Source organism: Proteus sp. G3927 (assembly GCF_963894685.1).
GTDB lineage: Bacteria > Pseudomonadota > Gammaproteobacteria > Enterobacterales > Enterobacteriaceae > Proteus > Proteus mirabilis.
The window spans coordinates 1-48,957 of sequence record NZ_CAWQGX010000017.1; the positions used below are offsets into that span (position 1 = coordinate 1).

The 48,957-nt window shown below is 38.4% G+C and carries 41 protein-coding genes, 1 tRNA gene and 1 pseudogene; 24 read left to right on the forward strand and 19 right to left on the reverse strand.

Features of this window, described 5'->3' with window-relative positions; genetic code table 11:
• Positions 1-2 precede the first annotated feature (2 nt).
• The 7 genes from AACV00_RS05520 to AACV00_RS05550 all read left to right on the forward strand — a co-directional run bounded on the left by AACV00_RS05520 (position 3) and on the right by AACV00_RS05550 (position 9,401).
• On the forward strand, positions 3-521 hold the full coding sequence (locus AACV00_RS05520; protein ID WP_004250011.1) for an Hcp family type VI secretion system effector: 519 nt from the start codon (positions 3-5) through the stop codon (positions 519-521).
• Positions 522-593: 72 nt separating this feature from the next.
• Complete coding sequence (locus tag AACV00_RS05525; protein ID WP_017628614.1) at positions 594-2,765, forward strand: type VI secretion system Vgr family protein; 2,172 nt, start codon at positions 594-596, stop codon at positions 2,763-2,765.
• Complete coding sequence (locus tag AACV00_RS05530; protein WP_004249009.1) at positions 2,765-3,988, forward strand: DUF4123 domain-containing protein; 1,224 nt, start codon at positions 2,765-2,767, stop codon at positions 3,986-3,988. The genes AACV00_RS05525 and AACV00_RS05530 overlap by 1 nt, the downstream gene beginning before the upstream one ends.
• The gene (locus AACV00_RS05535; protein WP_049211176.1) at positions 3,985-7,086 is read left to right on the forward strand and encodes a toxin VasX; all 3,102 of its coding nucleotides are present in this window, start codon (positions 3,985-3,987) and stop codon (positions 7,084-7,086) included. The genes AACV00_RS05530 and AACV00_RS05535 overlap by 4 nt, the downstream gene beginning before the upstream one ends.
• Complete coding sequence (locus tag AACV00_RS05540) at positions 7,086-8,024, forward strand: hypothetical protein (protein WP_110706865.1); 939 nt, start codon at positions 7,086-7,088, stop codon at positions 8,022-8,024. Before AACV00_RS05535 ends, AACV00_RS05540 begins: the two co-directional genes overlap by 1 nt.
• A complete protein-coding gene (locus AACV00_RS05545; protein ID WP_004249835.1) occupies positions 8,017-8,286 on the forward strand; it encodes a PAAR domain-containing protein in 270 nt (89 codons plus the stop codon). The genes AACV00_RS05540 and AACV00_RS05545 overlap by 8 nt, the downstream gene beginning before the upstream one ends.
• Positions 8,287-8,555: 269 nt before the next feature.
• Entirely contained in the window at positions 8,556-9,401 is an 846-nt protein-coding gene (locus AACV00_RS05550; RefSeq protein WP_236645535.1) for a hypothetical protein, read from the forward strand.
• Between the two features lie 89 nt (positions 9,402-9,490).
• On the opposite strand, the gene AACV00_RS05555 is transcribed toward AACV00_RS05550, so the two are convergent.
• The 8 genes and pseudogenes from AACV00_RS05555 to AACV00_RS05590 all read right to left on the reverse strand — a co-directional run bounded on the left by AACV00_RS05555 (position 9,491) and on the right by AACV00_RS05590 (position 17,513).
• A complete protein-coding gene (locus tag AACV00_RS05555) occupies positions 9,491-10,168 on the reverse strand; it encodes a hypothetical protein (protein WP_036895816.1) in 678 nt (225 codons plus the stop codon).
• A gap of 92 nt (positions 10,169-10,260) precedes the next feature.
• Entirely contained in the window at positions 10,261-11,868 is a 1,608-nt protein-coding gene (locus AACV00_RS05560; protein ID WP_110706863.1) for a fimbrial protein, read from the reverse strand.
• Between the two features lie 13 nt (positions 11,869-11,881).
• Positions 11,882-14,377: a TcfC E-set like domain-containing protein gene (locus tag AACV00_RS05565; protein WP_036969766.1), complete on the reverse strand. Its 2,496-nt coding sequence runs from the start codon at positions 14,375-14,377 to the stop codon at positions 11,882-11,884.
• A 22-nt stretch (positions 14,378-14,399) separates the two neighbouring features.
• Positions 14,400-15,083, reverse strand: coding sequence for an EcpB family pilus assembly chaperone (locus AACV00_RS05570; protein WP_004246670.1), 684 nt, complete (start codon positions 15,081-15,083; stop codon positions 14,400-14,402).
• Positions 15,084-15,172: 89 nt separating this feature from the next.
• On the reverse strand, positions 15,173-15,796 hold the full coding sequence (gene ecpA, locus AACV00_RS05575; protein ID WP_004246669.1) for a common pilus major fimbrillin subunit EcpA: 624 nt from the start codon (positions 15,794-15,796) through the stop codon (positions 15,173-15,175).
• A gap of 139 nt (positions 15,797-15,935) precedes the next feature.
• A complete protein-coding gene (locus AACV00_RS05580) occupies positions 15,936-16,256 on the reverse strand; it encodes a helix-turn-helix domain-containing protein (protein WP_004246668.1) in 321 nt (106 codons plus the stop codon).
• Between the two features lie 820 nt (positions 16,257-17,076).
• Positions 17,077-17,262, reverse strand: a pseudogene (gene rhuM, locus AACV00_RS05585) (RhuM family protein); the annotation flags it as partial.
• A gap of 156 nt (positions 17,263-17,418) precedes the next feature.
• A tRNA-Sec gene (locus AACV00_RS05590) sits at positions 17,419-17,513 on the reverse strand.
• Positions 17,514-17,752: 239 nt separating this feature from the next.
• On the opposite strand from AACV00_RS05590, the gene prlC reads away from it, so the two are divergent.
• Both prlC and rsmJ read left to right on the forward strand, forming a co-directional pair.
• Entirely contained in the window at positions 17,753-19,795 is a 2,043-nt protein-coding gene (prlC, locus tag AACV00_RS05595; RefSeq protein ID WP_036970530.1) for an oligopeptidase A, read from the forward strand.
• A 3-nt stretch (positions 19,796-19,798) separates the two neighbouring features.
• Positions 19,799-20,545 carry a 16S rRNA (guanine(1516)-N(2))-methyltransferase RsmJ gene (rsmJ, locus tag AACV00_RS05600; RefSeq protein WP_012368588.1) on the forward strand — a complete coding sequence of 249 codons (747 nt, stop codon included), beginning with the start codon at positions 19,799-19,801 and terminating at the stop codon, positions 20,543-20,545.
• A gap of 70 nt (positions 20,546-20,615) precedes the next feature.
• On the opposite strand, the gene AACV00_RS05605 is transcribed toward rsmJ, so the two are convergent.
• From AACV00_RS05605 to uspA, 3 genes are all read right to left on the reverse strand, one after another.
• A complete protein-coding gene (locus AACV00_RS05605; protein ID WP_004246663.1) occupies positions 20,616-21,365 on the reverse strand; it encodes an SDR family oxidoreductase in 750 nt (249 codons plus the stop codon).
• Between the two features lie 128 nt (positions 21,366-21,493).
• A complete protein-coding gene (gdhA, locus tag AACV00_RS05610) occupies positions 21,494-22,834 on the reverse strand; it encodes an NADP-specific glutamate dehydrogenase (RefSeq protein WP_017628608.1) in 1,341 nt (446 codons plus the stop codon).
• Between the two features lie 253 nt (positions 22,835-23,087).
• A complete protein-coding gene (gene uspA / locus AACV00_RS05615; protein WP_004246661.1) occupies positions 23,088-23,522 on the reverse strand; it encodes a universal stress protein UspA in 435 nt (144 codons plus the stop codon).
• Positions 23,523-23,935: 413 nt separating this feature from the next.
• Here uspA and uspB point away from each other — a divergent pair, with 413 nt between their 5' ends.
• Complete coding sequence (uspB, locus tag AACV00_RS05620; RefSeq protein ID WP_004246660.1) at positions 23,936-24,268, forward strand: universal stress protein UspB; 333 nt, start codon at positions 23,936-23,938, stop codon at positions 24,266-24,268.
• Between the two features lie 71 nt (positions 24,269-24,339).
• Here uspB and pitA read toward each other — a convergent pair whose 3' ends face one another.
• Entirely contained in the window at positions 24,340-25,839 is a 1,500-nt protein-coding gene (gene pitA, locus AACV00_RS05625; RefSeq protein ID WP_004246659.1) for an inorganic phosphate transporter PitA, read from the reverse strand.
• Positions 25,840-26,147: 308 nt separating this feature from the next.
• On the opposite strand from pitA, the gene AACV00_RS05630 reads away from it, so the two are divergent.
• Together AACV00_RS05630 and AACV00_RS05635 are read left to right on the forward strand one after the other, a co-directional pair.
• The gene (locus AACV00_RS05630; RefSeq protein WP_004246658.1) at positions 26,148-27,353 is read left to right on the forward strand and encodes an NAD(P)/FAD-dependent oxidoreductase; all 1,206 of its coding nucleotides are present in this window, start codon (positions 26,148-26,150) and stop codon (positions 27,351-27,353) included.
• A gap of 412 nt (positions 27,354-27,765) precedes the next feature.
• On the forward strand, positions 27,766-28,467 hold the full coding sequence (locus AACV00_RS05635; RefSeq protein ID WP_004249849.1) for a pirin family protein: 702 nt from the start codon (positions 27,766-27,768) through the stop codon (positions 28,465-28,467).
• A gap of 115 nt (positions 28,468-28,582) precedes the next feature.
• Here the strand turns inward: AACV00_RS05635 and pckA are convergent, their stop codons facing one another.
• The 4 genes from pckA to umoB all read right to left on the reverse strand — a co-directional run bounded on the left by pckA (position 28,583) and on the right by umoB (position 33,914).
• Positions 28,583-30,202 carry a phosphoenolpyruvate carboxykinase (ATP) gene (pckA, locus tag AACV00_RS05640; protein ID WP_004246655.1) on the reverse strand — a complete coding sequence of 540 codons (1,620 nt, stop codon included), beginning with the start codon at positions 30,200-30,202 and terminating at the stop codon, positions 28,583-28,585.
• 204 nt (positions 30,203-30,406) lie between these two features.
• Positions 30,407-31,291 carry an Hsp33 family molecular chaperone HslO gene (gene hslO / locus AACV00_RS05645; protein WP_004246652.1) on the reverse strand — a complete coding sequence of 295 codons (885 nt, stop codon included), beginning with the start codon at positions 31,289-31,291 and terminating at the stop codon, positions 30,407-30,409.
• A 27-nt stretch (positions 31,292-31,318) separates the two neighbouring features.
• The gene (hslR, locus tag AACV00_RS05650; RefSeq protein WP_004246651.1) at positions 31,319-31,732 is read right to left on the reverse strand and encodes a ribosome-associated heat shock protein Hsp15; all 414 of its coding nucleotides are present in this window, start codon (positions 31,730-31,732) and stop codon (positions 31,319-31,321) included.
• Positions 31,733-31,805: 73 nt separating this feature from the next.
• On the reverse strand, positions 31,806-33,914 hold the full coding sequence (gene umoB, locus AACV00_RS05655) for a flagellar biogenesis regulator UmoB (protein WP_017827151.1): 2,109 nt from the start codon (positions 33,912-33,914) through the stop codon (positions 31,806-31,808).
• A 355-nt stretch (positions 33,915-34,269) separates the two neighbouring features.
• Here umoB and nudE point away from each other — a divergent pair, with 355 nt between their 5' ends.
• Positions 34,270-34,827, forward strand: a complete 558-nt coding sequence (gene nudE / locus AACV00_RS05660) for an ADP compounds hydrolase NudE (protein WP_004246647.1) — start codon at positions 34,270-34,272, stop codon at positions 34,825-34,827.
• A gap of 89 nt (positions 34,828-34,916) precedes the next feature.
• On the opposite strand, the gene AACV00_RS05665 is transcribed toward nudE, so the two are convergent.
• Positions 34,917-35,720: a MetQ/NlpA family ABC transporter substrate-binding protein gene (locus AACV00_RS05665; protein ID WP_004249852.1), complete on the reverse strand. Its 804-nt coding sequence runs from the start codon at positions 35,718-35,720 to the stop codon at positions 34,917-34,919.
• Between the two features lie 333 nt (positions 35,721-36,053).
• On the reverse strand, positions 36,054-38,588 hold the full coding sequence (mrcA, locus tag AACV00_RS05670) for a peptidoglycan glycosyltransferase/peptidoglycan DD-transpeptidase MrcA (protein WP_017628606.1): 2,535 nt from the start codon (positions 38,586-38,588) through the stop codon (positions 36,054-36,056).
• Positions 38,589-38,704: 116 nt separating this feature from the next.
• On the opposite strand from mrcA, the gene AACV00_RS05675 reads away from it, so the two are divergent.
• The 11 genes from AACV00_RS05675 to trpS all read left to right on the forward strand — a co-directional run bounded on the left by AACV00_RS05675 (position 38,705) and on the right by trpS (position 48,465).
• Positions 38,705-39,529 carry a hypothetical protein gene (locus tag AACV00_RS05675; RefSeq protein WP_036895825.1) on the forward strand — a complete coding sequence of 275 codons (825 nt, stop codon included), beginning with the start codon at positions 38,705-38,707 and terminating at the stop codon, positions 39,527-39,529.
• Positions 39,517-40,116 carry a PilN domain-containing protein gene (locus AACV00_RS05680; RefSeq protein WP_004249854.1) on the forward strand — a complete coding sequence of 200 codons (600 nt, stop codon included), beginning with the start codon at positions 39,517-39,519 and terminating at the stop codon, positions 40,114-40,116. The genes AACV00_RS05675 and AACV00_RS05680 overlap by 13 nt, the downstream gene beginning before the upstream one ends.
• Positions 40,100-40,642: a hypothetical protein gene (locus AACV00_RS05685; protein ID WP_036895827.1), complete on the forward strand. Its 543-nt coding sequence runs from the start codon at positions 40,100-40,102 to the stop codon at positions 40,640-40,642. Before AACV00_RS05680 ends, AACV00_RS05685 begins: the two co-directional genes overlap by 17 nt.
• A 6-nt stretch (positions 40,643-40,648) precedes the next feature.
• Positions 40,649-41,764, forward strand: coding sequence for a secretin N-terminal domain-containing protein (locus AACV00_RS05690; protein WP_004246639.1), 1,116 nt, complete (start codon positions 40,649-40,651; stop codon positions 41,762-41,764).
• 580 nt (positions 41,765-42,344) lie between these two features.
• Complete coding sequence (aroK, locus tag AACV00_RS05695; RefSeq protein WP_012368596.1) at positions 42,345-42,866, forward strand: shikimate kinase AroK; 522 nt, start codon at positions 42,345-42,347, stop codon at positions 42,864-42,866.
• A gap of 52 nt (positions 42,867-42,918) precedes the next feature.
• The gene (aroB, locus tag AACV00_RS05700) at positions 42,919-44,013 is read left to right on the forward strand and encodes a 3-dehydroquinate synthase (RefSeq protein WP_036895829.1); all 1,095 of its coding nucleotides are present in this window, start codon (positions 42,919-42,921) and stop codon (positions 44,011-44,013) included.
• A 154-nt stretch (positions 44,014-44,167) separates the two neighbouring features.
• The gene (locus tag AACV00_RS05705; RefSeq protein ID WP_004246636.1) at positions 44,168-45,112 is read left to right on the forward strand and encodes an SPOR domain-containing protein; all 945 of its coding nucleotides are present in this window, start codon (positions 44,168-44,170) and stop codon (positions 45,110-45,112) included.
• 81 nt (positions 45,113-45,193) lie between these two features.
• The gene (gene dam, locus AACV00_RS05710) at positions 45,194-46,009 is read left to right on the forward strand and encodes an adenine-specific DNA-methyltransferase (protein WP_004249858.1); all 816 of its coding nucleotides are present in this window, start codon (positions 45,194-45,196) and stop codon (positions 46,007-46,009) included.
• A gap of 44 nt (positions 46,010-46,053) precedes the next feature.
• Entirely contained in the window at positions 46,054-46,728 is a 675-nt protein-coding gene (gene rpe, locus AACV00_RS05715; protein ID WP_004246629.1) for a ribulose-phosphate 3-epimerase, read from the forward strand.
• Positions 46,725-47,435: a phosphoglycolate phosphatase gene (locus tag AACV00_RS05720; RefSeq protein WP_004249859.1), complete on the forward strand. Its 711-nt coding sequence runs from the start codon at positions 46,725-46,727 to the stop codon at positions 47,433-47,435. Before rpe ends, AACV00_RS05720 begins: the two co-directional genes overlap by 4 nt.
• 1 nt (position 47,436) lies before the next feature.
• Positions 47,437-48,465 (forward strand): tryptophan--tRNA ligase, encoded by a 1,029-nt coding sequence (gene trpS / locus AACV00_RS05725; protein WP_004246627.1) that lies wholly within the window; start codon positions 47,437-47,439, stop codon positions 48,463-48,465.
• 60 nt (positions 48,466-48,525) lie between these two features.
• Here the strand turns inward: trpS and AACV00_RS05730 are convergent.
• A partial coding sequence (locus AACV00_RS05730; protein ID WP_202608908.1) for an RNA-guided endonuclease InsQ/TnpB family protein occupies positions 48,526-48,957 on the reverse strand: 432 nt, incomplete at its 5' end.

Sequence of the window (48,957 nt, forward strand, 5' to 3'; positions counted from 1 at the left end):
TTATGCCAACTCCTTGCTATATTTCCATTGAAGGAAAAACTCAGGGCAACATCACTGCAGGCGCGTTTACTGCAGATTCTGTCGGCAACATTTATGTACAAGGTCATGAAGACCAAATGTTGGTACAAGAATTTTCTCACGTGGTGACGGTTCCGACTGATCCGCAATCAGGCCAACCTTCTGGCCAACGTGCGCATAAACCGTTTCGTTTTACCGTGGCATTAAACAAAGCCGTTCCTCTGCTGTATAACGCATTGGCTTCCGGCGAAATGCTGCCAAAAGTTGAGTTAAAATGGTATCGCACGTCTGTTGAAGGTAAACAAGAGCACTTCTTTACCACCACACTGACTGACGCGACGATCGTGAACATCGATTGCCAAATGCCTCATTGCCAAGATCCGGCTAAAGCCGACTTCACGCAACTTATCGAAGTCTCCCTCTCTTACCGCAAAGTTGACTGGGAGCATACTGTTGCCGGGACTTCAGGTGCAGATGACTGGCGTGCACCACTCGAAGCATAAGTCATGGGTTAAACGAGTCCTTAGGGGCTCGTTTACCGTTTTAGTCTCCTACTTCCCGTGAAGGATTATTGGATGTCTATAACAAATTCAAAAAAATATCAAAGGCTGGGTGATAAGGATGGCAACCCACTGAATGGGGGTAAGACATTAACCCATGGCGGGGGCAGAACATACGCGCAAGATCTCGCTTTACAAGAGCAACATAGACAACTCATAGAGAAGATCTTAAGTGGCGACATGCAAAGTGGCTTAGTGTTTACTTGTCAGATTGGTGGATTACCCGAAGAGACTTTCCAAGTCACGCAATTCGATTTACAAGAAGGGATCTCACAACTTTTCACCCTCTCCATCCAAGCCGTCAGTCCACTCTCGGAAATTGATTTTAATGATGTGTTAGGCATGGCTTCCAGTTTGACAGTAAAGCGAGATGGTCACATTCTGCGTACAGTACAAGGTATCTTAGCGGCGGCAGAGCAAGGGAATACCGATGGGGTAAAAACCTGGTATCAATTTGTGATACGTCCTGAAATGTGGGTAATGACCCTCAAACAAGATAGTCGTATTTTTCAAGATACCACCGTTCCTCATATTCTTGAGACATTACTCAATGAGTCTCACATTAAATATGATAAACAGCTTTATCACCCAGAAGAGCATTTGCAGCGCGCCTATACCACTCAAAAACGAGAAACAATGTATGACTTTTGGTGCCGTTTAGCCGCAGAAGAAGGGATTAATTTTTGGTTTGAAGAGGGCCCACAGTTATTTTATAGCGACCGACATTTGGGCATGAGAGCGGGGATATCCTTAACCTATAACCCACAATCGGATACAGATATCACCGATAGCACCGCCACAACGTGGCGCTATGTTGAACAACTCTGTAGCGATATTCGCGTTGATAAAGATTACAATCAACTTAGACCTTCCTACCCCTTAAGCCATCAAGTCACAGGAGAGGTTCATCAACAACATGAAATATTTGAAAGTTATGGACGCTTTGAAGAAGATGCTCAGGGACAACCCTTTAATCAGATACGTTATGAACAATCACAAAATCAGCGTCAAGTAGGCTCTGCGACCACAAACTGCATTGAATTAGCGCCGGGGCGTATTTTTACCTTGTCTAACCACCCCAGTGCACGCATGAACACCACATGGCAGGTGATTAGTATCTCACATCACGGTGTGCAACCTCTTGCCGACAACAGTGGCGGTGAAGGAACTCAATTGAGTAATCAGCTTTCCTTTGTGCCGAGTACTCAAGAGTGGCGCCCGCCTTACCGTTTTAAACCTACCGCCGATGGTGATGAATTAGCCACTGTCGTCGGCCCGCCGGGCGAAGAAATCTATACCAATGAGCAAGGTGCCGTTACGGTCTATTTTCATTGGGATAGGCGTGGTAAACCAGACCATAGCGCATCATGCTGGGTAAGAGTCGCTCAAGGTTGGAATGGGGACGGATTTGGCTTTATGGCTATTCCTCGTGTTGGGCAAGAAGTGATTATCTCTTATTTAAACAATGATATAGATAAACCGATTATCACCGGATGTACCTATAATGGTCGCAATCGTTCCCCCATTGATTTACCTAAACATAAAACCCGTACCACATTTCGCACCAAAACCCATAAAGGAGACGGGTTTAATGAATTGCGCTTTGAGGATAAAAATGGCGATGAGGAAATTTATCTTCATGCGCAACGCGATAATAATATTCATATTAATCATAATAAAACCCAATACGTTGGGCATGATGATAGCCATACTGTCGCCAATAACCGTAAGCATGAAGTGTGTCATGACGAATTTATCCACATAGTCAATGAGCAAACAGTACAGGTTGATGTCAATCAATTTGAACAAATAGGGAAAGACCGTATCACACGCATTGACAATAGTTGGAAAGAAGTTATCCACGCTAGTCACTTTCAGGAAATCGGGGAAAACAAGCAGTGTGATATCCAAAATGATTATACCCTGAAAGCCGCAGGGGGTATCCATACCCATACCAAAATCCACACCTTGCAAGCCAGTGAAACGGTCATTATCAAAGGCAAGGCTGGGTCGATTCAATTGGATGCACAAGGTGTGACTATTACAGGTAAAATTCTGCTCAAAGGCGATGTGTCAATAACGGGGGGCGCCCCAGAAGTGGTTACTCAGTTAGAAGCGGCGGTTAATGAAGGGTTACCATTAGCTGAGGATTGCCGTGCGAAAGCGATGAAAAAAGGAACGGCCTAATGCTCTTGAGTCCAAATCCCCTCTATAAAGCGTATTGGGTTGCTCAATGCCGTTATACTCGCAACGGTGAACAATTCAAGGGGGTGATGACCGTAGCAGGTACAAGTCAACCACAAGCTATTAAGCAGATGCGCCAGTACTTTACGGCTCACCCAGGTGAATATACCTTTGCGGACTATGACACATTAATCCCTTTAATCACCCATATTGAACAAAGTTCAACCTTAGAATTACCGTTAATACGGCAAGTACGTGAGCAACATAATGCAAAGGTTTCAGCCGTATTAGTGGATAAATGCAACCTCACACACCCAAGACCGTCAGAAAAAGGCGACATTCATTACCGTGAGGGGCAACCTACGTTTATTGAATATTCGCATCTCTATGTCGTCATTGACAGTGGGGAATACCACCGCCAAACCGGGCAACATCTTGTACCGAAACTGCATGGCTCACAACTGCCATGGAAATCACTCTATCAAGGTGAAACTCAAGACAGCCTTGAAGATAAAGCCCCTTATTTGGTACACATTGCCGCCAATCAAGCCGGTCAGCAGTTTCTGGCTCATTACTTGAATTTACCACATAAAGCGAGTCTCGGATTATTTATCAATAGCCTCAAACCCTTTACCGATATTCACCGGCAAATGCGAAAACTCACCTATTTATATAATCAAAAACTGGAGAGTTGGAATTTCTTTCGTTTTTATGATGTTAAGCACTTTATCCCATTTATTGAGTCTTTGACTCACGGACAGTTAATTAATGTGGTCAATGGGGTAAATGCGTTCTACGGCTATAGTGCACAATACCCCGATGGGGTTGAAATCACCTTTCACCCAGATTATCTGTATGACGGCAGTAAGCGAGAGCCGTTATTTATTAATACCTATTTATACAATCACTACGCGAATATCACACAGCTGCAAACTGTGGCTAAAGCTAAGGCACTGATTGAACAATTTTCTCAGGTAGAAGGGGATGAGTTAGAGGGTGACGCATTAATGGGCTACTGTATACACGCAGCAAATTGCAGTTTTTTAGACGATATTCATCAATCAAAAGCGTTATTGTACGACTTGCAAGCCCGCTATTTGTGCCGTCATCAACCGAGAACATGGCAGATCGCCAATGAAAAAGCCGCACCTTATAAATACAACCAAGTTTTATTGAGTTACCACCGTTATATCGCCTGTTTAAATACCCAAGGAGAAATGAAATGACTGGAGAAGTGAATGAGAAATATTTAACACCGCAAGAGCGCAAAGCGCGTCAGATGGTGAAGGCGGTAAACGAAGCGAGCCCACGAAACTTACCGGCCGACGCGGTGGTATGCCCATGTGAAAATGAACATCGCCCTGTTTATCCGGTGCGTTATGCATATACCAACTTTTATTGTGATTTACATTTTTCTACAATTGAACAAGCACCAAATAAAACGTTAGAAGCGAGTATTCCTCCTTCTATTAATCAATTATTGAATGCGAAAGATGTTACTGCTAGTAAAGGATTTTCTGCAAGATTATTAAGACAAGGTTGGGTTTATGTTTTTGAAGAAGGCAATTACCCTACTAGAAGTAATTCTAGTAATAAAAGTTATCAAGAACAAAATGTTGATGCGACAAAAGGACGCCTATTAGTTTTTCAACATCAAGTTACAACCAGTGATGGCAATGAAAATTTCATTCCATATATATTTAAGCAATTAAAAAATGGGGGTGTCACTTTAAAGAAAAACGGAAATAGTAATCCTTATTTAGCTATACCGAAAGATGTGAAGGAAGCGACTATCTTATTCAGCGAAAGTAAATTATCTGATTACACACTTAAAAAAATCATTTCATCTTCTAAGTTTAGATCGAAATTAATGCAAAAAATCAATTTTATTGATTACAACAATAACGATTATTGTATTGAGCTAAATAAAGATAATTTAAATCGACTTGTTGAGGATTATAAAGAAGAAGTTGATAAATTTAAGCTATTTGTTAAAGAATTCACGCATTCAAATATACCCTCTTCTTTTTTTTCTGATACCACAAAAATACCCGACTTACCACAAGATGCAACTGTTTTGATTAATCAAATAAATAGTGTTCTAGATTATAATGAAAAAGCGACATTGCTTATTTTAAAAGATCCCGTAGGATACCAAAAAGATGTTTTATCTTATTATAATATTGTAACAAAATTACATTTATTATATCAGAACTATTATAGCCATCCGGATAAAATTGGCCAATTTATTACGAGTATACAAGAAGCTAGTCATCACATTAAAGATACTGATGAAAAAGAAAAAATGCAAACAATACTAAAAGAGAGTATTAATCAGAATGCATTAGATAATGAGTGGAAAAATATTCATAAAACATTTATTTTTTTTGAGAAACATCAACGTATTGTATTATCATTGTATGAAAGCTTTATGAATAATCCGGCAATCATTAATGAAAACGGTGGCTTAAAACATTATTTTGATTATGCTTTTTCATATCACGAACGTATAACGAAAGAAGATGTCTTTAGTATTGATTTTTTTAAGGACCTTAATCAAGCTTTTGATTTATATTTTGATTTAATATCTCCATTAATGAATTCTACCGAAGGACAAAGAACATTAGATAAATTATATTCAATTAATGATGAAGAAAATAATAGCCTGTGGGTGGGAGTGACAAAGAAAGTAATTAGTCTTGTTGCTAATTCAAAAATTATGGACGCACTTTTAAATGCACAAGAATATGCAGAGAATATCGAAAATTTTGTTAATAAGCTTGCGTTTATTTGCTCAGATAGCATTGGTTTTGCATTTACAAAAACAAGTAAGATGCTTTCTCATTACGATATTAAAAATAGACTAATTAATACTAAGGGTATTGACTATTTAGCTCAAAAGATACTTCCGATGATACTGGCATTTTGCAACACAAAAATTTCATTAACCGAGTTTGTTAAATTATCGGGTAATGAGCTTAACCAGTGGGTGGAACAACTCCGTAAATTAACGGAACAAATAGTACCAAATCTGCAACATCCTAAATTAAATAAGCTTTTTTCTTGGAAACAAAAAATAATAAATCTAGGCGAAGAGACTGCCGTTCTTATTCCGAAGATTGAGATCACAGATATTACTAAAAATAAGATTTATATTTATGGTAAAGATGCATTACAGGTTTCCACTAAGCTATTTTTAAACGGTTTCAGCATGATAACCGGATCAATCCAAGCTTATACATTACAAGGCATGAGCTTATATGAACGTAATGACCCATTAAAACTATCCCCCTATAATCTGTATACAGCACAGATTATTGCGAATTTATTTGTAGCAAGCTACAGTATTTTAAAAGTCTCTCAAGAGGCGACAAAATTATCTCAAACAGTATCGAGCACCACACTGAAATTCTTTTTAGATAAAATAAAATTACCTATGCTAACAACAGAAGTGGGAACCAAAAGAATGGCAGCATTAGGTAAGATTGCAGGTGCCGTTGGTGTTGCTCTTGCCACTCGAGATGCATTAGAAGCTTTTCATATTGGAAATAATAAACAAGGTTTATCAAATGTAGCCATTGCCATTGGTTCTATCATGCTAATTTTTGTTACAGGGGGATGGGCTCTATTTGCAGGACTGCTAATATTAGGAGGCTTTATCTCAAGTCAACTCACCAGTTGGAGTCATTTGGAAACTTTGCTAAAACACAGTTTTTGGGGAAATGAAGAAAGATCAAATTTTTGGAATAATAAAAGACCTATAACAATCGATAAACAACTAGAAGAATATGTTAAAAATTTCGAACAATATGAAAAACAGAGTATTATTGAATTACAAGAGTTTTATAATCTATTTTATACAGCTAAAATGACTCAAGAAAAAATACCAAATGGAAAACTCCGCTTATCTTTTGAATTTACTAATTTTATCCCAGGGATTTCAGAGGTATATTTTCACTTTGTTACAGAGGTTGGTTATCACAGCGGTTTGGCAGAAGAAATAAAAACACCTAGTTCAGCTTATGTTCTAAATAAACGAAAAGATCTCTTAGAAATTAGCAAACAATTAAAAATGGCAAGTGAAAAAGGTGATTGGAACCCTGAAACAGGTATATTTAAATTTAGTTTGGAAGTACAGTCTCAATTAGTAAATACATATTCTGCTTTTGGTGCACATCCCAATAGCCGTATAGGTATTGAAGATTTATATTGGTATTATCAAGTCAATCCCGAGGTAACAACACCGATGCGTTATATCAATTGGGGGGGAGATACCCAAGAAAACAATCGGCTTTTAGGCTTTATTAACAGTGAGAATATCTAATGAGTATTTTTTTCAATCCCGCTAAACACCCACATCGCTTAAAGCCACAACCATTGGGGGAGCAAGGTGAGCGCTATAACGAAGATTGGCCCATGCCTGAACTCGATTTTTTAGAGACCGTCGATAAACAACAGTGCATTCTAGTTGATAAAGAAATACGCCGACGTGATGCGTTTGCTTTCCCTGGGTTTATTACCGGAATTATTGTCTTTATTATGGTATTTCATTTTGTTTTTATGGACCACTATAATCAATATACAACTTTTAAAGACGATATTCCTTATTATGAAAATAAATATGGTAACTTATATTTGGAAAACCCAAACGATCCTAAAATACCTCCTTTTGTTAAAAATGAATATTCCCTTTTCTTCTATCAAGACAGTGTGACAATTTTAGATTACTTTAATGCTTATTATAGTCGATATATTACATCAACACCCTATCAAGACACGCTATTTTTTCTTACTATGTTCATCATGTCTTTCGTCTTACTTGGCTTGGGTGGCTATCAATCTTTTTTCAAAAAAAATCCAATACTCGTTTTTAATCGTGAAAGAAATCTGGTCTATACTTGGCGCAAAAATAAGGTATTTATTGCCCGCTATCCTGAAATTGGTATCGGTAAAATTGGTAAAACACTTACCTTTCAATTATTCGGGTTAGATAAGTCAAAACAAACTTTAGTTTCTGAATTGTTTTTCCCTAATGTCTATGTTTATTCAGTCTACAATACCAGTACTGACTATCACGACCAGCGCTTCATTAATTTTATCAATACTTATATGCGCGAAGGGCGTGATGCCATTATTCCATTCGATTATCACCGTAAAAAACCCAAAGTGTATTTTGGCAAAAACCCACCTCCTGCTGATTTTGAACAACAGGTCGAACAAATTTTAGCAAAGCTTGATCAGGAGAAAGAACACCATGCGTAGTTTGGTAAACGGCAGAAAGATTATTTTAGAAAATGATACAACAAATACCGGCGGTACCGTACTTACCGGCTCTTCTATTGCTAAACAAACCCAAGGGATTGCCTGTGTAGGTGATCCTGTTTATTGCCCTGCGTGTAAAAAAACAGGCACTATTATTGAAGGGGATAATTTAATGAAAATTAAAGGTATCCCTGTCGCCCTCGAAGGACATAAAGTCGCTTGTGGCTGTTCAGATGGCTGTATACTCGTTGCAACAGATTAAGCGATACCCAATATCATGTATCATAAATAAAAAATGATATTCTTTTTTAGAAATTAATTTTGCCATAACACAATTATCAGTAAATTTAAATTCGATGTTGCTATTCATCTAAAAAAAGCAAGCCTTCAACTAAATAGTAGTTTTAATTTTATATACTTTTATTCTCACATTAAGATTTGACGGGTCAAAATATGAAATATCATTCCTTATTAAAAAATTTATTTTATGCAACACTTTCCATCATGGCGTTAAATTTTAGTGGCGTCACTATGGCAAAAAATACCATGAATGATATTTATGTTATTAATTTATCCTCAAATGATGCAGGTTGTGGTATAAAAATTAATGAAATGTTGGTAATGGATAATAAAAAATACCCTGAAGGTCATTATTCCGCCGGTCAAAATATATCTAGTATATTAACTAGTGGGGAAAATACCTTAGGTGTAATTATGTTTAATGGCTCTATTTTAACAGGTGAAGAAAAAATCACTCCAGATATGTGGTGTGAAGTCGAACTTAAGAAGTTATCTGCAAACGGCAATAGCTCCTTAATATCGGGACTTAGGTTAAACGGAAGTAGCGATGGGAAAATGGTGGTCTCTTATAAATATAAAAATAACAGTGAGCAAATCTATTTTGGCGGCCCCAGTAGAGATAGTGAATTTGATGTTTTAGAAGCAAAAAACCAATTTAATATACAGGGCCTCCCCCAATGGCAATGGGAAAAAGCTACTCCCGTTACTGAAGACGATATTCCTAAAATTCGTGCTTTTTATGCCGAACTACGACAAGCATTTATCGATAAAAATCTAGATAAATTAAAAACTATGGGGAAAATATCCTGGGAAGAAATGGCCTATGCCGATAATGGCTCTCCTGATATCTTTTGGAAATCGCTTAATTTTCAAGAACGATTAGAACAAGGATATAGACCCAATCCAATAAGTTGGGAAAAATATATTCTTAGTACTTACTTAAATCACCGTATTTTTCGTTACGAAGCTGGATTTGAACGCTTATCTCCTATTGAGTTAGTTAGCCCTGAAGGGAAAAATTATTTTTATAACCCTTACCTTTCTATTATTGATGGGAAAGTGACTATTGTCCGATAAGGTGCCTCTTTTATGCCTACCATTATTCTTATAGGTGATTCGGACACTGGCCATGATAATCATGGCCAATACACTTTAAAGTCACACTATTACTCACAATTCCCTATAGAGTAATATTTATCAAAGATAACAATATACTTACGACTTTTTTGACTTATGCGCAGATCTTTAATTTGTTGATTGGGTAATAAATAAAATACATAAGGCTCTGAGTCATCATCACCATCACAATTTTGATGTAACAAAACCCTAAAATAAGTATTGCCTGTATTTTTTAATATTCCTTGGTTAATATTTAAATCATATTTGAAATATGGATCTTTAGGTCTAACAACAAAATAGGTTTCTAAACTTACTGTGGGGTAGAACAGTGGTTGTTTTTTTTGCCCTTCATCATTTCTTATATCAAGTGGCGTTTCACTAATAATAATTTTATAATAACGTTCTTTCTCATCCGCCTCTCCTCGATAGAAAATTTTAAAAAATTCCTGCTCCCCGGGTAATAGAATTTTTTTAAGGGGAGTAAAAAGAATTTCTCCATTCTGAATAGGTGTGCCCTGCTCTTGATAACCCGGCCTATCAATTTGGTAAACACTAAATGTATATAAATTGGTTTTTTTAGTATCATTAATATAGGGCTTAGAAAAGAAGGGTTCCCCCGACTCCATAGAGGAAATATCTGCACTAATATAAAGTGCATATGCATGGTGATAAAAGAAGACTAACAACATCCCGCAAAGTATCTTAAACCAAGATATTAGTTTCATATTAAAATTTCAGTATTCGTTATAATAGAAAGTGACTTAAATAAAAAACCAGTACGTTCTTATCAGTCGCCATAACATAAAAATAATCAACTTTAGTTAATATCAGGCCCAGTCCATATAGCCTTAACTGTTACCGTTCCACTGGCTGAGACTGTTCCTAGCCAATCAATACCATCCAAAGTGAAAAATGAGTTAGCATCATTCATTGGAAAAGATAAATCTAGGTTCGTTCTATAAAAAGAGCCTAAGTCTTCATCAGGTCTGTCCCATGGTGTTTCTGTCCATAACGCATTTTTTAATGAAATTTCATGACTATCACAACTCGCTCTATATTTTGCATCCGTGCCATCACTATTTTTAAATGAGAGATAAGCCGGAAAAGGCACATTAAGTCGGTTATCACTGGAGGAGAATAAACAATAGGATTGCCCTTTTAATGTTGTTTGTGGTCCTTCTACAGATGCAGTAATAGAGTCTGCTTGTCTAGGGCCACTGGTGGTAACAATATAATTAAACTCAATGGGTGGCTCTTCATTACCCACTTTTCCCGTTTTAGATTGATGAGGGTTAAAATCAGTAGGAATAATGCTTATGCCATAATCTCTCGGCTTCAGAATAAGTGTATTTGAGGGGGTGAACTCATAATACCCAGATTGAGGCACGGCTGTATTGGTAAATGAAAAGGTAAAAAAGTCTTGGCTATTTTTAAAATCGACATTACTAGAGACGAGTCTTTTTAAAAAGGTATTAGATAAAAAGATAGAAACATTTTTATTATTAACTTTAAAATAATAATTAGCGGGATATGTTGTATTATAATTATACCAGTTATTACTGCCATCATCAGGGCCAATTTTTATTGTATTTGCCGCTGGCGTAAAAGGGATCAGTGTATTATTAATTTTTAAATTAAGCCTAATATTGGTAAATATATCCCCAGTAGTTTCATGATCAATCACCTGACAAATAATACCATTTTGGTTTGATACAATACCCACTCGGCAAAACTGAGAGCCTAAGCCAATCGTGGGATTACCGTTACTATCAATAAATATTTCTTGTAAAGCACCTGTTGAAGTTAACGTGATATGCCCTGACTTAGTGATATTGAATTCATGTGATGCAAGCATTCTGCCACCAACATTTTGGCAAGATCCGCCTTTGCTTGGATCATAGTCTGTTTTTGTCATACAGGCTCTATAACTATATGTCTCTATAGTGCCTACAGGCAATTGGCGAAAATACAGGTATGCCGAATCACTAAATATCCCCCGAGCATAAGCCGATTCACCGTTAGTATTAGTCTGAACTATTTTATAAGCCCCGTCTTTACCTATATATTGCGCAGGCCAATAGCCACTATCATCTGTACAATAACGCCTCATACATCGATTACCCACAAATGGCTTATCTATTTGAGAATTTTCTAGCCAAATATCGACATATTGATTGGCCTGAATGGATGTATTGGTATACCCCATATAACCTAAACTGAGCTGTGAAGATTTTGAATAACGCGTATATTTATTGGCACCCGAAAAACGCGGATCGGTTGTTCTTGGGGTAATAAAATATTCATTATCTACATTATTCTCAATAAAAACGTAACTATTAGTTACCGTAGCGGCTTGACTGGTTGTAGACAGCGATAAATTTAAAAGACAAGGTGCTACGAGTAAAAAAAATATTTTGCTATTCATAATAAAGTTCTCGTTATCTTTTTACGAAACTAGACTGAGGTTGACAAGTTACCTCTCCAACCCACATTGCTCCTTGTGCCCCTTTAAGATCTAAGTCTGCTTCACAGATTGTTTGCTGATCTTCTTGTAGTAACGAGATCACCGGATAACGGACATCTACATCCATTGAAAACTCACCATTTTGATCTGTTTTAGTTCGACCAATATGGTTTCGAATTGAAGCATATTTTAAAAGTTCACCATTAGGGGATTTCAGACGTCCGAAAACCGTGACTAATTGCCTCACTTCCGGTTGATAAAAGGCAATATTTCCTGGATACAATGTGACGGATTTATTTCGGCCAGAAATAATGTCAAAGCTGTCTTTCGATTTGCCATCATTCATTAATTGGATGTCATAATCTGAATAAGGAGATAATGGAATAAAGGTATTTTTTCCACTAATCGGGTAATTTTGCCCATTAACTTTAGCGAGCATACTGCCACTACCTTTAATATCTGAATTGATAATAATGCCAGATTTACCTTGTTGACCACTGGGTGTGATCATCCCTTCACTATAAGCTATAGAGCCACGAGAAGTTAAATTACCATTAAGTCGTTTATTATCAGGGCGATTAATGGTCACCGTACCAGAGTTATACTTCGTATCATAAGAAGCGTAACCTAGTGTTGAGAAGTCAGATTCACCATTATCTTTATCATGTACTAACTTAGAAACAGAAACGCCCGCATTAGTGATCACGGAGTTTTCAAAATTCTTATTCACATAAATATTGGCTTTTACATTGCCATTGGTTGAAGAGATCCCAGTACTTAACCACGTTGAAAGAGGTAAAGAGAAATCAAGATTAATAAATTTTTCATTAGTGCTATTTTGATTATCATAATGATAACGCTGAACCCCAGCTCTTAATCCTACCGTGCCATAACGTCCCGAAAATAATGTATTTGCATATTCATAATTAATAGAATCACTACCAACTCGCTTATCTTTGGTATTGCTGATAGTAAATGAACCCGTTCTATCCATTATCTTATCGAAATTAATAGTTCCTCCATAAGAGTAACTGTCTGCCTCATATAGCGGTAAATCACCTCTTACGATAGTTTTCTCTTTAGATGCCCATAATGAACCATAGCCTTCTGGGATATTAATAGAAAGCGTACTAATATTACGGTGACTACCATGATTCTCTAACATTCCTTGCCAAGCAATAGAAAGATAGTTATTTACCGCTACACTGATATTCGTCTCCTGTACAATAAATTTATCAAATCCATAGTTAGACATTTGAAAACGAATACCGGATAACACAGGAAAGTTATAAGCAAAAGAGCTACCGATTAAATAACTTTTTTCGGGAGTTTGGTTATAAGCGCCACCCTCTTTGATATAATGACGTTTATCAAAATCAATATAGCCACCATAAATTTCCCAATTTAATTGGTCAAAATTACCGTTAGCGGTGCCAAAAGACTTATTAATGGTTTGATGTTGTGTTGTCACTACCTTGCCATCAATAACGGTTTCAATCGTTACTTCATAAATACCATAAGGCAACATGCTGGTATCAACTTCAAAATTACCCATCGGGAAATTTTGAATATTTAATAATTTACCTTGGCGATAAATACGAACTTCACCTGGACTATTTAAAAAAGCATAAATCGGAGTTAATGATTGCTGTTTATTCACCACCCTACTTGATGAATTATTCCCGATTGATGCTGCATAAATTTTACTGCTACTCAATACTGTTAAGCTGGCTAAGGACTGTAAATTCCAAGTGCTCATTAACCCGATAGCAAAACGCAATCCATTAAAATCACGTTCATACATTGCTCTATAGAGTTCAATATTGGAATTGGATTTACCTATACTGTAGGCAGATGCATTAATATTAAAATGGTGTTCAGCTTTAGCTAATAACGTGTCTAAATTAAAGTAGCTACTGGATGAATCTTGGGCGTTTTTAACACGACTTTGAAAGACGCCCAAATCATAGTTGGCCACAGCAGAAAATGAATTAACAGATGAATTTCCTAATATGGATTGTCTAGCATGTTCTTTGGGTGCAAAAGCTGACTTATCAACATCTAATGATAAATTAAATGAAGAGACATTTAATTGAAGAACAGCATTAATATCAATAGCTATACTATTATTTTCATTAAAGATAGCATTTTTTTTACTTTCAATTTTATCAACTAATAACTGATTTAGTGTTGCGCCTTGATTATTTTCGATTAATTGAATACTTGATAGTTTTATTTTATCATTATCGATAACAATAATCGCATCTGCAATTTTCTTTTCACTTTGGTTTTGTTTATTTGCATCATTAAGTCGTAAGAAAACGGGCACCGACATACCTTCCTCTAAAGCATTAACAAATGCCGGAGGAATAATATATCCGCCCACTTTAATTCTTTTTATTTCATTAGCATTAATCGTATTCGAAAAAATAATACCTAATATTGATAAAGCGATAATACTCTTACGCATGATTTAGCCCATTCTTTATTTTTTATTTGACAACAATGAACTCTCCTTTGTGCCAAATGCCTACGCTAGATTTTTTATTTGTGAGATCGACAAGTTGCAATTTAACGGCTAAATGTGGCATAAGGTAATAACGCTCGCGACACATCCCCTCCACACCATATTGTTGTTTTTCTGCTAGACAAGGGCCTGAAGCCACAACACGAAATGAACTATTACCGATATTAGAAACTTTATTATCATGATACTGATAATTAAAATTCTCAATTCTGGGTGCAACCACTAAAATTGTACTAATAGTTGCAGATGTTGTTGCTGTCGCTGATTTTGAGCTTTGTGTTATACCATTTTCAGCAATAGGATCATCTTTCCAATTTAATCGATAATAACGCTCTTTATCATCCTTAGGCCCTTGATAAATGATTTTAAATACATCACTTGCATGACCGGGAAGAATCAGATTAGCCGGTGTTGATAGAATTTCATTGGGATCAGTAACCGGAATAACTTTCCCATTTTCAAGTGGTGAGTCTAATTTTTCTATTGTCAAATTGACTAATCTTGCCGTATTTACTGTATTTTCAATTTCTTTGGCAAGAGTACTTTCATCAGAAGATATTATCTCTGTTATATTACCTACATTTACTGCAAAACTATTTTTTAATGGAAACCACAATAATAAAAAAAGGATTAATTTTATCTTATTCATAATAGTCAGTTTCTAAAAATAAATAACGATAAAGATATTACTTCCCTATAGTATCTTTATCGTAATATCAATTAGCCAATAAAGGAGAATTAAGGTTCTGGATTAGGTTTAACGGTAGAAAAGTCACCATCCCAAGTGGCGGTAAATTGCACTTTTACATCACCATCCCAGACACCATCAGCCAGTGATTTAAAATCGGCTGTTGCTCCTGCTGCTTGTGCACTGGCAATCACAAAAGTGAATTCACCACGATCTGTAGCGCGCTCAGAGCCATTGTAAATACCATCAGCAGCTAAATTATCTAAACCTGAGGTTAACCCTTTTGATGTATCAATTAACACGACATCAGTTGTTTTAGAAAGGTCTTCCCCATTCCATTTAACACCAACTGTTAATGTTGAATCATCAGTTGTTCTTGCTAACGTATTAGCAATCAGTTTTGATGATAATTTAAAATCGGTTGCGCCAGATTGGCCTTGAATAGCAATATCAAATGCACCATTTTGTTGGTTAAATGATTTTTGGCCTTCAGCATAATTAAAAGTCAGACTTTTTAATGGAGTGACAACTAACATACTGGTTGTATCTTTAATTGCAGTTGCTTGCCAAGTCGCGGTTGCTTGTGCAACACGAGTATCTGCATTAGCAGCCGTAGCAAAAGAAGCAGCAATAATTGTTGATAGCATCACCGATGCTATTTTTTTATTTAACATATTATTCTCTCTAATTTTGATTTATAAAAAACAATTACATAGTATAAAAAACACCTTTAATTGTGCTTTTTATAAAATATAATTAATAAAATAATTGCAATGATAATTATTTTATGTGATTTATTAATTTTTAATGTAATTAAAAGTTATTTATGAAGTTTTTTGTTTGACAACCTTTCCATAAAATATATTTCTTTTTATTATCGACTTTGTTTATTTCTCTCTCATCGGAAAATTCATTTTCAAGATATTTAAATACATCTACCCATTTTTTATCTAAAATTAATAAAAAATTTGCTAATTGATCAACGGTAATTGCAGTAGCTCCTATTTCATATCGTGAAATTTGTTGTTGGCTAACATTCATTAATCTTGCCAACTGCTTTCCTGTCATATTTTTTTCTTTACGTGCTTTTCTTAAAAAAATACCAACATGACCACTAATCATATTAGATTTCATTAATTACACTCCAATAGAAAATTGTTAACTAAACATTTCATTTAAATCAATCATAAATATATAAAAACAAGAGTAAAAACGTTTATACCGATCGAAGTTAGTTAACTTAATAGCCACAACCTATCAAATATTGATTATTGATCGATTTAATTTATTAGCTTACGCAAATAATTTGTATTTAAAAGAAAAGATTTTTATTAATTATATGATAATTAAATAAATTAAGTCTTTAATTAAAAAATAATTTAAAAAATATATTTTTTATAGAATTGCAGAAAAATAAAGAATAATGCATTATTGATATAGCCTAATTGATATATTTGATCATATACATTTACAATTTGTTACATAATTCATCAAATAGCGATTTAAGTACTAATAATTAGAGTACTATAATACTCTGATAGAAGCGCATTTCTGGTTTAATATCCTGTAATCATATTCATAAAGAACACTTAAGCCCAAAAATAGCACTTAACCAAAGAATTAGTATCAATATATTTGTAAAGTAATCACATGATTTTAAATATCTTTTTTAATTCTATTAATACTAATATAAAGTGTAAAAACACATTTTAATGAAAATAGAGATCAATTTTAATAAGTAATTATATTACAGATTGACTAGATTATTGATTTAGATCAATAATAGTATTCTGTTATTATATTTTTATTAATCTTTAACGGTAATTAAATGCTTAAGAAGTTATTTTAATAAAAATAATATATATAATTATACAAAAATATTTTTCTTTGCATTAATAATATGGTAAGAAGTTTATCAATATATCGATACCATTTATCGAAAGATGCATTATCTTTTTTCTGAGAAACTTAAAAACTGATCTAGCTTAGTATCCCAATCTTGTAAAAAAACTTGCTTACAGCGCAGCGCTTGGTCTTCAGCAAAATCCAGCCACATATTGACGATACGGTTTAATTCTTTCAGCTCATTTTCACGTAGATAATTCTTCGCAGTGTTACGAACTTCATCCGACTTATACGAACATGTACGAGTATGCTTACTTTTCACATTTCTGCCTAATAGTACTCCTGTGAGTCAATTCTCTTGCAAACGTTTTAACATTTGTTGAACTAAAAATAGCTTAATAACTGATCATTAAGGGATTGATTGAGTTTTGGGAGGTGTATTGAACTTAAGTGGCGGAAGATCACAGGAGTCGAACCTGCCAAGGACCGCTGGCGGCCCCATCTGGATTTGAAGTCCAGCCGCCCCACCGGGGACGATGATCTTCCATATAGGATTATTTGTATGAAATAACATGATGATTATACGCTGAAATAAAATCATTCCCAAGTGCACTAAATCAATAAAACCTCTTTCAAAGAAAATAATCCCGCTTTTGAGTAAAAAAACTGATAATTAACGCGATACTATTGAACTTATGCACTTTCATCCTCATCTTATTACCTATGACGAATAAACTCAGTGATGTATGCCATGTCACTGTAAACCCAGATACAGGATGTTTTTTATGTCAAATCCATTACTTAGCACAACGGGATTACCTGCATTTTCCCAGATAGAACCAAAACACGTTGTACCTGCCATTAAAGAAGTTTTAGCTAATTATCGTGCAACCGTAGAAAAACTTCTCGCTGACAACACCGCTTTTAGTTGGGATAATCTTTGCCAACCGTTAGCCGAAGCGGGTGATAAACTTTCTCGTGTTTGGTCTCCTGTTAGCCATTTAAACTCCGTTAAAAATAGCGCTGAATTACGCGAAGCTTACGAGCAAAGCTTACCTTTACTGTCTGAGTTCAGTACTTGGATGGGTCAGCACGAAGGATTATATCAAGCCTATAAATCTATCAAAGGAAGCGCTGATTTTGCCTTACTGACTCAACCACAAAAAAAAGCCGTTGAGAATGCGTTACGTGACTTTGAATTATCCGGTATCGGTTTACCAAAAGAGAAACAACAGCGTTTTGGTGAAATCAGTGCACGCCTATCAGAACTGAGCGCCAAATTTGGTAATAATGTGTTAGATGCGACCATGGGGTGGTCTAAACTTATCACCGATGAAAGTGAACTTGCCGGTATGCCGCAAAGCGCCATTGATGCAGCCAAAGCAATGGCACAAGCAAAAGAGCAACAAGGTTATCTATTAACGCTCGATATGCCAAGCTATCTACCTGTTATGACCTATGCTGATAATCGTGAGCTTAGAAAAGAGATGAGTATTGCTTATAGCACTCGAGCCTCTGATCAAGGCCCTAATGCAGGTCAATGGGATAATAGTGAAGTTATGGCGGAAATTTTAGCATTACGCCATGAGTTAGCTCAGTTGCTCGGCTTTAAAAATTATGCCGAAAAATCACTTGCCACTAAGATGGCAGAATCGCCAGAACAAGTACTTAATTTCTTAACTGATTTAGCCTCTCGAGCTCATCCTCAAGGCGAAAAAGAGCTGGCTGAATTAACACACTTTGCCAAAACACATTATGGTGTGGAGAAACTAGAGCCTTGGGATCTGGCTTACTACAGCGAAAAACAAAAACAACATCTATTCTCCATTGATGACGAACAGCTACGCCCTTACTTCCCAGAGCACCGTGCATTAAGTGGCTTATTCGAAGTGGTTCACCGTATCTATGGTTTAACGGCTAAAGAGCGTCATGATATCGACACTTGGCACGATGATGTACGTTTCTTTGAATTATATGATGAAAGCAACACATTGCGCGGTAGCTTCTATCTTGATTTATACGCTCGTGAACATAAACGCGGTGGTGCTTGGATGGATGATTGCATTGGTAGAATGCGTCATGCTGATGGCACACTACAAAATCCTGTCGCCTATCTTACCTGCAACTTTAATAAACCAGTAGGTGATAAACCCGCACTCTTCACCCATAACGAAGTGACCACGCTATTCCATGAGTTTGGTCATGGTTTACACCACATGCTAACGCAAATTGATACCGCTGATGTATCAGGTATTAATGGCGTACCATGGGATGCGGTTGAGTTACCAAGCCAATTTATGGAAAACTGGTGCTGGGAGCCAAAAGCGTTAGCCTTTATTTCTGGCCATTATGAAACTGGCGAGCCATTACCGCAGGCTATGCTTGATAATATGCTCAAAGCAAAAAATTATCAGTCTGCGATGTTTGTATTACGCCAACTAGAATTTGGTCTGTTTGATTTCCGCCTACACGCTGAATATGATCCGGCTAAAGGTGCTCGTATCATGGAAATACTAAATAGCGTAAAAGAGAAAGTCTCGGTAGTACCTGCAACACCTTGGGCGCGATTCCCTCATGCCTTTAGCCATATTTTTGCCGGTGGTTATGCAGCAGGTTATTACAGCTATTTATGGGCTGATGTACTGGCAGCTGATGCCTTCTCTCGCTTCTCTGAAGAGGGCATTTTTAATCGCCAAACAGGTCAATCATTCCTTGATAATATTTTAACCCGTGGTGGTTCAGAAGAGCCAATGGAGCTGTTCAAACGCTTCCGTGGTCGTGAGCCGAAACTTGATGCTATGCTCAAAGGCTACGGCATTAAAGGATGATATGTGAATATCTGTTTACTTTGTGAAGAAGGCGCTGATAACAGCGCCTTATCTGCTTTAGCGCAACGTTGGGGATTAATTCACGACGCCACACAAACTATGGCGTTAGTCTTAACGCCCACTCACCTTGAATTGCGTAAACAAGATGAGCCTAAACTTGGTGGGATCTACGTGGATTTTGTCGCGGGAACTATGGCTCATCGTCGTAAATTTGGCGGTGGTCGTGGTGAAGCGGTAGCAAAAGCAGTAGGTATTAAAAAGGATTATCTACCCGATGTGGTTGATGCAACAGCAGGATTAGGCCGTGATGCCTTTGTATTAGCCTCTATTGGTTGTAACGTAAGAATGGTTGAACGTCATCCTGTGGTGGCTGCATTACTTGAAGATGGCTTGAAACGCGCTTATCTCGATGCAGATATTGGTGAGTGGATGCAACAGCGTATGAAGCTTATTTATGCTTCATCTGCACAGGCACTCACGCAAATTAGCCCTACACCTGATGTAGTCTATCTTGATCCTATGTATCCCCATAAAACCAAAAGCGCATTAGTGAAAAAAGAGATGCGGGTATTCCAATCTCTTGTCGGTGCGGATGAAGATGCTGATGCATTATTAGCACCAGCCATGGCACTGGCTAAAAAACGAGTGGTTGTTAAGCGTCCTGATTATGCTGAGCCGTTAAACAATCAACCCGCACATGCAAGTGTCACCACCAAAAATCACCGTTTTGATATCTATCCTTGTATCTAGCCATAGATAACCCATAGAGGGGCGTGTCTTCCCCTCTTTTGCCATAACTTTTTAATTATAATATCTCTATCTATTGAATAGTATATCCACCATCAATCACCAGATTATGGCCATTGATCATATCCGCTGCACCGCTTGCTAAAAATACAGCCGCGGCAGCAATCTCTTCTGGCTCAGCAAATCGCCTTGCCGGTATTTGCGCTTTCATCTGTTCACCTTTTTCACCTTCCCAAGCCTTTTTACCTAAATCGGTCATCACAATAGTAGGGGATATCGCATTGATTTGTAGGCCTTTGGGTCCCCACTCTAGCGCCATCACCTTTGTCATATTGATAATGGCGGCTTTACTTGCACAATAGGCAATATGTTCTGGTAAAGCGATAATACCTGCTTGAGAGGCGAGGTTAATTATCTTACCTTGCCCGCGTTGTAGCATATGCTGCCCCACTTGCTGACACAGTAAAAAAGTCCCCGTTAAATTAACTGATAAGGTTTTATTCCAATCTTCAAGAGATAGCGATTCGGCGGGAGCTAAAGCGACAATACCTGCACAATTAACAAGAATATCAATGCGATCGAACTCTTCAATGACTGAGTGTACCGCTTGCTTTACGGACTCTTCACTTGAAACATCACACCAGATCCCCACCGCACTATTTAAACGATGCGCCACTTGCTCAACCTGCTCTGATCTATCCAACAAAGCGACTTTAGCCCCTTTTTCGATAAACATCTGTGCGATAGATAAGCCAATTCCAGCCGCACCACCAGTAATAACAGCCACTTTATTCGAGAGAGTAAAATCAATTTGCGTAGCCATATAACCTCCAGCTTAAAAATAAATAGTCACTCTTTTAAGCATAGCAGATGAAAATTAGGCCTAAGAGGGAAGAGAAAATGATTGAAACGGTCAGAGCGAGCGCTATGCACTCGCACTAACTTAAAAAATTACAGCACGCCTTGCGCTAACATTGCATCAGCAACTTTAACAAAACCTGCAATATTAGCCCCTTGAATATAATTAGTTTGTTTACCTTCACCGCCATAGTTTACACAAGCGTGATGAATATCCAGCATAATATGATGTAAGCGAGCATCAACTTTCTCAGCTTTCCAACTCAAGCGTGCTGCATTTTGCGCCATTTCTAATCCCGAAGTTGCTACCCCTCCAGCGTTAGCGGCTTTACCCGGTGCAAACAAGACTCCCGCCTCAATAAAAGCATCGGTTGCCGCAATGGTCGTTGGCATATTTGCGCCTTCGGCAACAGCTTTAACACCGTTTTTAATTAACACTTTTGCGGCGTCTAAATCTAATTCATTTTGTGTAGCACAAGGTAGTGCAATATCAACAGCGACAGCCCAAGGCTGTTGCCCTTCAAGATAAGTTAAACCAAACTCTTTGGCGTACTCTTCAATACGACCATAATTATTTTTAATTTCAGTTAAGCGAGCCAGTTTTTCGGTTGTAAATCCAGCTTCATCCACCACGGTTCCGCCAGAATCTGAAGCGGTGACCACTTTCGCACCCAGCTCAAGGCATTTTTCAATGGTGAATTGTGCCACATTGCCAGCACCAGAAACGGCTACACGCATTCCGTCAAGGGACATGCCGTGACGTTTAAGCATTGCGTTAGTAAAATAGACTAAACCGTACCCTGTGGCTTCTGGGCGGATCAAACTGCCACCAAATGATAAACCTTTACCCGTAAAGACACATTCATTGCTATTCGAGAGCTTTTTCATCATTCCGGCCATAAAGCCAACTTCCCTTGCCCCCACACCAATATCTCCCGCGGGGACATCAGTATCAGCCCCTAAATGACGATAGAGCTCAGTCATTAACGCCTGACAAAAACGCATCACCTCTGCGTGGCTTCTCCCCTTGGGATTAAAATCAGATCCCCCTTTAGCGCCTCCCATCGGCAGTGTTGTCAGTGCATTTTTAAAGGTCTGTTCAAAACCTAAAAATTTTAAAATAGAGAGGTTTACCGATGGATGAAAACGCATTCCACCTTTGTAGGGACCAATAGCAGAGTTAAATTGTACTCGCCATGCGCGATTAACTTGAACTTGTCCTTTATCATCTAACCAACAGACGCGAAACTGAATAATACGTTCAGGCTCAACTAAGCGCTCAAGTAATGATTGTTCACGATATTGTGGATTTTTCTCTAAAAAAGGCCACAGAGTGGTAAAAACTTCACGTACCGCCTGATGGTATTCAGGTTGATGAGCGTTATATTTTTCTACCTCTTCTAAAAACGAAGATAATGAGCCAGATCTATTCATTCAGCTATTCCTTTTTATGTAATGTGATGTTGGCATAACCTCATTTATTCGGAATATTTTTGGGATTTATGTGAGGTTGATATTGTTTTGCCTATTGAATATATCATTAAAATGTATTCCTACTTCAAGACATTTTTTTTACAATTAGACAAAAAAAAAAGCTTGACCTCACTAAAGGCTAATAAAATCAGGATTTTTGGACAAAAAAATACCTGCATAAGCAGGCATTTTTTTTGCTTAAATAATCAGTTGATTACTCTTCATCATCTTTCAGAGGAACAATTAACATATCAACATGAACGGTATTAATTAGTTGACGTGCTGATGACATCAATTTGCTCCAGAAATCTTGGTGATGACCACAAACCACTAAGTCCATATCGTATTTTTTAATCGCATCAACAAGAACTTGGCCTAAATCCCCGCTACCACTGAGTGTTTCTTGGATCTCATAACCTGAGTTATCAGAGAGATCTTTTAGTGCATTACGTGTTTCATCAGTGATGCGTTGTTGCATATCACCAAGGTTAACATCAATTAAACCGGTATACAGATCAGAGTAGTTAACATCAACGTGAATTAAGGAAACTTTGGCATTATAGGGTTTTGCCATAGATACAGCTTTCTGCACCAAGACGTTGCTCTCAGGGGATAAATCAACTGCAACTAGAATATGCTTATAAGCCATCGTAAACTCCTTCCATAAGCTGATTAATCGGTCGGAAAGGCTATTACGCCTATATCCTTTACATTAAATATAACGTTTTATGATGAAAGTTAGATGTTGCCTTGATCACAACTTAGTGCAAATACCATCAAAGAAAGCATCTATCGGTAACAACAATATACACCATTTTAAATAAGTGAGGAGTCGTTCTTCGACAATATCCACATATTAATGTGAATAATGCACAAAGCACAATAAAAACACCCTATTAGAGTTATTTTTTAATCATTTTTTTGAAAAAGCGAACAACTTGAACAACTCGCTTTTATTTCTTGCTTAATATCACCTAGACTTAAATAAGAGAAAAATTAACCTTTCCATGTAAATGCAAAAGGTTTTCTCATCTCAGAATCAGCTATTCTAGGGAGGGGATTATGTTTAGTGTCATTGTTATCTTTTGGGCGTTGTGTATTCTTTGCCTGATTAATATGATGCGTTATTTCTCATCAATTCGGGTATTACTCACCATATTGCGCCAATCTGATCCATTACTTTACCAATCTGTCGATGGGAATGGATTTTTCACTATGCATGGTCAATTTTCAAAACAGTTAAGACTTATTCGATATATAAATCAACGCCAATATACTAACCACCATGATCCTGAAGTGATTATGCGTTGTGAACGGATTTATCGACAATTCTACCTAGTAAGTCGCTTTTGTATTCTTGCTGTAGCAAGCTTGATCGCCATGATTATTTGGTAGGTTTTATAGGGATAAAAAAACGGTGACGAGTTAGTCACCGTTTCTCAATACTATTAGGATGCTTATTATTATCAGCTATTCACCAGCAGTGAAAGTGAAATCCAATAAAGCACACCGGATAAAGCAATACTCACTGGTAATGTTAAGATCCAGGCCAGCGCAATATTTTTCACGGTTTTGGTCTGCACCCCACCACCATCAACAATCATCGTACCTGCAACCGCAGATGATAACACTTGTGTTGTTGATACTGGCATACCTGTATAACTTGCTACACCGATAGAAACTGCAGCAGTTACCTGAGCAGAAACACCTTGCGCATAAGTCATACCTTTTTTACCAATCTTCTCACCGATAGTTACCGCAACGCGTTTCCAACCTACCATTGTCCCGATAGAGAGCGCTAAAGCCACAGAGATAATGATCCAAATTGGTGCATATTCCACTGTATTTAGCAGGTCACGACTCAATGTTTTTAAGAACCGTGCATCTTGGGCGCTAGTTTCTGGTAGTTTAGCAACTTCCGTAGCTGTATCAGCAATACACATCAGTAAGCGACGCATTTGAGCACGCTGGTCTGCACTCAGCTCATCATAAGAGCTAATACCAGACAACATTTGTTCTGTTTGATTGAGAACAATTGGCGTTCTTGCGCTATTACAATGAAAATCCGTGTCGTTAGGATCAGCTTGTGCTGATACTACCGGGGTATTTTCAATCGCATGTTGTAGAGCTGGTTGATGCTTCTCATAATACTGTTGTAAGTGTACAACGGCATCATGAGTTTTAGTGATATCGTATCCGCTAGCATTCATATTGACGACAAACCCTGCTGGGGCGACACCAATTAAAACTAACATGATAAGACCAATACCTTTCTGACCATCATTCGCACCATGTGAGAAACTCACCCCTACCGCAGATAAAATCAGCGCGGTACGAGTCCAAAATGGTGGTTTGCGTTTACCATCTTTTTTCTCACGTTCGGCAGGGGTTAGGTGGATACGACGACGTTTTTTCGTGCCACTCCAATAGCGACGTAACAAGAAAATCATCGCGCCAGCAATCACCAAGCCAATAATTGGGGAAAGGATAAGAGAAAGGAAGATACTGATCATTTTAGGTATGTTTAATGCATCAACGATTGACGAGTCTGTCACGATAGCATTTGTTAAACCAATACCAATGATAGCACCTATCAGCGTATGTGAACTGGATGCTGGAATACCGAAATACCATGTACCTAAGTTCCAGATAATGGCAGCTAACAGCAACGAAAAAACCATGGCAAGGCCATGAGCCGAGCTCACATTTAGCAGAAGATCTGTCGGTAATAAGTGAACAATAGCGTAAGCCACGCTCAATCCACCGAGCAAAACTCCAAGGAAGTTAAATACACCCGCCATCACGACCGCAAATTGCGCACGCATAGCACGAGTATAAATAACAGTTGCTACCGCATTTGCGGTATCATGAAAGCCATTAATGGCTTCATAAAATAGCACGAAAATCAGTGCTAAAACCAACATTAAACCTGTATGAAATTCCAGGTCAGTAAACAAATGTAGCATAGACGTTAAGCCAGTTAGTTGGACATGAACGCGGCGCATTATCAGCGACAAATGCGAACGGTGGAAGCGAAATTTAACCTTTTTTTGATTTGATAACCAAGGAAAATGACGGGTTTTTAAGATAATTCCTTATATATCATTTAATTAATAAACATAAAAAAAAAGTAAATTTCTGATAAATTTTTTGCTTGCAAATACGAATTTAGGTGAAAAATACAGATTTCTCCATATAATTTTACAAAATACTCTGATTTTACACGAAGATCACTGATTAAGTAGTCAGAGACAACCAAGAACGAGACATCATTGTGGGATCATTCGATACAGTTATTATAGGTGCAGGGGCCGCTGGACTTTTTTGTGCCTCTTTAGCAGGACAAGCGGGATTATCTGTTTTAGTTTTAGATAATGGCAAAAAAGCCGGCAGAAAAATTTTAATGTCTGGTGGTGGACGTTGCAATTTTACCAATATGTATATCGAGCCATCAGCTTACTTATCCGATAATCCTCATTTTTGTAAGTCAGCACTTGCTCGCTATACACAATGGGATTTTATCGAGTTAGTACAAAAGCACCATATTGCTTACCACGAAAAGACATTAGGGCAATTATTTTGTGATGATTCTGCCCAGCAAATTGTTGATTTATTACTCGCAGAATGCCATGAAGGAAAAGTAAGTATTCGCTTACGTAGTGAGGTGACTCAAATAGAGAAAACCGCCGAAGGCTTTACTCTTTTGGTAGGAGGGAAAACAATAACCGCCTCCTCTGTAGTGATTGCCAGCGGAGGACTTTCAATGCCCGGTTTAGGTGCCACCCCTTTTGGCTATAAAATTGCGCAACAATTTGGCCTTAATGTATTGCCCACTCGTGCAGGCTTAGTCCCTTTTACATTACACAAGCCACAACTTGAACAACTCAGCCCGCTCTCTGGTGTGGCGATCCCTGCTATTGTCACCGCTGAAAATGGCACCCAATTTAAAGAGAATATTCTTTTTACTCATCGTGGGCTTTCCGGTCCTGCTATTTTACAAATCTCTAGTTATTGGCATCCGGGAGAGAATGTGAGCATTAACTTACTTCCTGACACGGATTTGGAAGGCTATTTACAAGAAAAACGACAAGCACAGCCGAATCAATTATTAAAAAATACGCTTTCTCGCCTACTACCGAAGCGTTTTATAGAGATAATGATTGAAAATAATCAACTGCCTGATACCTCACTGGCTCAACTTAGCAATGAACGTATTACACAAATAACGACGTTGCTACAAGCATGGCTTGTTTTACCTAATGGCACAGAAGGTTATCGCACTGCAGAAGTCACCCTAGGTGGTGTTGATACCCGTAATCTCTCCTCTAAAACGATGGAAGCAACAAAGATAACAGGTCTCTATTTTATTGGTGAAGTGGTTGATGTCACAGGTTGGTTAGGAGGATATAACTTCCAATGGGCATGGAGCTCTGCTTATGCCTGTGCCCAAGCATTGATCTCTCGACACATGACTAAGTAGGCGCGTTATTTTTATAAATAACCACACAAAGCATAGGCTAACTTATTGGTTATAATGATTTTTTTAAAAACAAAATAAAATAACTCGTTAATCAGTGAGTTAACGAAATTGGCATTATTTTTTCTGTTTTGATTAAAAAAAACACTTTACAAATGATAGTGAGAACTATTATCATTAAATCACTTTCAGATGCACCACCTTCAGGGTCATATGAAAGAACGACATTGCTCACATTGCTTCCAGTGTTTTACTTTAGCCAGCCGGGTGCTGGCTTTTTCTTTTCTAGCGTTTGTTCGATTGTTTTATTTTTTCTTATTCAAATTATTTGTATCCTCAGATTAAATTCCTCCGCTTTTTTACTTAGCTTAATTGCGTAAACTGTGTTCAACAACTTCAGAGAAGGAAACACATTATGATTTATTTACGCAAAGCAAATGAAAGAGGCCACGCTAATCATGGTTGGCTAGATAGCTGGCATACCTTCTCTTTCGCAAGCTATTACGATGCTAACTTTATGGGATTTTCCGCCTTACGCGTCATTAATGAAGATAGAGTGATGCCCGGTGAGGGTTTTGGTACCCATCCTCATAAAGATATGGAAATTTTAACCTATGTGCTTGAAGGTAATATTGAGCATAAAGATAGTATGGGTAATAAAGAAAATGTACCCGCCGGTGAATTTCAAATAATGAGCGCAGGTACAGGTATCACTCATTCCGAGTACAACCCAAATAGTGATAAAGGCCTGCATTTTTATCAAATTTGGATCATGCCTGATACCACCGGTATTACACCACGTTACGATCAACGTCGTTTTAATACCACAGAGAGTAAACAGCTTATTTTGTCACCAGATGCACGTGATGGCTCGTTAAAAGTGTTCCAAGATATGACGCTGTGGCGTTGGAACCTAAAAAAAGGAGAAGAGGCACAATATCAGCCAGAAGCAGGAAGAAATATTTGGTTGCAAGTCGTTAAAGGAAAGATAGCAATTAATGACATTATTGCGACCACCAGTGATGGCATCGCCATCGCGAATGAAGATATTATCTATTTCGTTGGTGATGAAGACAGTGAAGTCTTGCTGTTTGACTTACCTCCTGTAACAGCATAGTTGGGCTACCAACCTAAAGCCACTTTTTCTCAAACAATTTATTTCACTTTGTTTTCTTGTTAACTCCCTGAGATGTCTTTCATCTCAGGGAATTTTTTATCAATAAAACCAATAACTAGCGTTTAGGGCCCACTTTTGTTAACGCTTGCCCTACTGGCGTATCAGTATATTTATCAAAGTTTTTCACAAAGCGATCAGCAAGATCGTCCGCTTTAACATCCCATTGTGCTTTATCCGCATAGGTGTCTCGAGGATCTAAAATTTCGCTATTAACGCCAGGAAGCGCTGTTGGGATCGCCAAATTAAATACAGGCAGAGTTTGAGTCTCCGCTTTATCAATATCACCATTTAAAATGGCATCAATTATCGCTCGAGTATCTTTAATTGAAATACGTTTGCCCGTACCATTCCAGCCCGTATTCACTAAGTAAGCTTGTGCTCCACAAGCCTGCATACGTTTTACTAACACTTGAGCATATTGTGTTGGATGGAGTGATAAAAATGCTGCCCCAAAACACGCAGAGAATGTCGGTGTTGGCTCTGTCACACCACGCTCTGTTCCAGCAAGTTTCGCAGTAAAGCCTGATAAGAAGTGATATTGAGTTTGCTCGGGTGTTAAACGAGCAACCGGAGGTAACACCCCAAAGGCATCAGCGGTTAAGAAAATGACTTTTTTAGCATGACCCGCTTTCGATACCGGTTTGACAATATTATCAATATGATAGATTGGATAAGATACACGGGTATTTTCTGTTTTTGAGCCGTCATCAAAATCAACACTACCATCTGCTAATACCACGACATTTTCTAATAAGGCATCACGTTTAATGGCACCGTAAATATCTGGCTCAGCTTCTTTTGATAGATGGATAGTTTTAGCGTAACAACCTCCTTCAAAGTTGAATACACCATCATCATCCCAGCCATGTTCATCATCACCAATCAGTTTACGCTTAGGATCTGTTGATAATGTCGTTTTACCTGTCCCTGACAAACCAAAGAAAATGGCTACATCACCACTTTCGCCAACGTTTGCCGAACAGTGCATAGAAGCAATACCTTTTAATGGCAGGAAGTAGTTCATCATAGAGAACATACCTTTTTTCATCTCTCCGCCATACCAAGTACCACCAATTAACTGAATGCGTTCAGTTAAGTTGAAAGCAACGAAATTTTCAGAGTTTAATCCCTGCGCTTTCCAATTTGGATTGGTACATTTAGCACCGTTCATCACAATAAAATCAGGTGTAAAATTTTCTAACTCTTCTTGCGTAGGGCGAATAAACATATTCTTAACAAAATGCGCCTGCCAAGCCACTTCGGTGATAAAACGCACTTTTAATCGCGTATCTGCATTAGCACCACAAAAGGCATCAACGACAAACAAACGTTTGCCTGATAGCTGCTCAGTAACTAATGATTTTAAATCAGCCCATACTTGCGGTGAGAGTGGTTTATTATCATTTTTACCTTTGCCCTGATCAGCCCACCACACAGTATCACGAGTAACATCATCACGAACAATGTATTTATCTTTCGGAGAACGTCCAGTAAAAATCCCCGTATCAACAGCAATAGCGCCTAACGAGGTTAATGTGCCTTTCTCATAACCTGTTAATCCTGGCTTAGTTTCTTCTTCAAATAATAAGTCATAGCTAGGGTTATAAATGACTTCACTAATGTCATGAATACCGTACTGCTCGAGATCCTTAGGGGTAAGACCTTTAACGTTCATAGTTTTGCTCCTGATAAATAGGCTTTTCTATGAGCATTATTAAGGTGTTACAACTAATTAACAGCGATTGTTATCAATATTTTGAAAATTTATATTTTTTTTATGTTAATAACGAGAACTAATGCACAAATCTACAGAAAAATTGTTGAATAAAAAAGGACGCAAAATAGCGTCCTTTAGGGTGATTTACGTTGCTAAATCGAATCAGTGCAAATTAGAGCTAGATAATTTATTGATATTATTAATATCTTCTTCAGTGAAGATATAATGAGCACCGCAATATTCACACTCCATATCAATTTTACCTTGTTCTTGTAACAGATGAGCTACATCTTCTTTAGATAATGTTACTAATGTATCTTCACAACGTTTACGAGAGCACGTGCAATGGAATGCTATCGGTTGTGGATCATATAATGTCACATCTTCTTCATGATATAAGCGATGTAAAATCTCTTTAGTATCAAGTGTAAACAGCTCTTGAGCTTTAATGGTGTGCGTAAGTTGTGTTAATAGCTCAAAGTGTTCTGCTGTCTCATCAGCACTATGTTCTGCACTCGCAGGTAAGGCTTGTAATAACATACCTGCACCCGCCGCTTTTCCATCTTGCAGACCTGTGCGGATAAAGACACGGGTAGGTAACTGCTCTGATTGATTAAAGTAGTTATCAATACAAGCTTCTATCGTTTCACCATCCAACGCTACAATACCTTGGTAACGCTCACCTTTTTTAGGTGTGATGGTAATAACCATAAAGCCATTGCCCATCATCTCTTTTAAGCTGCTACCGGCTTTAACATCATCACTAAAACGTGCAACACCGCGCATCTGTTGTTCATTATTGCCGTTAATAACCACTAATCGTACTGGGCCATCACCTTGTAATTGAACGGTAATATCACCATCAAATTTCAGCGTAGCTGTTAACAAACTTGTCGCGACCAATAAATCACCTAACAGGTGTTGAACTGGCTCAGGATAATGATGATTTTCAAGTATTGATTGATAGGTTTCCGTTACGGTAACTAATTCACCACGTACCGCGCTTTTTTCAAATAAAAAGCGTGATAAAGCGTCTTTTTTAGACATAATCTTCTCTCATTGCTGGGGAGCGGTTTAATCCGATCCTGGTAAATTTGTCTGTTTCAAGCGAAGTAAGGTGCGTCTTTCCTTTTTATCAGGTCGACGTTCGGGATGAGGCATCGTTAACGCATTCATTTTTCTTGCTAGAGCGATTTTTTCTCTCTTGGCAATACTCTCTGGTGTTTCACAATAGAGCAATTGTGCTTGAGCCGCCCCTAGGCGCTGTGCACTCACCATTAAGACTGTAACTGTCCGTTCATCATTACCTTGTCGTAAGCGTATTTCAGCCCCAACTTCAACATTTTTACTTGGCTTGCCTCGCACACCATTGTAATGGACTTTACCCCCTTCAATCATAGTGCGAGCAATGGCACGCGTTTTATAAAAACGTGCAGCCCAAAGCCATTTATCTAAACGGACAGCGCTTTCTTGCGATGGTTGACTCATCCCTTTCTCTCCTTAACTTCAACTTCTTCATGAAGGCGATAGAGTAAACACATTGCCTTCCACAACAAGGAACTTACTGAGGAGGGCGATAAAAACAGTGCTCGTAATATTGACTGATTTTATGCATGCGTTGATTATTTTGTCGCCGGCGCCGGATGATAAAAAATAAATTCAGGATCAAAAATCCAATAGCGAAGAATAATAATAACGTATTACCGATATAATATAACAGGGTCATTGAGTCAGGCATGCTATGCAAAAAGATTTGTAACGTGCCATTCGCATCAATTACCATCCCCGTTATTACACCTCCAGTATTAAAAGGTGTGTGTAATAAAATATCAGATAATCGCTGTAATTCTCGCCATTGCTCTAATGGTGTAGGTTCAAATACAGAATTGGTATTTGAAGCATAATCAACGAGCTGTTTTCTTTCATCACTGATTAAAAGCACACCACCCGGTGGTGGACTATTTAACAGTATTGCGGCCTTATCTATTTCTCGGTAGATAAAAGATGATGTGGTGGTGTCAACGAGCTTTTCCAAGGCCTCAGCACTAACAGCACGTAATAAAACATTGGTTCCTGTTAATTTGCCACTTTCTGCACGTTGAACTAATGATGGCCAATCATTGACATTACTTAGGTTTACCAAGGCCATTTTAAGCCGAATACATTCATTTTCTCTCGGGCATAAATCTTGTGTTTTCAAGATAATGCCATCAAAATTATCCAAAAGATTCATGCCAGATTTAGTAATAGCTTGACCTAAGCTTGGGTTTACACGGTTGTTAGAAACGGGGTGTAGCTGCTCTTCAACCAAATATAATAATGCTGCCGCTTTTTCAATCGTACTAGACTCAGGCATTGGCATTGGGTTGCTGTTGTTCCAATAAATCCCCGAACAATCAAAAGGTGCAAATATTGTTTTATTATTCTTACTGGAAAGGTTTGGAGGCATATAACACATTCCGACACCTTTGGCCTGAATAATATCCCCTACATGCAGCTTGGCCGTTTCTAACTCCGTAAAGTTAGTCACTAAATGAGGTTCACTCTCTTTTATCCATGAAAAAGTTAACTTCATTGATAATGATAACGGTTGATAGAGATACAGCATACCTATAATAAATAGGCTACAAACAACAAAGATAATATTTTTAATGTAACGCTTATACGGATAGTTTTTTTCTTCATCATGCAATGATAAATAAGGCCCTTGCTTGATAACATGATGATTAGGATACATTTCTAAATAGGTCACCTTATCAATATCATTTTGAATATAAGGTTCCCAATGTGGAGGATAAACTAAATCAATTCCCCCCAACGAAATATTTTTTACCTGCCCATGATCAAAATTACCAAACAGTCCCCAGCGTTTTAAACGCCCTTTAAAACAGTGTACTTCTTGTTTTCGTGATTTGATGATGGGTCGATAAATAAGAAACAAGCCTAAAACAAGAAAAGTCCCTCCTGCAGCCATTATCCAAGGGAGAAAGACTTGTGGCATCATTAATGCCGTTAACCATAAGATTAACCCTAAGCAAATTAACGAGCCATTCCAAAAACCTGAAGAATGATGTAACCGATACTCTTCGTTGGTTTCTTGGCGAATATGTAATAAATGCGCCGCATCACCTTCATTTTTCTGGATAGTGGAAGTGCCATTTGACAGTATGGGTTCAGAAAGTTGTTTTAAACTTAACGCAGAAAAATGTGATTTTTCATCTTTAAGAAAATGGCCATTCACACCAATGACAATGGGGATAGAAGGAGTACAAACGACATCGAGGACATTTTCTTGTTGCAGATAAGGCACCAGTAATGGAGGAATATGGATCTCTACCGCATCAATGTAATAGCGCCAATGATTGAGCCCCTCTGATGATCCCGCAAACCGGTTAACAATATTACGCAGTGTCGTAACGACTTCACCTTTAGTGGGTATTTCAGGAAAGTTTTGTAACGAATACCCAGAAGAAAACTTAGAGGTGCCAAAATAGGACAAATAGTCACTAATTACCCCATAATCATCTTGTGTTAGTTTACGGTAAGTCGGTTTGGCGAGGGATGGAAGATGATATGAGCCATCAAGCCGCCTTCTTTTAAAGAATAGAAAGGCGGCCATTATAAATAGGCTAATCATGAAGATAGCCAATATAATGACTGATAATCTCATTTTTTCCCCATACTCATGCTGGTGTTGCTTAGTAACAATAACAAATTTGAAATGCCACCTAACATAAGGCAATTCCTATTCTTTAGTTCTATTTTTTTATTAAAATACAATGAATTATATTTGTGTTGTTGCGTTATAATTTATATATATTATCAATTTTATATCCGCCAACCATGCCATTTTCAGATAAAATAGCGCATCAATAAATAATAATACTCCCAAAAAATCAATCAATAACTGGGTTTAGTAGCGGAGTGTACTCAATTTTCACTAAAAAGCTAAATCTAATTGTTGGATTTATTTTATCATTAATGTGTTAAATTCAGGTTAATCTCTATTCCTATCAGGGGCTGTTATGAAAGAACTAAAAAAACCGAATATACTCAATATTGATAACATTGCCCGTTCTCGGTTATTTCAGATCCAATCCGTTAATCTGGAATTTAGCAACGGCGAAAAACGTATTTATGAACGAATGAAACCCGCTAACCGGGAAGCGGTAATGATAGTCCCTATCATCAATGATGACCTGATCCTTATTCGTGAATATGCTGTTGGCATCGAAAATTATGACTTTGGCTTTCCCAAAGGGGCTATTGATGCGGGTGAAACCCCATTACAAGCGGCCAATCGTGAATTAAAAGAAGAAATTGGCTACGGTGCCGGCTCTTTAACCGAGATAGCTAAACTGTCTATGGCGCCCTCCTATTTTTCCAGCAAAATGAACATTGTTATTGCTCAAGATCTCTATCCTGAACAATTAGAAGGCGATGAGCCTGAGCCGTTAGTTCAAATACGTTGGCCTATCGCCAAGATGATGGACTTATTAGATCATCCCGACTTTACCGAAGCTCGTAATGTCAGTGCACTCTTTTTAGCACAACGTTATTTGCAACAAGTTTGTCCAAAATAATAATTGGCTCGCGATATCCAGATAAAATTAAGGCCACCAAATAGGGAGGCCTTGATATCTATCATCTCTTTTTATTAGAAAATAGCGCGTTACCACGCTTTCACCGCATCACCTTTATAAACTTCTTGCGCTTTTTGCAAAATTTCATCACTTTGGAAAACCGCGACGAGTTTTTTTAATCGTTCGTTATCTTTGTCTATGGCTCTGGCAACAATCAAATTAACATAAGGAGAATCGGTATTTTCCATAAATAAACCATCTCGTTTGGCTAATAATCCCACTTGTGAAGAGAAGTTATTATTGATGATGGAAAGGTAAATATTAGGATCACTTAACGTACGAGTTAGTTGTGGTGTATCAATTTCTGCAAATTTAAGTTTCTTAGGGTTTTCAATAATATCAAGTGTCGTTGGTAAATACCCCACCCCATCTTTTAATTTAATCAATCCTTGAGCCTGCAGTAATAATAAACTACGACCTAGGGTGGTTGCTTCATTAGAAATGGCGACGGTAGCACCATCAGGAAGCGCCTCTATGGTTTTGATTTTATTTGAATAAGCTGCAATAGGAAAAATAAACGTTTTACCTATGATTTCAAATTGATAACCACGCTCTTTGCTTTGAGCTTCGTAGTAGGGTACGGTTTGGAACGCATTCACATCAACATCATTATTACGCAAAGCTTCATTAGGTAACACGTAGTCATTAAAGGTGATCACCTTGATATCTAATCCCTGCTTTTCTTTTGCCAGCTTAACAACTTCATCCCAAATTTGCTGATCTGGCCCTGTATTTATTGCCACTTTTAACGGTTTATCACCTTCATCTGGTGAGCAAGCGGTTAAAACCAATGAAGTACAGGCCAAAAGCACCACTAATAATAATTTTCTCATCTTCTCTCCAATAATCGACCATATCACTCTTTTTATTTATAACTTATTGTTATTATTAAGTTTAATGTTTTTATTATGCTATCAAGGGGAATACTTATACTATATGCCAATATGTATTTAGACATCTAGACGTTTAGATAGTTATTTATAACGGGAAAGAGTGGAGAGATCAAAATAGATTTACACACAAAACATGAAATATTTTCATGTTGGAAGATGAGATGTATCTATATCTATTTATTAGATAACAAAAAGCGGGAAAAACAATCTGTTATCCCGCTTTAGTTATTCGTTAGATCGCTATTTAATCTAACTTTTTGTTTATTATATTAATCAAAATAGCTCGTTAGATTCGCCATTATCCTCAAAGATCCGTGTACCCACTTCACTTTTTGCTTTTTCTGTTGGCTGAGTGCCTTCAATAAAATACTCTTTCATTGATGGTCCATCTCCCGCCAACTTACCGGTATTGCGATCGATTTGAACAGCAACAACGCCTTTTGGCATCGGCATCATTTGTACCGGAACACCTTCTAAAGCAACTTTCATAAAGTCATTCCAAATAGGTTGTGCCGTTTTGGCACCCGCTTCACCACCCGTTGCGGCAGTTCGCCCTAAATTGCGACTACTATCATCAAAACCAATCCATGCAGTCGCCACAATATTAGCACCATATCCAGAGAACCAAGCATCTTTAGAGCTATTGGTCGTTCCTGTCTTACCACCGATATCTTGACGTTTTAAATCTCGCAATGCACGCCATCCTGTACCAGACCATCCCGGCTCACCAACGAGATTGGTTCTTAACGCATCATGCATTAGAAACGCCAGTGGCGTACTTATCACATGAGGAGCATATGGGCTTTCTTTGACTGTTTCAGCAAGAGGTGCTTGCTCTAACTCAATATCAGGCGCCGTTTCTACCGGTTGCGCTTGCTGAGATTGTGCGACGTTTTCCATATAATCATCAGATAATGCAATAGAGCGCGTAGTATCACCATAAATCACGGGGATATCGGTACATTCAGGACAAGCGACTTTCGGCTCAGCAGTAAAGATCACTTCACCATCAGCATTTTCAATACGCTGAATAAAATATGGCTCAATGAGATACCCACCATTTGCCATTACCGCAAAACCTCGAGCCATTTGCATTGGTGTAAATGAAGGTGAGCCTAAAGCTAATGACTCTGTTCTATCTATATTTTGATTAGGAAAACCAAAACGCAATAGATAATCTGCAGCGTAATCAACCCCCATCGCCCGCATAGCGCGCACCATAACTACGTTTTTAGATTGACCTAAACCTTGACGTAAACGAATAGGCCCTGCGTAAGTAGGTGGTGAGTTTTTAGGGCGCCAATCAGTTCCAGCTCCTGCATCCCAACGACTAATAGGTAAGTCATTTAGTAATGTCGATAATGTTAACCCTTTATCTAATGCCGCCGCATATAAGAAAGGTTTGATATTTGAACCAACTTGACGTAACGATTGAGATACGCGGTTAAACTTACTCAATTCAAAATCAAAACCTCCCACCAGCGCAATAATACCGCCATTAAGTGGATCTAATGCGACAAAAGCTGCATTAACCTCAGGAAGCTGTGCTAATAACCAATCATTTTCACTATTTTGTCGTACCCAAATTTGCTCACCAGCATGTACAACAGCATCAACTTTGCTCGGCGTGGCCCCTTGAGCCGTATCAGAAATAAATTTACGCGCCCAACGAACCGCTTTTAAATCGAGTGTTATTTTATCGCCATTTTTTAATACCACCTGAGCTTCTTTAGCATCAGCGGATAACACCACTGCGGGGATTAATGGGCCATAAGTCTGTATACCCTTTAGCTTATCGTTAATGGCTTTATCATCCCAAGGAGTTTGCCCTGCATGCCACAGCACCTCTTGAGCACCGCGATAGCCATGGCGCATATCATAATCAATAACATTATTACGTAGCGCTTGTTCAGCGGCTAATTGATCTTTGCGGATAACTGTAGTGTAAATTTTATAACCATCCGTATAGGCATTTTCGCCATAGCGCTGATACATCTCCATTCTGACCATTTCAGTCAAATAAGGCGCTGAAAAATCAATTTGTGGGGCGTGATATTTAGCCACAATAGGCTCAGCTTTAGCACTGTCATACTCTTCGCGGGTAATATAGTTCTCTTCCAACATGCGTTGTAACACTAAATTACGGCGTTTTAAGGCACGATCATACGAATAAAGTGGGTTTAGTGTCGAAGGGGCTTTAGGTAAACCTGCAATAACAGCCATCTCACTTAAGCTAAGATCATGCACACTTTTACCAAAGTAAACATATGCAGCAGCACCCACACCATAAGCGCGATTTCCTAGATAAATTTTATTGAGATAAAGTGCCAAGATCTCATCTTTAGTAAGCTCTTTCTCAATACGGATAGCCAAAAAGGCTTCTTTGATTTTACGCATTAATTTCTTCTCAGGTGTTAAGAAGAAATTACGCGCTAATTGTTGCGTGATGGTACTGGCACCTTGCGATGCTTGCCCCGATGTTAACGCAACAACAACAGCACGAGAGATGCCAATAGGGTCAATACCATGATGTTCACGAAAACGCGTATCTTCAGTGGCAATAAAGGCATTAATTAATTGCGGAGGCATCTCCTGCAAGGTAAGAGGCAAACGACGTTTTTCGCCATATTGCGCCATTAACTCTCCGTCTGCGCTAAAGACCTGCATAGGAGTTTGTAAACGAACATCTTTTAATGTCGCGACATCGGGTAGTTGAGGCTCGACATATTTATACATGCCATATATCGAGGCTGCTCCCAAAATTATGCAAGCAAAAACGAAGATGAAAAAATATTTTAAGAACTTCACCTTAAATTTCCCATGTAATGTGAATTGGGCAGTTTATAAACAAACAGTGCGTAGTATAAAGGTAACGCCTCTTGGAAAATAGGCTATTACACATTCAATAGATATGGATATCATTTATGAAAACAGATAATTATCAGATTGGTATTGAAATTAATATCAATCATATCAATGCCGTTTTAGTATTTCAGCAGAATAAGCAATGGAAGATCAATGCATTTTGGCAATTCCCTTTACCTCTTAATGATAATATAGATGATATAAATTTAAGAACTATCTTAAAACGATGGCAACAATCTCTACCGCCAATCAACCGTGTTGCACTGGCATTACCCGATACATTGGCAAGTTATCATACCATTGCTTTATCTAACCTGATTTCCCTGACACCAGCAGCCTATTATCGATTAGCACAACTCCGAGCCACATCTCATCAACAAGTCACCAAACAAGCGGTACAATTCGATTATCGGCAACATAACCAACATCTCGCCATCCATTTACATAACAAGACACTGATAGAGACTTATATTGCCTTATTCGCCAAAATAAACTTAACCATCACTGCGATTGATATTCCAGCTTGTGCGTTGCGTTATGTTGCCACACATCTCAACATATCGCCTCACAGCATATTAATTTTTTGTCAAAATAATCAAATGCTTTGGGTTTGTGCAGATAAAGAGATGCCCCATTACGGTACTCTTTCTTATCAAGACCACCAAGAGCAAGAAAAACAATTACAGCAATTACTCATCAAGCATCATTGGCCACAGGAGCAATGTTATTTCTCAGGTGACAATGCAGAATACTTTCGCCAACAAATGCCTATTTGGCCAACCCAAAAAGAGCGGCTATTTATGTCTATACCGCCCAAAAAGACGCTACCTCTAATTGCCATTGGTTTAGCTTTGCGTCCTTGGGAGACAGCATGTATCAAATAAATTTTCTTCCTTGGCGTCAAGCCTTATATCGACATCAAGCACAACGGTGGCTTTATTGGAGCATGATACTCGTTGTTATTACATTCAGTGCTTGCGGTTACTACGCTTATTATTTAGTACAACAAGTAAAAACACTCTCACTTTTACAATCACAATATCAAAAACGTGAGTACTCACTACAAAAACAATATCACAATGACCAACATGAACAGAAAGTCACCCGCTTATATCAACAGCGTTATTGGCATTATTATCAACATTGGCTTCACTATTTAAATTACCTCGCTTTCTTTCAAGCACTAGAAACACTGCTCCCTACGGAAGGTTATATCGCGCAGTTTTCTGAAAATGATGCAACATTTTCGCTTCAGGTGCGGCTCCCTTGTGAGCAGGCACTTACTTTTATATCTAAAGTTAACCAACACCCCAACCTGACATCATTAACACTCTCCTCTTTTCAACAGAGCAAACAAGATCCCCGTTACAGCAAAATAAGGTTTTCTGGTAAGTGGCAGAGTTGGCAATATCAAGTATCTCAACATAGGCATAGCGAACAGGATGTCGATAACAATGAAAATAAAGACTAATTGGGTAATTTATTTCGCCCTTTTACCTTTTTGGAAAAAGGCACTCTTAAGTTTAGCCCCTTCTATAATAGTGAGTTTGTTATGTTATTTATTCAGCTTTTCGGGCTATCAGCAGGACATAACCGCGCAACAACAGCTTATTAGCCAACACCAAACGCAGATACAACAACTGCAGTCTATATTGCATTCGTCTCCTGCTATAGCCTTATTAAAAACGTTACAAAATGACTATAAACTTCCACCACAAACAGGCTCAGCCTATCAGCGTTTACAACAGATAATCGATAACCATCACTTGATACCTCATAGTTGGCAACATAGTGTCGATAATAGTTTTAAGCTACGTTTTTCACTCTCTTACTCACAATTACTAACGTTATTAGCGCATCTACATCAAGCAGGTTGCGCTCTTTCTGCACTGCTCATTTCGCCTATCCCCCCTGATTTACTCTCAGTTGAATTGAATTTAGTCGACATAACGACCCCAAATGTTCTAGCGCCTTTAAAGTCAGAAAAGTCAGAGTAAAATATTATGAAAAGCGTCTTTTTTTATTTGCTGTTACTACTATCTATTTTGTGCTTTGCTGGTTTTGCTCAATCCAGAGATCCTTTTTATCCAGAACAACCTATTGATAGTAATAACACTCACCATTTCATTGATAAAACAGATAATAGTGAAACTCTTCAACACCAAAACAGCACATTACATCATCGTATCTACCCACTACAGTATGCTGATGTAACCACCGTGGCACAGCAGTTAACGAACTATGGAATTTCATTACTCAGTGATCATGGACGAATAGCCATAGATAAAGATTCAAATAGCTTATCCATTATTGATACAGAAAAAGCACATACTGAAATTTCTGATTGGTTAAAAATTAAAGAAACACCACAGCAACAGGTGCATATTACCGCACATATCATCAGTAGCAGTCAGGATGCGTTAAATGAGTTAGGAACGCAGTGGGGATTACTCAATATGAAATCGGCAAATTTAGAAGGTACATCAAACAATACTACAACACCCCATAACATAGCATCAGCACCGCTCACAGCACCTTCTCTTGCCGCATTGGCACTGCATCAAAAAACAAAAAACCCCTTACATTACATAGCCTTTAATATCGCCAGAATTAATAGTCGTCTTTTAGAATTAGAACTAAGCGCCTTAGAACAAGAGAAACAACTCGCCATCATTGCCAGTCCTCGATTAACGGCTGCACATGAAAAAACGGCATCTATCAAACAAGGAACCGAAATTCCCTATGTCAGCAGAGATAACGACACCATCCGAGTTGAATTTAAAGAGGCTGTTTTGGGGATGGAGGTAACGCCGATCATTCAAAGAAGCAATAAAATTAGATTGCTATTAAAAATTAGTCAAAACACACCAGGTATTGCCTTAGTACAAGGAGGTAGTGAACACCTTTCAATAGATAAACAAGAAATAATGACAGAAGTTACTATTCATGATGGTGAGACTCTGATGTTAGGAGGAATATTTCAACAAAAGCAGCAACAGCATGCAGCAAAAATTCCTTTTTTATCTTCACTGCCATTACTAGGGATACTTTTTAGCCATAAGCGTGACCAACATAGTCGTCATGAATTGGTTATTTTTATTACACCCAAATTAATCTAATTTTCTTAGTGTGATTTATTTTTTTATTATAATACAAACAATTACCTTATTTCCACCAAGATAAAACTGTAAGTTATTCATTGTTTTTTCTTATAATCTCTATTTATAGATTTGACGCTGAGGACGATTTAGCTTACAAGGGTTAGCTAATTGAGTGGGCCTGAAACATCACAACGATAATACGGATACATTTTATGCACTTCCTCTTTCTTGGAGGTAGGGCTTTTTATATGTAATATTGATCAACTGATGACAGAAAAGACAAAGTGATCAGATGCGGTTTTCCGGCTAAATTGTGTTAGAATCTCCGCATTGCCAACAAAGATAATATAATTTTTATAGGTCATATCTTGTTATGTACTGTAGGCAAAGGGATTTTTATCCTGTGTTGTCGCTTGCGACAACACGTGGTTATTTAATAGCGTTCTACTGAAAAAACTCAGTTTTAATATGAGAGTAGATACACACGTTATCAGGCGTGAATGAAATAAACACTCATAAATTTCAGTTTAGGTCCCGTCGCTGAATGAATTTGGCGGGGCGGGTTATCATTAACGAATATCTTAGTAATACCAAAAACATGGCAGAGAAACGTAATATCTTTCTGGTTGGGCCTATGGGTGCCGGCAAAAGCACTATTGGTCGTCAGTTAGCTCAACAACTTAGTATGGAATTTTATGATTCCGATCAGGAAATTGAGCGACGTACAGGTGCAGATGTAGGTTGGGTATTTGATGTAGAAGGCGAAGAAGGCTTCCGTCAACGTGAAGAAAAAATAATCAACGAACTTACTGAAAAGCAAGGCATTGTACTGGCAACAGGTGGTGGTTCGGTGAAATCAAGAGAAACCCGTAACCGACTATCAGCACGCGGTGTTGTTGTTTATTTAGAAACCAACATTGAAAAACAACTTGCTCGTACTCAGCGAGATAAAAAACGTCCTTTATTGCAAGGTGTTGAACCCGTACGTGATGTACTGGAAACCCTCGCAGAAGAGCGTAATCCTCTTTACGAAGAGATTGCTGATATCACCATTCATACTGATGATCAGAGTGCAAAAATCGTTGCAAATCAAATTATTGAATTATTAGAGAAAAACTAATAAATTCTTTAGATGAGATGAAAGTAAAGACTACTTGAAGAAGGCCGTTGCTATGGAAAAAATCACTGTGACTTTAGGTGAAAGAAGCTATCCCATTACCATTGCTTCTGGCCTTTTTCACCAGCCTGAAACCTTTTTACCTTTAAAAAAAGGGCAACAAGTGATGATTGTCACAAATGTGACACTTGCGCCGCTCTATCTAGACAAGGTAACAAACACCTTAGAACAACAAGGTGTTTTGGTTGATAGCGTGATTTTACCTGATGGGGAACAGTATAAATCCCTAACGGTAATGAATGATGTCTTTACTGCATTATTAGAAAAAAATCACAATCGAGATACAACACTGCTCGCACTAGGGGGTGGTGTTATTGGTGACTTAACAGGCTTTGCGGCTGCAAGTTATCAACGTGGTGTACGTTTTATTCAAGTTCCTACTACGTTATTATCACAGGTCGATTCTTCTGTCGGTGGAAAAACAGCAGTTAACCATCCACTGGGTAAGAATATGATTGGTGCTTTCTATCAGCCGGCATCTGTTGTTATCGATCTCGATTGTCTTGCAACGCTTCCTCCTCGTGAGTTGTCATCAGGCTTAGCGGAGGTGATTAAATATGGCATTATTTTAGATAAAGACTTCTTTATCTGGCTTGAAAACAATATTGATAAACTGATAGCGCTTGAACCTAAAGCCATGGCTTACTGTATTCGCCGTTGCTGTGAACTTAAGGCACAAGTAGTCGCAGCAGACGAAAAAGAGACGAGTGGTCTACGAGCTTTACTTAATTTAGGTCATACTTATGGTCACGCAATTGAAGCACATATGGGATATGGTGTGTGGCTACATGGTGAAGCTGTCGCTGCGGGTATGGTTATGGCGGCTAAAACCGCACAAGATTTGGGTCAATTTACTCAAGCAGAAACTCAGCGAGTGATCCAATTACTTAAAAAAGCAAATCTTCCCGTCAATGGCCCTGATGAGATGCAACCTGAAGACTATTTACCTCATATGATGCGAGATAAAAAAGTTTCCGCGGGTAAATTGCACCTTGTATTACCAAAAGGTGTCGGTCAATCAGAACTACGTGCGGATATCTCTCGCGAACAAGTGTATAAAGCGATAACATCATGCATTAATGCAAATTAAGCATACCATCACCTAACGAGAGATAAACTGGAAAGTCTATTTAAGGAAAATTCTGGTTAATAATCTCAAATGTGACGTTTCAGAAAAAGCGTTTCATCCTTATACTAGAGGTAATGGCTAACTTTCGCTTTTTGACGCTCTGACGGAGGGCATAATGGACGAGTTCAAACCTGAAAATGAAATTAAGAGTGGCGATAACTCACTCAAACCTGATACTTCGGATAGACCCGAACGTCGCACTAATCGACCTCGTAATAACCCATTAAAAAATGCTCGTTTCTCTGTATCCCGTCAACAGATGATGATAGGTGTTGGGGTACTGGTTCTCATTCTTTTAATTATTGCGATAAGCTCTGCGCTGAAATCACCAGACAGTGATAAAGAAACAACGGCCTCAACAACAGGAACAGAAAAGAATATTGAACTGTCTCAGCCTTCGGTAACATCAACAGACAATCAAACATCCACACCTCAGGAGCTGACGGGCCAACAAATACAGCAGCCTACAACGCAGCCATCTCAAAATCTCCCCCCAATGATTGACTCTCAAGGTCAACGTGTTGAGATCCCAGGAGATATTGTTGATTCACTCAATCAACAACAAGCAGGTGTTAACCAAGCTGTTAATCAACAACAGCAAAATACACAAAACCAACCGACAACGCCACAAACTCCGGTGACCAAACCACAACCGGCACCAACACAAAAACCAGAGGTCAAACCTACACCAACCAAGCCGGTAACACCTCCTGCAACCACACAGACTAAGCCTGTGGCAAAACCAACCACAAAACCCGTTGCATCAGGAGCCTTATCAGCAAATAACCTAGCAGCCATTCCTGCAACAAATTATACTTTGCAGCTAAGTGGTGCGAGTCGCCAAGATACGTTAGAGGCTTTCGCTAAAAAAAATCTTAATGGAAACTACGCTATTTATAAAACCCAGCGTAATGGTAATCCTTGGTATGTACTCATCTATGGTAACTATCGTAATATAAGCGAAGCAAAACAGGCCGTGGCTTCATTACCGGCGGCTGTGCAAGCTAAAAAACCTTGGGTTAGACCTATGAAACATGTTCATCAGGATCTAAAAAAATAAGTTAACGATGTTCACCGCTGATATGCTGTCTGAAACAGAGTACAATCGGCGACTCTGAAACGATTGAGAAATTTGGACGGCATGAAAAAAAAACGCGCATTCCTAAAATGGGCTGGTGGTAAATACCCTTTGGTAGATGACATTAAGCGTCATCTACCTCAAGGTAACTGTTTAATTGAACCTTTTATGGGTGCTGGCTCTGTATTTTTAAATACAGAATATGATTCATATATTCTTGCCGATATAAATAGCGATCTCATCCATCTCTATAATACGGTAAAACTATATCCTGAAAAATTTATGAAGGATGCTCAACTATTATTCACCCCTCAGATGAATAATGCAGAAGAGTTTTATCAACTACGACAAGACTTTAATCAATCAACAGATCCATACCAACGCAGTGTGCTTTTTCTCTACTTAAACCGTCATTGCTACAATGGATTATGCCGTTACAACTCCAAAGGTGAATATAATGTTCCTTTTGGTCGCTACAAAAAACCTTATTTTCCAGAAGACGAATTGATTTGGTTTTCAGAAAAAGCGCAAAAAGCCTTATTTGTCTGCCAAAGCTATTCATCAACCATGACAAATGCCACCAAAGGTTCTGTTGTATACTGTGATCCACCTTATGCACCGTTATCACCGACGGCAAATTTTACCTCATACCATACAAATAGCTTTAGTTTCCAAGAACAACAGCATCTAGCTCAACTTGCCTCAATGTTGGCTTACGAGAGACAGATACCCGTGTTAATATCAAATCATGAAACTGCGTTAACAAAAGAGTGGTATGTAGACGCGAAAGAGCTACATAGTGTGAAAGTCAGAAGAACAATTAGTAGCAACACACTAGGTCGTAGCAAAGTGAACGAATTACTAGCCTTATATAAATAATCGTTAACACTTCCCGACAATGGGAGTGTTGTCAGGAGAACGCGATGAAAGATTTTCTGATTGCCCCTTCTATTTTATCTGCAGATTTCGCCCGCCTTGGTGAAGATACGGAGAAAGTGCTCGCTGCAGGTGCTGATGTGGTTCATTTTGATGTAATGGATAATCACTATGTCCCTAACTTAACGTTCGGTGCACCAATTTGTAAAGCGCTACGCAACTACGGGATCACAGCACCTATTGATGTCCACTTAATGGTAAAACCGGTTGATCGTATTATTCCTGATTTTGCACAAGCAGGAGCAACCTATATTTCATTTCATGCCGAAGCCAGTGAGCATGTTGATCGCACTATTCAATTAATCAAAGATTGTGGCTGTAAAGCAGGTTTAGTCCTTAATCCTGCCACGCCTCTCAACTATCTCGATTATGTAATGGATAAATTAGATCTTATTCTTCTGATGTCAGTAAACCCTGGCTTCGGTGGTCAATCATTTATACCAAAGACACTCGATAAATTACGTCAAGTTCGCAAGATGATTGATGATGGTGGCTATGACATTCGTTTAGAAATTGATGGCGGTGTCAAAGTTGATAATATTGCCGAAATTGCTCAAGCAGGTGCGGATATGTTTGTTGCTGGCTCTGCTATTTTCAATCAGCCAGATTATAAACAGGTTATCGACAATATGCGCCGAGAATTAGATAAGGTATCGAAATGACAGAAAAAAAACTCAAAGGTATTCGTGCTATCGCTTTTGATCTTGATGGTACACTAACTGACAGCGCTGTTGGGCTAACAGAAGCCACAAACTATGCACTAAAAGCAAAAGGCTTCCCAACAGTGGATAAACACCATGTCACCATTTGGGTTGGTAATGGTGTTGATATGCTATTAAAGCGCGCCCTGCACCATTGTGGTGTTAAAGATGTCACCGATACTTTATTAAAAGAGGTACGTGATCTCTTTGATGAGTGCTATGCAAACTCTGTCAAAACAGGAAGCAATCTATTTCCACACGTTAAAGAGACACTAGAAAAACTTGCTTCGTATTCTCTCTCCTTAGGCATAGTGACGAATAAACCCACTCCTTTTATCCAACCACTGTTAAAGCAATTAGGTATAGACAACGACTTCTCATTGGTGCTTGGTGGTGATGATGTAAAACAAAAAAAACCCCATCCAGCGCCATTATATTTAACAATGGGCACGTTTGGTGTTAAAAAAGAAGAGCTTCTTTTTGTCGGAGATTCCCGTAACGATATTATCGCCGCACAAGCAGCACAGTGCCCTTGTGTGGGGTTAACTTATGGTTATAACTACGGTGAACCCATTGCAGATAGCAAACCCGATTTTATACTCGACGATTTTGCTGATTTGCTCTCTATCCTTGATATTACGTCAATGACAACAGTGGAACAGAACTAACATGACGACTTCAGTAGAAAAAAAGGCTCAAAAGCCTATTGTATTCAGTGGTGCACAACCTTCTGGTGAGTTAACTATCGGGAACTATATGGGAGCACTACGTCAGTGGGTACAAATGCAAGATGACTACGATTGCATTTACTGTATCGTTGACCAACATGCCATCACTGTACGCCAAGATCCTACCGAACTGCGAAAAAGAACCTTAGATACACTGGCTCTTTATCTCGCTTGTGGCATTGATCCTGAAAAGAGCACAATCTTTGTACAATCTCATGTTCCACAACATGCACAATTAGGCTGGGCGCTAAACTGCTACACCTACTTTGGTGAATTAAGCCGTATGACCCAATTTAAAGATAAATCAGCTCGTCATGCTGAAAATATCAATGCAGGATTATTTGATTATCCCGTCTTAATGGCAGCCGATATCCTCCTTTATCAAACCAACCAAGTACCGGTTGGCATTGACCAAAAACAACATCTTGAATTAAGCCGTGATATTGCCCAACGCTTTAATGCCATCTATGGGGACATTTTCACCGTACCCGATCCTTTTATTCCAAAAGGTGGCGCACGCGTGATGGCATTACAAGATCCCGCTAAGAAAATGTCTAAATCTGATGATAACCGCAATAATGTTATCGCTTTACTTGAAGATCCCAAAGCGGCGGCGAAAAAAATAAAACGTGCTGTTACAGACTCAGAAGAGCCACCTCGCGTTGCGTATGATCTAGAAAACAAAGCCGGTGTCTCTAACTTATTAGATATTTTAGCGGGTGTAACAGGTAAAACTATCCCTGAACTCGAAGCTGAATTTGAAGGCAAAATGTACGGTCATCTAAAAGGCGCGGTTGCTGAGGCTGTATCAGATATGCTGACAAATATTCAAGAACGCTTTAACACCTTCCGTAATGATGAAGCACTATTAAATAAAATCATGAAAGAAGGTGCCGATAAGGCAAAAGCGCGCGCTCAAACAACCTTAGATAAGGTTTATGAGGCTATTGGGTTTATTGCTCACCCATAATCGTTATTACAGGCCAGTTGACATCCTCCACGCCCTAAAGGACGTGGAGCCCTACTGCGTTCAGACTGATGTCTGAATCACCTCGGCGGGTTCCTGCTTCGACGGGCGGTCTGACTGCACCCTCCCTCCACAGGCAAGCACGGCATGTCCTGCCGCTAAAATGTTACGTGCCCCGTTGATATCAGCATTCGCTGTATATCCACATTCAAGGCACTCGAATTGACTTTGTGACTGGCGGTTTTCCTTTGCTGTATGACCACAGCAAGCGCACTTCTGACTGGTGTAGGCCGGTGGTATTGCCACTACCTGACCACCTCGCCAGAGCTGCTTGTACTCAAGCTGACGGCGCATTTCATACCAGCCCTGCTCCAGTATTGAGCGGTTTAAACCAGATTTAGCTTTTACGTTCCGTCCAGGCCGTTCTGTCGCACCTTTTGCCGATTTAGACATGTTACTGACCTTTAAGTCCTCAATGACAATCATTGCGTGGTT

Coding starts and splice junctions, on each gene's coding strand:
- AACV00_RS05520 (WP_004250011.1), top strand. CDS start 3: ATGCCAACTCCTTGCTATATTTCCATTGAAGGAAAAACTCAGGGCAAC.
- AACV00_RS05525 (WP_017628614.1), top strand. CDS start 594: ATGTCTATAACAAATTCAAAAAAATATCAAAGGCTGGGTGATAAGGAT.
- AACV00_RS05530 (WP_004249009.1), top strand. CDS start 2,765: ATGCTCTTGAGTCCAAATCCCCTCTATAAAGCGTATTGGGTTGCTCAA.
- AACV00_RS05535 (WP_049211176.1), top strand. CDS start 3,985: ATGACTGGAGAAGTGAATGAGAAATATTTAACACCGCAAGAGCGCAAA.
- AACV00_RS05540 (WP_110706865.1), top strand. CDS start 7,086: ATGAGTATTTTTTTCAATCCCGCTAAACACCCACATCGCTTAAAGCCA.
- AACV00_RS05545 (WP_004249835.1), top strand. CDS start 8,017: ATGCGTAGTTTGGTAAACGGCAGAAAGATTATTTTAGAAAATGATACA.
- AACV00_RS05550 (WP_236645535.1), top strand. CDS start 8,556: ATGGCAAAAAATACCATGAATGATATTTATGTTATTAATTTATCCTCA.
- AACV00_RS05555 (WP_036895816.1), bottom strand. CDS start 10,168: ATGAAACTAATATCTTGGTTTAAGATACTTTGCGGGATGTTGTTAGTC.
- AACV00_RS05560 (WP_110706863.1), bottom strand. CDS start 11,868: ATGAATAGCAAAATATTTTTTTTACTCGTAGCACCTTGTCTTTTAAAT.
- AACV00_RS05565 (WP_036969766.1), bottom strand. CDS start 14,377: ATGCGTAAGAGTATTATCGCTTTATCAATATTAGGTATTATTTTTTCG.
- AACV00_RS05570 (WP_004246670.1), bottom strand. CDS start 15,083: ATGAATAAGATAAAATTAATCCTTTTTTTATTATTGTGGTTTCCATTA.
- ecpA (WP_004246669.1), bottom strand. CDS start 15,796: ATGTTAAATAAAAAAATAGCATCGGTGATGCTATCAACAATTATTGCT.
- AACV00_RS05580 (WP_004246668.1), bottom strand. CDS start 16,256: ATGAAATCTAATATGATTAGTGGTCATGTTGGTATTTTTTTAAGAAAA.
- prlC (WP_036970530.1), top strand. CDS start 17,753: ATGTCAAATCCATTACTTAGCACAACGGGATTACCTGCATTTTCCCAG.
- AACV00_RS05605 (WP_004246663.1), bottom strand. CDS start 21,365: ATGGCTACGCAAATTGATTTTACTCTCTCGAATAAAGTGGCTGTTATT.
- gdhA (WP_017628608.1), bottom strand. CDS start 22,834: ATGAATAGATCTGGCTCATTATCTTCGTTTTTAGAAGAGGTAGAAAAA.
- uspA (WP_004246661.1), bottom strand. CDS start 23,522: ATGGCTTATAAGCATATTCTAGTTGCAGTTGATTTATCCCCTGAGAGC.
- uspB (WP_004246660.1), top strand. CDS start 23,936: ATGTTTAGTGTCATTGTTATCTTTTGGGCGTTGTGTATTCTTTGCCTG.
- pitA (WP_004246659.1), bottom strand. CDS start 25,839: ATGCTACATTTGTTTACTGACCTGGAATTTCATACAGGTTTAATGTTG.
- AACV00_RS05635 (WP_004249849.1), top strand. CDS start 27,766: ATGATTTATTTACGCAAAGCAAATGAAAGAGGCCACGCTAATCATGGT.
- pckA (WP_004246655.1), bottom strand. CDS start 30,202: ATGAACGTTAAAGGTCTTACCCCTAAGGATCTCGAGCAGTACGGTATT.
- hslO (WP_004246652.1), bottom strand. CDS start 31,291: ATGTCTAAAAAAGACGCTTTATCACGCTTTTTATTTGAAAAAAGCGCG.
- hslR (WP_004246651.1), bottom strand. CDS start 31,732: ATGAGTCAACCATCGCAAGAAAGCGCTGTCCGTTTAGATAAATGGCTT.
- umoB (WP_017827151.1), bottom strand. CDS start 33,914: ATGAGATTATCAGTCATTATATTGGCTATCTTCATGATTAGCCTATTT.
- nudE (WP_004246647.1), top strand. CDS start 34,270: ATGAAAGAACTAAAAAAACCGAATATACTCAATATTGATAACATTGCC.
- AACV00_RS05665 (WP_004249852.1), bottom strand. CDS start 35,720: ATGAGAAAATTATTATTAGTGGTGCTTTTGGCCTGTACTTCATTGGTT.
- AACV00_RS05675 (WP_036895825.1), top strand. CDS start 38,705: ATGAAAACAGATAATTATCAGATTGGTATTGAAATTAATATCAATCAT.
- AACV00_RS05680 (WP_004249854.1), top strand. CDS start 39,517: ATGTATCAAATAAATTTTCTTCCTTGGCGTCAAGCCTTATATCGACAT.
- AACV00_RS05685 (WP_036895827.1), top strand. CDS start 40,100: ATGAAAATAAAGACTAATTGGGTAATTTATTTCGCCCTTTTACCTTTT.
- AACV00_RS05690 (WP_004246639.1), top strand. CDS start 40,649: ATGAAAAGCGTCTTTTTTTATTTGCTGTTACTACTATCTATTTTGTGC.
- aroK (WP_012368596.1), top strand. CDS start 42,345: ATGGCAGAGAAACGTAATATCTTTCTGGTTGGGCCTATGGGTGCCGGC.
- aroB (WP_036895829.1), top strand. CDS start 42,919: ATGGAAAAAATCACTGTGACTTTAGGTGAAAGAAGCTATCCCATTACC.
- AACV00_RS05705 (WP_004246636.1), top strand. CDS start 44,168: ATGGACGAGTTCAAACCTGAAAATGAAATTAAGAGTGGCGATAACTCA.
- dam (WP_004249858.1), top strand. CDS start 45,194: ATGAAAAAAAAACGCGCATTCCTAAAATGGGCTGGTGGTAAATACCCT.
- rpe (WP_004246629.1), top strand. CDS start 46,054: ATGAAAGATTTTCTGATTGCCCCTTCTATTTTATCTGCAGATTTCGCC.
- AACV00_RS05720 (WP_004249859.1), top strand. CDS start 46,725: ATGACAGAAAAAAAACTCAAAGGTATTCGTGCTATCGCTTTTGATCTT.
- trpS (WP_004246627.1), top strand. CDS start 47,437: ATGACGACTTCAGTAGAAAAAAAGGCTCAAAAGCCTATTGTATTCAGT.